Here is a 57,671-nt window from a genome sequence, read left to right on the forward strand (position 1 = left end):
TTACTGCTTAACTACTGATTTAAAATTTATACATAGTAAATCTTTATTCCTTCAATGGTAAACTGATTAAAAAAGTTGTTCCTTCTTGAACTTTACTTCTCACCTCTATTTTTCCGTTTAAGTTTTCGATAATCTTGAAACAAACCATCGTACCTAAGCCTGTACCTTGATGTTTCGTTGTATAAAACGGCGATCCTAATCGGTGCATATCCTCCTCGCTCATCCCTTTACCATTATCAGAAATTTTAACTTCAACATGATTTCTTATTTGCTGGGCGTCAATTGTAATAACACCATTTTTTTCTTCAATTGCCTCAATCCCATTTTTAATTAAATTTATGAATACTTGACTAAGCTCGTTACGATTAGCGCTTATAAAGAATGAAGTGTCAATATTATTCTTTATCGTAGTACCGTGTAGTAGAGCATATGAATCCATAATTTGGACAACATTGATGATCGAATCTTTTAAATCAACTAGCTCCAAATCAGTAGTTTCGGATTTTGCTAAAGAAAGATAGTCATTTATAATTTTTTCAGCTCGAAGCAATTCACTCTGTATTAATTCAATTGAACTTACTTGTTTTGTAGTTAAATTTTGATCACTTTTAAAGATTTGAATAAACCCTTTCACTACAGTAAGCGGGTTCCGAATTTCGTGCGCGACCGATGCCGCCATTTCTCCAACTATCTTTAACTTTTCTGCTTGCTGAAGCTTTAAACTGTTCTTCTCCTTTTCCTGTAACGTCTCAATAATATAGACAACAATAGCAATCGTCACTAAGTGAGAAATGATAAAGTAAGCGAAAAAGCTAGGTAAAAGAGTCTGATTGAAATTTTCGAGAAAATATAAAATACCTATTATGACAAATAAAACATTAATGAATGTTAGCGTTAAGCTTGTATATAATCTTTGTTTAAAACTCGTCTCTCTGTATTTATTCAAATAGAGATAAATACAAAATCCTGAGGAAACATAGGCGAATAAGGTGATAAAAAAGCCATCGTCAAAACCGATAAAAAATCTATATACGAGAATAAGTAATGTTGCTACGATTCCCATTCTTAAACCTGCATAAAGAAAGGCTAAAAGCCATGGAATCGTTCGTAAATCATAGATATGACCTGAACTTAGTTCTAATGGATAACTCATTGAAATCACAATGGTTACACAACAAAACAAGCCAAAATACCAAGGTTGTTGTCTATAAGTATCTTTCTTATAAAAATATGAATAATAAATAAACAAAGGCACTAAGACCAACAATAGAGCGAATAAATAATTATCAAAAGTAAACATGTTCTCTCTCCTAGATGCAAAAAAGATATTATGAACAGTTTAGTACAAAATAAACATAATGCACAGCCTTTTAACATTTTACGTTCACAATTAATTCCTGAATAAGATTAGATTGGAATTCAAATCCTAATTGAAACAATCAATATTAAATGAACATGTAGAGTAAAGGAGCACTTATATGGATTTGAACTGGATATGGAAAGGGATTCTAATAATTTTAGTAGGAACCTTCTTATTAAGAATTGCCGGAAGAAAATCAATCTCACAAATGACACTCGCTCAAACTGTGCTTATGATTGCAATCGGCTCCATCCTAATTCAGCCAGTTGCAGATAAAAATATTTGGATCACCTTTGGCATCGGAGCGATTTTAATTATTACGTTAATTGGACTTGAATATGTTCAGTTAAAATGGGATACTTTTGAAAAAATAGTCACAGGTAAGGCGAAAGTTCTTATAGAAAATGGGGTTATAAACAAGGATAATTTACGAAAACACCGATTAACTGTTGATTTACTTGAAATGCAATTAAGACAAAACAACGTAAATAAACTAACGGATGTCCAGTGGGCAACACTAGAGCCGAACGGCCAATTAGGTTATTTGTTAAAGGAAGAAGCGCAACCAGTTACTAAGTCAGATTTGCAGCAGTTAACAAATCAAGTGCAGCACCTCCAACAACTTGTATTGAATACTGTTTCACCCCAAACCCAATTCGGTGAACTAGCTACGCAAATGAATCAATTGGACAAACAATTATATCAGCTTCGGTCGAAGTTAAATGATGATACAATATTTACTGAAGTTAAAAACAAAGGTCATAAGCAATCACCGCCAGAGCATTTGCAGTAATTTACATGGCAACAAAGATAGTTTCTTTACGAAACCTTTGTTGCCATTTTATGACTTAAATAATCTCTTTTTCTTTTACTTGATACAATTCTTTAATAACCTCTTCAATTGGAACGGAATCCATTGACATATCTAAAATTGTAAATCTTTCATTTATTACTCTAATAAAATCTTTCATAGGTAAATGTTCCATATCTAATTCAATTTCAGCCTCTACATCCGATTTTTGCTTTAAAATTTTAATACCGTTAATATTCGACCACTTCAAAGGATATTGCGTTCGTAACACAACTATTTTCTTTGCTCCAAGGAAATTTCGAAGTACTTGAAAAGACTGATCAAAAACGATTTCACCGTGATTAATTACAATGACCCTGCTTGCAAGTTGTTCAACATCACTTAGATCATGAGTTGTTAATAGGAAGGTTACACCTCTTTTGTTCATTTCGAGAATAAATTGACGAATCTTCTCTTTCGCAATCATATCCAATCCAATTGTAGGCTCATCAAGAAAAACGACTGATGGGCGGTGTAGCATAGCCATTATAAACTCACATTTCATCCGCTCTCCAAGCGACAGTTGGCGTGTAGGTTTACGGATAATGTTCTCGACCTCTAGCAATTCAACTAATTCATTTAAAGTTTCCTGGAAAGGCTCATCTTTTAAATCATAAATGGCTTTATTCATATAAAAAGCATCTAGTGGCGGAGTGTCCCACAAAAGCTGTGATTTTTGACCAAACACAGCACCAATATTTTTTACGTATTTTTTTCGTTGCTTCCAAGGGCTGTAACCTAAAATTTCAACAATACCTGCTGATGGATGAAGGACACCCGTCAGCATTTTTATAGTGGTTGATTTTCCAGCTCCATTTGGACCTAGAAATCCTACGATCTCCCCCTTTTTTATGTCAAAGTCGATACCTTTTACTGCTTGAACAACTATTTTCTTTCTATTAAATAAACTCGTTATCGTATCGATGAAAGAGGAACCTCGTTCGTAAGTTGAATAGGTCTTTTCTAAGCTGCGTACTTGAATAACCATATTAACCACCTGCGCTAGTATAATTTTTTAACATTGCATGCCAAAATAAAATCCCTAATCCTAATGAAACGACGCTTACCATTACCGTAATCTCGATTCCATCAATGGTGCGTCCAAGTAATATGGATGCTGGAATAAAACCAATCATTGCAACTGGAAAAACGTAGAGCACTAAGCGTTGAAACCCACGTGTAAAAATTGTTACAGGATAAAAGCCAAACATCGTAAGTGAATCAAAGATATCATACACTCTACTACTTCCCACCCATTTAAATAACAAGGCTGACATTATTAATGAAAATGCAAGTAAGACCATTAATGAACATAAAAATAATAGAAAAAAATACAGCCATTCAACGATTCCGGGAAATGGGAAATGGGAAAGGGCAAACCAAAATAAAACATTTCCACTTAGTAGTCTACCAAAGTCATCAATATCAAATGAAGATACTAAAGAGATAAACAAAGTAGCACGTGGCTTTAATAGAAGAATATCAAAAGTCCCTTCTCTTACCTGATTAAGAGTTAATTGAATAATGCCAAAGAAAAAAGGAAAAGCAATACCTTGCGCAAGTAAAAAAACGGCTTGAATAAAGAGAACTTCCTCTAACGTCCAACCTGGGAAAGCTGCTCCGGACCTATATATTAAATAAGTGATAAAGGGTAGCATTAAATCACCAATTAATATCGTGCTTATACTTATAAAAAAATCACCACGATATGCCATTTTCTCGGCTAGTCTGGTTTTCATTATTGTAATGTAACAGCTGACAATGGACTTCATACACCTACCCCCATAAATTTCTTTTCCCCAAAGCGAACCATTACTTCGGAAATTCCCCACATAATCATGACAGAAATCGCTTGAAGTCCTACTATTTGCGGTAGGGTTAATGAAATCCCGGCTAACTCATAGTTACCGATAAACACTTGAGCTGGAACATACACCATATATTGAAAAGGTAAAAAGAAAGATATGAATTGAATGATGTCTGGAAAAAAAGTGAGTGGGACAAAAACACCAGCTGTAACATCACGTATCAGTAAAAAAATTCTCCTAATTCCCCCAGCATTCGTAAGCCAAAAGGCGGTTAAGCCAATACAGTAATTTACAAGGAATGTCATTAAAAAACCTAAGGTAATTGATAATAGTGCCCATCCGATAAAGGGCGGAATCAAATTAATGTTGAAAAGAAAATAATAAATAAGAAAAATGGGGACAAATTCTACCCAAAAACCTAATGAACGATGCCCTACTTTTTGAGAAAGTGCAAAAAAACGGTGTGAAACTGGCCTAAGAACAAATGTAACGTATTTTCCCGTCCTAACTAACATTTGAAGATTCCAATCTGCAAAATCGAATACTAAATAGGTGATAACTGAGATTGTTCCATAGTAAATTAGCATTTGCTCTAAGCTTAGTCCATTTAAAGTTTCTCTAGTTGAAAAAATTGCATGCCATATAAAATATTGAACTAAAAAATAGATAGGTCCTACAACAATAGATACAGCCATATGAGAACGATAAGCTGCCCATTCTTTATATGTGGCTATGCCAACTGATAGCATCGTTCGAAATAAGACTCTTATATAGTTAATTGATTGATTAATATTAATAAGCAAAATATTTATACAAGCTCCTTTCAGACAAACGTAAAAGATTATTTCAAATAATGAATTAGTTTACTCTATTACCATTTCGCTTGTAAAGAAATAAATTCTTTATTTGTAAAAAAATATTAGATGATTAATATTTTTATTGAATTATTAATTTTTGTGTTTATACTATTTTTATATATGTTTACCAATATTTGAAATTGCAAGGAGGATAATGATGGATTTGCATAAAGGTTCAATCGAAGAAGCGGGAATGTCCTATAACGGGGTAGTGAATATTCATAAGACAGCTGCTAGACTTGTTGAGGAAGGAATCACTCCTGCTCAAGTAACATTAGCTGCACGTAAAGGGGTTATAGTCCACCACCAAGCTTTAGGTAAATTATCTCCCGAGTCTAACTCACCCCCTTTGCATGAGGATGCTCTTTTCCCCTTGTGTTCGATTTCTAAGCCAGTAACAGCAACTTGTATTATGATTCTCGTTGAAAAAGGTTTAGTAGGATTAAATAGACCTGTTTCAGATTATCTACCTGAATTTCAAGGTGAAGGTAAAAAGGACGTGCGAATATACCATCTGCTAACACACACTTCAGGAATACTAGATGATGATTTATACGTACATATGGAAAAGACAAAAGACAGCATGACTATACCACCATGCGATGAAGATCAAGATCCATGGATTCATGAAAAGTTATACCGAGGTTTTCTGGCACCACTATGGAAAAAACCAGGAACAGTTATGTCTTATAGTAGCTATAGCTATGAACTATTAGGTGAAATCGTTCGAAGAATTAGTAAGAAATCACTTGATCAGTTTGCAAAAGAGAACATTTTTCAGCCGCTAGGAATGAATAGTACTTTTTTCGCTGTGCCTGAATCCGAAATGTACCGGATTGTAAAACGTTCCCCTACGGCTCTTTGTGCTGAATGGTTAAATGACGAAAGGCATCCTAGCTCAACTTCTGCATCAGGAGGATTATATTCAACCGCAATGGATATTGCTATTTTTACTCAAATGTTTATTAATAAAGGGATTTACAATGGACAGCGAATTCTAAGCCCGGTTTCAGTTAAGGAAATGACTAGAAATCACATACCTGGTGTAGCTGCTGAATATAGAGATGAGTACTTTCCCGAAGCTTATTGGGGTTTAGGCTGGGCTATTAATGGTGATAAAAAAGATGGCGGTGATTTGTTCTCTCCATTAGCCTTTTCCCATTGGGGAGCTGCAGGTGTTTTTATTTGTGGTGATCCTGTATATGATACTGTCCAAATATACCTATCTGTAGAAATAGACCACCAAAAGCCATTTAAAAATATATATGCAGATTTATTTAATAATGCAGTTTTAGCTGCAATTGAGGAACATGAATAAATCTTCTATACTCTTAGCACATGTAAGAGGCTGTACTAAAAGGTTGTTAATTAACCTTTTGGCACAGCCTCTTTTCTCCTATTTAGAATTCAAACGAATAAACACAGGATTTGGGTCCGTTGGTTGACTACTTCCTCCAATTGGCTCCTTACTAACCATAATTTGTTTAAGATTATGGATCATCCCATCTTGTATATATAATTGTCCTGTTTGTCCACTCACCTTTAAAACTCCTACGTTTTTGGTCTCATTTGAAGTTTGGAGCCACGCTTGGTAATCTTGAAGTGAGATTGGGTGAAGTCCATCTACTAATAAAAGCATTTCATTAGATTCTGGGTTAACCCAAGCGTACCCTTTAACGTTATCATTATATTCTGCAAGAATTTCATATAAATCGGTCTCCTCTTGTATCATAAATGGCTCTAACACTATGCTTTCCGCCTGATTCCCGTCTTTTAAGTTTACGATAGATATCCCGAGCGCGAGGATCAATAATGCAAAAGTGAAACTAACAATGTAGGCCTGTTTAAATAGATTAAACCCTTTTTCAGACTTCTTAAGAGCCACCTGCATGACTCGCTTTTTTAAGTGTTCACTTGGTATTGTAGATGGCTCTTCAAGCGTTCGTAATCTTACTGACCACTCTGCATAAAGACCTTGACACTCTTCACAATAATGTAGATGCTCTTGTATATTTACTTGATTGTAATGACCTTTAATGAAATCAACAATGTTTTCTTCAGTAATTCCGTGCTTACATGTCATTTTTTTCACCTCTTGCTTTGGTGTTAAAATAGTGTTTCATGTTATTCATACCATACCGGACAAGAGACTTTATTGTTCCTAAAGGACGGTTTAATTGTTCTGATAGTTTTCGATGTGATTGTCCTAAAAAATAGTTTCCATAAATCACCTTTCTCTGTAATTCAGGTAAACGTTGTAGTGCTCCCATGACTAATTCTCTATCTACATTAGCTAATACTTTTTCTTCAACATTACTTGAATCGCTTATATCTGCTAGATCATTATCTGTTCCATAGGCAATTTTTTTCCGTTTTAATCGATCAAGACAACGACTTTTTGTCTTAACAGCAATCCATGCTTCTACACTACCTCTTTCTCGATTATAACTACTTGGATTTTTATAGATTTCAAGAAACACATCATGACATAAATCCTCAGCATCGTTCTTATTTTTCAAAATATTAAGTGCAATACCAAAAACAAATGAACTGTATTGATCATAAAATTGTTCGAAGGCTATTGCAGATCCATCTTCAATTTCACGTAACCACGTTTCCCCTTCTGATTTATGAATCAACATAATCACCTCTGACCATAACGTTTCACTTTTTCTCTCTATAAATATTACTTTAATTCCTTCTATTTGGATTTATTAAATTTACATAAATCCAATTTTTTTTATCGGTCGTATTTTTAAATGAAAAAACGATAAGGAGGAAAATGTATGATTAAAAAATTTGTACTCTTATTTACTCTGGTTGCTGTATTGGTGACAAATGCTACGTCAACCTTTGCAGCAGATCTTATTCTTTACACCCCTTATACAGGCATTTCTGTAACACCAGGTGAGTCAATTGACTACTCATTTGATCTCATTAATGAAACAAATAGTGTGAAACATGTATCTTTTGAAATTGAAGATTTACCAAAGGGTTGGGACTATACGATCCTTTCTTCTGGCTGGAATGTCAATCAACTATCAATTAAACCGAATGACTCGGCAACATTCAACGCTAATGTTGAAGTTCCTTTAAATGTAGAAAAGGGTGATTACCGTTTTTATGTGACGGCTAACAGTACAGATGGATTAAGTGAAAGACTCCCTATCACGGTTAATGTCTCAGAAAAAGGGACATTTAAAACTGAATTATCATCAGAACAGCCGAATATGGAAGGCCATGCAGATTCAAGCTTTACGTATGATATTTCTCTAATCAATCGAACAGCTGAAGAACAGCATTATTCTCTTACAGCTGCAGCCCCACGTGGCTGGGATGTTAATTTCCAAATCGATGGGAACAGTGTAACATCTGTAACAGCAGAATCGAATGTGACGAAAGATATTAAAGTTGCCGTGACTCCTCCCGAAGGTATTGAAGCTGGTGAGTATTCAATTCCGATAAAAGCAGCAACGAATTCAACAAGTGCTGACTTAAACTTAGAAGCTGTTATTACAGGTAAATATGCGGTCGAACTCTCTACTCCAACGGGGCGTTTATCAGAAGAAATTACAGCAGGTAAGGAGAAAACGATTGAACTAGTTGTTACGAATACTGGAACTGCCGCGTTGCATGACATCACCCTGCAAGCGAGTCAGCCTGTTGGTTGGGAAGTTGAATTTGAACCGACAAAAATCAATGTAATCGAACCAGGTAAATCAGAGAAATTAAAAGCAACATTGACGGCAAGCTCAAAAGCTATTGCTGGCGATTATGTTGTCAAGTTAGATGCAACGAGTCCGGAAGCTTCATCAAGTGCAGAATTACGTATGCAGGTTGAAACATCTATGCTATGGGGTTGGATTGCCGTTTTGATTATAGCCGGAGTTATTGTAGGTATCTATTATTTGATGCGAAAGTATGGTAGGAGGTAAGCGATGAAAGAACCGATTATCGAGCTTTCCAATTTATCAAAGCAATATGATCATGTTTGTGCCGTTAACGGTTTGAATTTAACGATTGACCGTGGTGAAGTCTTTGGTCTGCTTGGTCCAAATGGTGCTGGGAAATCTACAACAATATTAATGATGCTTGGACTTACAGAACCAACAGAAGGAACCGTGAACGTTTGTGGCTACAATTCAACAAGGGAGCCCTTACTCGTAAAACAAAAGGTTGGCTATCTTCCAGATAATATTGGCTTTTATGATGAGCGGACGGGTCTTGAAAATATCATCTACACTGCTCTCCTTAATAAAATTCCAAGAAAAATAGCGAATGAACGGGCTAATCTTTTATTAAAACAGGTCGGCCTTGAAGAGGCCAAAGATAAAAAAGCAGGAAAATACTCAAGAGGAATGAAACAACGACTAGGACTTGCGGATGTCTTAATTAAAAATCCTGAAGTGATCATTTTAGATGAACCGACACTTGGAATCGACCCAGAAGGTGTACAAGAGCTTCTTCAATTAATTCAAGTTTTGAGTAAAGAACATAATATTACCGTACTGCTCTCTTCTCATCATTTGCACCAGGTTCAACAAATTTGCGATCGTGTAGGGTTATTTGTAAATGGAACGTTGTTAGCGCACGGCAGAATTGAAGAACTAGCAAGTGAATTGTTTTCAAATGCTATGATTACAATTGAAGCTAAAGTCTCAGCTATTTCAGACCCCTTACTAAACGAGATTCAATCATTGGAACATATTATTGATGTAGAAGTAATTGGTCAACAACTTCTAGTTGTAAACAGTACGTCCGATATTACCTCTTCGCTTGCTGAAATTATCATTCATTCAGGGACAAAACTATATGGGTTGTCTATAAAAGAACATGGTTTAGATGATATTTACCATCAATATTTTAAAGGAGGGGGAAAACATGAAATTAGCAATACAGACAGTAGAGGCATCAGGTAAAGCCCTCCATCCTTTTTGGGCGATCGTTCAAAAAGAAATTGCAGATCAAGTCAGAAGCTGGCGGTTTGTGATTTTACTCATGATCATTTTACTCACCTGTTTTGCGTCACTTTATACTGCACTTTCAACGATACGAGAGGTTGCTTCAGATATTGAAACAAACGAAGCGTTTTTGTTTCTAAAGATATTTACGATATCAGACGAAAACGCAACACTTCCGCCATTTATCACATTCATCAGTTTTCTAGGCCCTATTCTAGGGATCGGCCTTGGCTTTGACTCGATCAGTGTGGAAAGGAACAAAGGAACCTTAAGTCGGATTATGGCTCAACCGATTCCAAGAGATTATTTAATTAATGCTAAATTTATCGCAACTTTAATCGTTGTATTTGTGTTCATTTTTTCATTAGGTTTACTCGTAATGGGCTTAGGAATTCTAGCAATCGGCCTCCCTCCCTCATGGGATGAGTTTTGGCGAATTTTAAGTTTCTTATTTTTTAGTGTTATTTACATCGGCTTTTGGCTTAATTTAGCGATTCTCTTTTCGATTCGTTTTAAACAAACTGCAACGTCTGCGCTAGCATCCATTGGAATTTGGTTATTTTTCACTTTGTTTTTTTCAATGATCGTCAATGCGATTGCTGCTACGCAGACAAATACAGAAATGATTCAAAACATTTCACGATTAAATCCGAGTTATTTATTCAGTGAGGTTACAACAATTTTATTAACACCATCGATCCGCACACTAGGTCCAGTTACGATGGAGCAAGCAGTTGGTGCTATTCCAAGTCCACTTCCCCTTTCACAAAGCTTATTGTTAATTTGGCCACAGTTTACAGCACTCGTTGCTGCAACCGTGATTTGCTTTGGGATTTCTTATGTCGTATTTATGAGACAGGAAATTCGTGCGTGACATTGAAGCCTCCAATTGTTAGTTCTATCTAACAAATGGAGGTGTTTTTCATTCTCCTCTGTTTTTTGTTTAACTTAACTAATTTTTGTCCCTCCTCTCTTTACATTACTTAATACTTATACCAATTAATGAACTTAAAAAAGACCATTTTATTAGAAGGAATGAACATAGTTTTGCTTTAATGCATACCGTAATAATGTATCTCGAAAAGGAGGTGTTTTACATGGCAGGTTACGCAGGCGGCGGCTTTGCATTAATTGTCGTGCTGTTCATTCTACTAATCATTGTAGGTTCAGCAGGTTACTCTACACCAACTTACTAGAGAACAAAAAGGAATGTAGGAGAACCTCAGAGGGGCTCCTACATTCCTTTGATTTATTACAAATAATTTTGTACCTCGCTTATCTATCACTATTCTATAATGATAAATTAGGCACTTGGTCAAATGAAGCACTTCCGATTTATCCGTTGAGAAAAACTGAAAATAATCAAAACACTGTTAGTTGGACACAATATAACGTAAGCTTGTTAAAAAGTATAACTATTTAGAGTGAGTGTGAATTTGTGTGAGTAAGGGACTTACTGAACAAGAGTGGGTATATGAGTATTATCATTCCGGAAAAAGAAAACCAGTGGTACTTGGATCTAAAGGAACATGGATTATCGGAGGTCAAAAGGCAATTATTCTTGTCTCCTTTAGTATTCAGGATATTAATGTGTTAAAAGACATCTATCAAATTTCAAGTAAACATCCTGTACGTACTGTAACTTATAAAAACCTAACATACTATGCGGTTAATATTATTGAGGAAAAGGCTGTAATAAAAATTATGAAGTCATTCGAATAGTAACCTTAAAATCTTTGTGTAGATCGCCTAGATAATAAAAACCTTTTCTCAAAACAAAGTCGATATCTTGACTTTTGACAAGCAATGAAAATTTCTGTTAGAGTATTTTTTTGAGTAGTTTGATAGTTTTTAACTGTTTGGTTCTATTAACGTTTAAAAATAATCAAGTTTTCTTCTGCTCATACAATGTCGCTAATATTCACGCTTTATTCGAATACTCTTTCGTTTAATAAGCTAACTTATGTTATAATGAAATTTACATTTAACTCCATACTTAAGGAGGTCGTATTAATGGAGCCTGAAATTATGACCATTTCACAAGTTGCGAAATATTTACAAATTAGTGAAATGACTACATATAAACTAGTACAGGAAGGAAAACTACCTGGATTTAAAATTGGCAGACACTGGAGAGTAAGAAGAAATGACCTTGATGAGCATATTGAAAGGTTAAAAAATGGTGAGCGCCTTTAAAAAAGAACTATGTAGATATTAGAGATGATAGTCCGGATAGGCACTGTCATCTTTTAATGTTCCACGTAATCATCAATACATCTACTAGAGTTCTTGAATATATCCAGTTTAGATTGTTTAAATTAGAATGAATAAACAAGAGGTGCGCAAGTTTGCACACCTCTTAAAAAAAGAACATAAATCACTTTACAATCATTACTGGGCAATCAACACGTTTGGCAACTTTGTGAGATACACTACCCAACACTAACGTTTGAACTTTATTTAACCCCCGACTACCTAGAACAACATATTCAAACTCATCATTATTTGCGTAATCTACGATAGTGGGCCCCGGTTCGCCATGTAGGAATTTAATGGTATAACTCACTTTAGCGTTTGATAACAATGACTCAACCGGTTCTAATCGTTCTTTTCTTTTTTGAACAATTTCAACTTTACTTAAACTCTTTAATACATCTTCTTTAGATGTTGAACCATCCACAACATAAACTACTTCAATCTCTCCGTCAAAAAGTTTCACTAAGTCAATCGCTTTTTTAGTTGCTCGAAGTGAGTGATCTGATCCGTCTGCTGGTAATAATATTTTCATATTCTCTCCCCCTTATGTCTTTATCTCTATTTAATGATTAACACCGGGCAATTTACCCTTTTTGCTATTTTATGACTAACACTTCCTAAGACGAGACTTTGGAATTGATTCAAGCCTCTACTTCCTATAACGATACAATCATAATGATGTGTATTTACAAATGCAACGATTTCGGGACCTGTGTCACCTCTTAAGATGTTGACTGTATATTTCGTTTTATTAATAAAAAACAATTCCTCAATTTTTTTAGTCTTTCTCTTCTACTCTCCTTGATTTCATATTTACTACGATTGTGCAGAACGTCTTTTTTTGAATCTTTATCACTAATAACAAAAACAACATCAACCGTCTTTGAGCTATTTGCAACTAATTGTATTGCTTTTTTAGCAGCTCTAATTGAGTGTTCTGAGCCATCTGCAGCTAATAAAACTCGTTTAAACATCTCTTTACCCCTATTCTCCTCAAATAAAACAAGTGAATTATGTCTGACTGTATCTTAGCATATGTAAACTAATATTTACTCAAATATAAAAAAATTGGCCGGTACGATTACCAGCCAATTTTTGTGCATCAACTGTAACATTAATGACCTGATGCTTTAGATAAGCCACCAATCCGTTTTTTCAACTGTTGACTTTCTTTATCCAGTCCAACATAGGTTACTTGTATATTATTTTGCTCAAATTTCATTTCAATTTTATCAAAGGCACCAATTGCTGAATCGTCCCATAAATGTGCATCAGACAAATCAAGAATGACTTCTTGGACTGTGTCATCTTTATAGTTGAATTTGCTTAGCAAATCTGTGACCGAAGCGAAAAAAATTTGTCCGCGAAGCTTATATATCTTTTTTGTGCCATTGTTTTGTAAGCTTTCTTGAATATTTACTTTTGATATCTTTGCTGCAAAGAAGATCGCACTTAATATTACACCAGCAAAAACGCCTTTTGATAGATCATGTGTTATTACAACTGTTGCAACGGTAATTACCATAACTGCAGCATCAGTTCTTGGTATTTTATGAAGGGATTTAAGTGAATTCCAATCAAATGTACCAATCGAGACCATAATCATCACACCTGCTAACGCAGCCATTGGAATTTGGACAACAATTGGCCCTAGTACAATGATAAGAAACATTAAAAACATGCCTGCAACTAAAGATGATAACCTTCCAGTTCCTCCAGATTTCACATTAATAACTGATTGACCAATCATTGCACAGCCTGCCATACCACCAAAGAAACCTGTTACAACATTAGCATAGCCTTGGCCACGGCTTTCCTTGTTTTTGTCGCTTTCTGTATCTGTCATGTCATCGACGATATTGGCTGTAAGTAATGATTCTAATAGACCAACAATCGCTAGTGCTAATGAATAAGGGAAAATAATCATTATCGTTTCAAATGTTAATGGGATAGTAGGAATTAAAAAAACAGGCAAGCTTTGTGTTAATGCACCTAAATCGCCAACAGTTCGAACGCCTAAATTTGCAAAAATAGCGATTGCTGTAACAATGATAATTGCAACTAAAGTTGAAGGAACAGCAGTTGTTATTTTAGGAAACAAGTAAATAATTGCTAATGTTATTGCAACTAACGAATACATAATCCAAGATTCTCCAACAAAGTGCTGTAATTGGGAAGTAAAGATTAAAATCGCTAAAGCATTAACGAAGCCTACCATCACTGAACGTGGAACAAATTTCATAATCGATGCTAGTTTAAAAACACCAAATAAAATTTGTAATATCCCTGTTAAAATTGTTGCCGCTAGTAAATACTGAAGACCGTGTTCTGCGATTAACGTTATCATTAAAAGGGCCATTGCGCCAGTTGCTCCAGATATCATTCCTGGTCGTCCGCCAACAAAGGCGATAACAATTGCGATACAAAATGATGCATACAATCCAACCATCGGATCAACACCTGCAATAATTGAAAAAGCTATTGCCTCTGGGATAAGGGCAATGCTACAACAATACCAGCAAGAACGTCCCCCCTAATATTTCCGAACCATTGTGTTTTTACATTCGAGATATTCATTTTTCACCTCTAAAAAAATTTTTTTTGGCTTGTGACTCCCACGAAAGCCATCCGTTGTAAGCAAATGAATTATAGCACCATATAAATAAAATGAAAAACTCAATGTAAGCGACTGTCATTATCGAAATACTAATTATTACTCTTTTATTCTTTGATTATTGTCCATTTTCAACAAATGCTATCATTTAGTTAAATGACTTTAATTTAAATATAATTAAACATAACCATTTATAATCTTTTTTCACTCTTGTCTCTTTTTAGATTATTTAAAACGACGCCAATGAGCAGGTGTCCCACTCATTAGCGCCGTTTTAATGTGCCCCAGCTTACGTCAACATTTTTTCCACTTTTTTCAAACTTATTAATGACTTTTACTAGAGTGATGACACCTCGTTTTTATAATTATAAACAGACATAGATTTAATTTAACTTATTTATAGCTATTTATAATTAAATTAACTAATTTTAAATACTAAGGATATGAGAGGAAATAAAGGATAACCAATGAACTCTTACAGAAAATGAGGGATTGACAGGAAAGATAACAGTTGCCTAGCTCCTGCTAGTCGACATATCATTAACTTATTCTTAAAGATAGCGGTGATTATGGTTGTTGGAAAATACTGGTGAAAGAATCATCCCGAAAGTAATGAAGCCAACAAATGGAATGTTGCTTGAACATATAGCGCGTTACTACTTTTCGACACCATATTGTAATGGACGTGTATTAGATATTGCCTGCGGTACCGGCTATGGCAGTATAATGGTTGCCAAGACGAGGAAAATAGAGGTGTCTGAGTTAGTAGGGGTAGATATTTCTGTCGATACAATTGAATATGCGAAGAAGAACTATTTTCATCCAAAAGTCTCTTTTCAACAAGGAAATGCATTAGATGTAGCGCTTAAGGAGGAAATCGGGACGTTTGATACGATTTTATCTTTTGAAACAATTGAACACATTCCTGATGACAAGTTATTTATCCAATGTTTAGAGCGGTTATTAAAGCCGGGTGGGACATTAGTCCTTTCAACTCCTTTTGGTCAAGGAAGAGGAAAGCCTTCCACGTCACCTTTTCATTACCATCAACTATCAGAGGATGAGTTTCTCGAACTATTTGATTCATTTTATGAAGTTCAGTATTACTTTCAACGCGGTGTAACAATTGAACCAAAACGGACAGGTGTCTCCTATCCAATTGGAGTTGTTGTATGTAAAACGAGAGGTAGCTAATGTGCTGTGCACTTGGCTCCTCTCGTTTTTTCTGTTTTTAACTTTATTTTTATCAACTTCTCTCCCACCAATCCAAGTTATACATATCTATTTCACAATTAAAACAGGACTATTTACACGTTTTGCAACTTTATGACTCACGCTTCCTAACACCATACTCTGAAATCTGTTTAATCCGCGACTTCCTAGGACGACACAGTCATATTGATTTCGATTGGCAAAATCCACAATAGTTGGCCCAGGTTCACCGTGAAGAATATGAATCTTATACTCAATTCCCACTTCTAATAAGCTTTCTTCCACCTTTCGAAGCTTTACTTTTCTTTTACGCTCAATTTCACTTTTATTTTGACTGTGTAGAACATCCGATTTTGAAGTAGCTCCATTTACTACATACACAACATCAACAGTCCCCTTACTCACTAATAAAAGCGCTTTCATTTTTTCGGTTGCTCTGACACTATGTTCTGAACCGTCTGCAGCTAAAAGTATTCGCTTGAACACGACTCTCACCTCTTAAATGAGTATAAATTTGGAAATCTTACTTCATTATATTCTAGATTAAATCATACATGCCCTGCAATTATAAACAATAAAAAAGCTGACCGATGGAACGGTCAACTTTTTCATATTAATGGCCTGATGCTTTTGAAAGGCCACCAATTTTTGATTTGAGCTGTTTACTTTCATTGTTTAAACCGGTGTATGTTACCCGAATATCATTTTGTTCAAACTTCATTTCTATCTTATCTAAAGCACCAATTGCTGAATCATCCCATAAATGAGCTTCGGTTAAGTCAATTTCAACTTCAGTAATTTCTTCTCTGAAATTAAATTTTGTAGGTAAATCAGATACTGATGCAAAGAAGATTTGTCCTTGAAGCTTATAGATTCTCTTATTACCAAGAAGCTTAGACTGTACATGTACTTTGGATATTTTAGCTGCAAAGAAAATCGCACTTAATACAACACCAGCTAACACACCTTTTGAAAGATCATGTGTAAATACTACAGTTGCGACGGTGATGACCATAACGGCTGCATCTGTTTTAGGTACTTTGTGAAGGTTTTTTAACGAACTCCAGTCAAAAGTTCCGATTGAAACCATGATCATGACACCAGCTAAAGCTGCCATCGGAATTTGTACCACAATATTTCCAAGTACAATGATTAAAAACATTAAAAACACACCTGCAACTAATGAAGATAAGCGTCCTGACCCACCAGATTTAACATTAATAACAGATTGACCGATCATTGCACAACCTGCCATACCACCAAAGAACCCTGTAATCACATTCGCAATTCCTTGACCGCGACATTCCTTATTTTTATCACTTTCAGTATCCGTCATGTCATCAACAATATTTGCTGTTAATAATGATTCCAATAAACCAACAATAGCTAATGCAAGTGAATAAGGAAAAATAATCATGAGCGTTTCAAAATTAAGAGGAATTTGAGGTATCAAAAATACGGGTAAACTTTGTGTTAGTGAGCCTAAATCCCCAACTGTGCGAATACCAAGGTTAGCAAAAATAGCAATCGCCGTAACAATTATAATTGCTACAAGTGTAGACGGGACAGCTGTTGTAACCTTTGGAAACAAATAAATAATCGCTAACGTTAAAGCAACTAATGCGTACATAATCCATGTTTCGCCAACAAAATGCTGTAACTGAGATGTGAAAATTAAAATAGCTAATGCATTTACAAACCCAACCATAACCGAACGAGGAACAAATTTCATAACAACTGATAACTTAAAAACACCAAATAATATTTGTAAAATACCTGTTAAGATGGTTGCTGCTAACAGATATTGAAGGCCGTGGTCTGCTATTAGTGTAATCATTAATAGCGCCATCGCGCCCGTTGCTGCTGAAATCATCCCTGGTCGTCCACCGACAAACGAAATAACAACTGCGATACAGAAAGAAGCATATAATCCTACCATAGGATCGACACCTGCAATAATTGAAAATGCAATTGCCTCTGGAATTAGAGCTAAAGCAACGACGATACCAGCAAGAACATCTCCTCTTACGTTACCAAACCATTCTTGTTTAATAGATTGTATGTTCAAAATAACACCTCTTTATATTTAATTCTATTTTTATTGACTTTTGACTCTCACAAAAGTCACGGTCCGTTTTTAACAAAAAGAATCTTAACATGATTTATCTCTTTATGAAAACTTGATGTAAGCGTCCATCATCTTATTTTTCCTTTAAATATCTTAACATTACTTGCTATTTTATCGCTTTTCATATATTCATATAATTATACATATTTTATAGTTACTTGATCTAATTGTTCATTTTCGATTATAACTAACTATCATTTATTATAAAGTAATATAATTTAATTGATTTCAGCACTGTTAAGTGCTACTATAAAGGTCCAACTTTCTTTCTATAGGTGTTTGTATCAAACCTCTATAGAAGAAAAGGCCCTATGAGAGATCATAAGGGCCTTTTTTACTCTAAATTCTCCGAATGTAGGTGTGAACTATGATTCAACAACGATTTTCAAACTTTTATTATGGATGGGTTATTGTATTTATTGCTGGTATTGGTATCTTTTTTTCAGGACCTGGGCAAACTTACTCGAATTCTGTATATATTGATCAATATATCGATCATTTCGGATGGTCGCGTACAGAAATCTCAAGTATATATTCCATTGCTACTTTCTGTGCTGGAATTTTGATGTTTTTTGTTGGGAGATTTATTGATAAATTTGGGCAAAAAAAAATGATGATTATTGTTGGAACAATACTTGGGCTTTCTTGTTTGTTTAATAGCTTTGTCTCAAATATTTGGATGATGTCGATTGGTTTTTTCCTTATTCGGTTATTCGGACAAGGAAGCATGACATTAGTTCCAAATACACTTGTACCGCAGTGGTTTATCCAAAAGCGAGGGAGAGCACTAAGTTTTATGGCAATTGGAAGTTTTGTAAGTGCAGCTTTTTTTCCGATTGCAAATGCGTGGATGATTACTAAATGGGATTGGCAAACTTCCTGGCAAATTTGGGGCTTATTATTACTGTTTTTCTTTGTTCCTCTTGTTGCTTTTGGAGTACGTAACAAACCAGAGGATATTGGTTTATTACCTGACGGAGAAAAAGTTGCGCAGGATAAAAAACAAATACATACCACAAATAGCTCAACAGTTGAAGTAAGCTGGACTCTTCAGCAAGCTAGAAAAACACTCACCTTTTGGGCGTTATTAATTTGTGTTGGGATTCCAGCTCTCGTTAATACAGGGATTACCTTTCATCTTGTATCTATCTTTGGTGAGAACGGGATAAATGTCCAAACCGCAGCAACCGTTTTAAGTTTGATGGCAATTATCGGGTTCCCAATTTCCTTTATATCCGGATTTATATTAGAAAAAATACAGACAAATCTCTTGTTGGCACTTATTTTTGTTTTTGAAATCATGTTACTTCTGCTACTTTTAGTTCTTAATTCCGTCCCAGTTGCTATAATTTTTGGTGTTTTATGGGGTGTTGCGACTGGACTAGAAAGAATCACACTAAACATTGTTTGGCCAAACTATTTCGGGCGCCAATATTTAGGGAGTATTAAAGGCCTTGCTGTAACGGTCGGTGTTGTTGCCTCATCTTTCGGCCCTCTTCCATTTGGCATAGGTTACGATATTTTTCATAGTTACTCACAAGTGTTACTGCTTTTACTTGTCTTACCAGTTTTAGGTTTTATCTGTGCATTATATGCTAAAAAGCCTCAGAAACAAACAAAGCAATTAGCATCTTAAGAAATAGCGTAAAAATTAACAAAGAGGTGTCAAAGAGGGTTTCCTTTGACACCTCTTATTTATTAAAATGTTATTTCCATCCTCTCTGAGGCCCAGGAAGCGGACCTTCGAAGTTCGGATAGCCCGGATATGGTGTCGTTTGATTACCGTTCGGTCCAGGAAGCGGACCTTCGAAGTTTGGATAGCCCGGATATGGTGTCGTTTGATTACCGTTCGGTCCAGGAAGCGGACCTTCGAAGTTTGGATAGCCCGGATATGGCATCGTTTGGTTACCGTTCGGTCCAGGAAGCGGACCTTCGAAGTTTGGATAGCCTGGATATGGCATCGTTTGATTACCATTCGGTCCAGGAAGCGGACCTTCGAAGTTTGGATAGCCCGGATATGGCATCGTTTGATTACCGTTCGGTCCAGGAAGCGGACCCTCGAAGTTTGAGCAGGAATGTGGTGTTTGTTGAGCGCCTTTTTGATATAAGCCTAGCGGGTTGTTGTAGTTTTGCATAGTAGTTCCTCCTAAAAAATTAGTACACACTACCCTATGCACTTTCCTAGTCATTTGTTATACGTTCTGAAAATTGGCTTTTAAATTTTTACAGTGGCAATTGTTGGATAAAATAATTAAAAGGAGGGATTATCGTGGGACATATGTATTTCTATATTTTGTTTGCATTACTAATCACACAACTTCCATTAACTCGAACGTATTTCAACACAATGAATACAATGGTTCATTAATCTGGGCATGCAATAGCAGCCTTATTAACGAGTGGAAAAATTCATTCGAACTCGTTATATTCGAACTCAGAGGGAATGGCCCTAACCCAATCACGTTCGTAGGTAAGCCAATTATTATTTATTATTCTGGATATACATTCGCGAGCTTGAGTACCTTTTTATGCTTTTTTCTCATTTATAAAGAAAAACAATCCATGTTATTTTACATGATGGCCCTTCTCGCTTTTTTTAACTTGCTTTTGTGGGTCCGAAATCGTTATGGCTTGATATGGCTCGTTGTTTTCCTTGCATTGTTTTCAATTATTCACTATTTTCAGTTAACCATACTACAGGAAATCATCGTCCTGTTGCTATCTAGCGTACTTCTAATCGAATCAACGTTAAGTTCCTTTTCGATATTGACTCTCAGTATAAGAAATTCTAAGCAAGCTGGTGACGCTAGCGGTCTACAGAAATTAACCTTTATTCCTGCTCCGATATGGGGGTTGCTTTTTTTTACACAATCGCTTGTATGTAGTTACTATATTTATCAATTTTTCTTAAAATAAAATACATTGTTTACATAATAATATTATGAATACTAAGAAGTCTCAATGGTAATGAACCTTGAGACTACAGTAATATAAAACCGATTAAAGTCTCAATTTCACCGAAAAAAGTGCAAGCGGCATGTTCCGAGCATAATACGGTACAGATTTTGCTTCGTGTTCATTGATGTCATTGTCACGGTTACCCATATGTCCCAACTGTTGCAGTTGCTAAAGCCCCTGTTACCATGAACATTCCGATGCTTTGTGATTAATCACATCATATAAAGGAATTAAGACTTCTATAAGCACTGCAATTGTAGCAATTGGATGAACACCGCTCATACTCATCTTCAAATATGTAAGTTGGATGAGAATTAATGTGAGTAAGGGATAGTTACTAGTAGCCAAAAAAGGCTGTTGAATAACGTGTAAAAACGGTGTTTCATTTATACTAGAAAAAAAGCTAATCCAAAAAAAGAACATCAAAATTCTGCATCCCGTTTGTACGTGATTTCCAATTTTCCCAACCGATAATGATAAAAGTTCGCCATCTACGCATTACTATCGCCATCATAAATGAAAAGGGCAGGATTACTAAGCAAACCTCGCCTGATTTATTGCTTTCAACTCCTACCATTTCAATGAACTAAGACATTCTTTTGCCCTTGTGAGTTGTTCCTTTTCAAGTTCCCATTCTTCTAATTCGTATAGGATTTCACGAATTGAGCCATAACCACGTACAAATCCGTTCACTCTTGCTGCGAGTGTAGAATCAACAAAATGATGAAACGTGGGAAATAAGGCCCTTATTGAATCGAATGCCATCGGATATCGCTTCAATAAATATTTTTGATGGGTATCTTCAGCTCGAAAAAATTGTTGAAATGGCTGTATTTCCGTTTCGATTTCAAAATTTAGTTTTTGCTTCCACCTATCTTTTAATATGTGAGCTACCCTTTCCTGTTCTTCGTCGCGGAATAAGAGTAACGACATATATTGACGCCCTTTGTACTTTGGTCTTTGCGGGTTATGATTGCTCCAAAAAAAATCTACAAGGTCTTTGTATGCAAGGAATCTCGTGTCATAATCAACTTCGATACACTCTGTATGATCCCCCATTTGTCGATAGGTTGGTTGCTTCGTTGTTCCACCGGCATAGCCGACTCGAGTACGAATGACTCCACGAAGATGCCCGAACCGAGCATCAGGTCCCCAAAATCACCCCATTCCAAAAGTGGCTGTTTCTATATGAGTTGATTTGAAACTGTAATCGTTATCTAATTCTCTCGTCATAATTCTACTCCTCTCTATAATTGAATGACTACATATCATGTTGTGCCGATAAACGTCTATTCCTGCGCTTACCCTGGAAATATCAGCTTTTTTCACAAATGGTCTAACGTTCACATGAAAACAATCGGGTTTACTCATACTAATCTTTAGGAGGGAATAAATATGAAGCCTATTTTAATTATTCTTTTAACATTTATACCATTTCTTAATCTTCATGACCAAGCTCAAATTACATTTGAGGACAAAACGATTACAACTGTAAATCGAAAGGATTATATTGAACCTCACTTAGGACGCCCTGTAATCAACCATGAAAAGTATACTCAGCTTGTAGAAAACATTAACGTGATTGTTTCTAAACAACCCGAAAATGCTTTTATTAATTCACAAGGCGATATAGAAGCAGAAAAAGTTGGCTATGCTCTTGATCGAAAAACTTTTCAAACGGATTTTTATCAATATTTTTTTGGTCAAGGTGATGCAACAATAGCGATCAAAAGACAGAAAATCTATCCACGAGTTGATACCGAATTATTAGGAAATGTTCGGGTAAAACAAATCGGGTCCTATATAACGTATTTTAATACATACAATAAGGAACGTTCACATAATATTTCTTTAGCGTCAGAGGCAATTGACAATTTTGTTGTATTCCCTGGAGAAACATTTTCTTTTAACAGAGTCGTTGGTAAAAGAACAACTGAACGAGGCTATTTACCAGCTCCTGTTATTGTAAGAGGTGAGCTAACAGAAGGTATAGGGGGTGGAATTTGTCAAATCTCCTCAACCTTATATAATGCTGTTGATCGAGCTGGACTTAAAATTATTGAACGATACACGCATAGTCGTAGAGTTCCTTACGTTCCGCCAGGAAGAGATGCAACAGTCAGCTGGTACGGACCGGATTTCATCTTTAAAAATCCTCATAATCAACCTATATTAATTCGTTCCAAAACCAGTGGCGGACAAGTAGTTATCTCTATCCATTCATCCGAAAACATTAACTATGAACCACGCAAAACTCCTGCAGCTCCTAAACAACTTCCAAAAGAAATTCACTTATATTAAAAGGGTTGCCCTTCAAAGGTTTTATTAACCTTTTCGGCAACCCTTTTACATTATTTTGGAATCGTCTCTAATTGCCAACCTTCAGTTGGAGTATTACGCTTAACTTTAAAAGTAAAAGTTTTCTCTGTTTCGCGTTTTCCTTTTTCTTTGATCACATATGTTAATGGTAATTCGAATAGCACACTTCCTTCGATGGTTGGTGTTGGATTTGTTGTCGTGGCTCTAATAAATTCAACTTCTTCGAGAAAGGAGCGGTCTAAATCTTCATCGCTAACATATTGTAGTAGTTCAAGGTCATTGTGATTTAATGCGATGAAAAATAATTGAATAACATCAAAGGGATTAAGGGCCTTAATAAAAGAGGATAACTCTCCTGCGGCTTTATAAATCATTACTTGATGTGATAGGTCTAAACTTTTTGTTCGATGTGTTACACAATCTTTAAAATGAATACAAAAATGACCAGGAAATCCGTTAACGATTGCGCCTCCACCATGAGGCATACCATGCATAGAAGCAGCAATTGTTTGATCATTAATATGGACGAGAATTGCTTTTCGATTCCAGCTCCATTTCCCACCATATATTGCTTTCATTATTTTAGTGTCTTTTCTAGTAAGTGGCTGGACATCTGCATGGTTTTTTCCTGCTCTTCTTTGAACGTTAAACCGATAACCAGTTTCTATGTCCGTTACTTCAAACGTTGAATAACGAGGAAGTATTTTATCAACCTTTTCCCAAGGCAACAAAGCTCCATAATGCCTTTCATGCAACTGTGAGAAATATAATTTTAGTTTTTTAGCTGTTGCAGATGCTATTTTTATTTTCTCTTTTGTATGGATGTTATAAAAGTAGCCATCGTCGTCCATCATATAAATTCGGAACTGACTTCCGTCTTCCAGTAATAAATAATTGTTTGATACAGGTAATACATCAATTTTATCGATTGAATTTGCTTTAAGTATTGCTTCGACCATTGGTTCAGAAGAAATTAATAATTCACTTTGAAAGAATGCCTCCCCTGAAGCTTTTACAATGAGAGTTACTTGTTTATCAACTTCTTTTCCAAAAACGAGTGAAGGACAGATGATCAGGAAAATAATCATGTATAAAAGTTGTTTTTTTAGCATGTGTTTACCGCCTTGCGAATAATTTGTCTAGCTATATTAGATATTTGCAGGTTTGCCTTGCGATAAACACCCTTTTTTTAGGAGGTTGTACATTAATCATCGTTTGGAAAACTTAAAAAAGCAGGATTAAAAAGTGTATCAGGAAAATGTTGGTCTGTAACGTCTGTATACTGTTTAATTTCCTCCTCTATTTTTATTAAATCCTCCTCAATTTCTGAATAAGCTTGCTCTCTATTTTCTAATTGATTTTTTAACATCTGCCGTGTTTCAAACAATACATGTAGATTTTCGAGTTTCTCGACATATGATAATGGTTGTTGATCCATGTTTTTCACCCTTTGTTTACATAATATAATTACGTTCACCTTGTGTATTCTGCAGAATAAGAATTTGCACCAGCATGCACCGATAACAATGTATTCGCGTAACCTACAATTCGATTAACGACTTCATCCGCTATGGCATAAACTAATGGATAAAGCCGTTCATCGAAAAGTTTCGGGTCATCAAAAATTAGTGTTGTATTTATAAAAACATCACGATTTCCTTGTAAATCATAATGTACGATGACCTTCGCTGCGGCACCACCCGTTTTAGGTTCCGTATAGGATTTTAAAAACAGGTACCACTCTTCTGCTGTTGCTGATCTGAAATTTTTTATGAAATATAAATGTTTAATTTCTTCCTTAACGATTTTTTCCAATTCACTATTTTTTAAATCAACAATTTTCTTCACTTCATTCCCCTTACTCTGAGATTATCTTCACAATTTGGTCTTCGATCGCTTTACCGTCACTGTTATTAGTAAGATTGTTCAATAAGATAGCGAAGATCAGTCTCTCGTCTTTGTCTGTTTCAAGATATCCAGCTAACGTACTTACAGTTGAAATTGTTCCTGTTTTTGCAATAACTTTCCCTTCAACACCTTCTAATCGGTTTTGTAATGTGCCTCCAATCATATCGGAGTTTATACCAGCAACCGGTAATGAATGTAAATAACTTTTGAACCACTTTTCTTCTTGAATTGTATAAAGCAGCTTCGTTAATTGATTAGCCGGTACTAAATTAACATGGGAAATACCAGATCCATCGCGTATAACTAACGTGTCTGTGTCAATCTGAAATGTAGCTAGCTGTTCAAGAATAACTTCAAGTCCTGCTTCCCAACTGCCATCGTTTTTTTCGGTTTTCCCTAGTTCTTTTACTAATGTTTCCGCGTGTCCATTGTTGCTTAGTTTCATAAAGGGTACAAAAAGCTCAGACAATGGTATTGATTTATGAACTGAAATTATCGTTACCTCTTGTGGAGTTTTCCCTATTTTTACGTCTCCAATTAAATGAATTCCTTCGGCTTTTAACGCTTTTTTAAAAAGCTCTAAAACCATTTCAGTTGGTTCCCAAACGGCGATTGTTTTCTTGAACCCATTTGTATGAAGCGGGACAGCCCCTTTTATCGTAATTGTGTTTGTACCATGAATTCTTTCAATTATTAGTTTATTTAATTCAGATTCTGGGACTACCTTCGTATAATTTTCAATGTGTACATATTCTGTATTAGGAGAAACAGTGATGATGGCAGGGTTCCCTAGTCGATTTTGTGGCATTATATTAATCTTGACAGTCCCTGCATCATAATTTTTACTTGATGAAACCGTTAAGGCAGAAGTTTGAGCACCATACCCCTTAGTTTCATCACTCCAGACTAAATCAATGGGGTATCGTTGATTATCGTACCAAGTATCATCACCGATTAAATCACCTGTAATGAAACGGACTCCTTGATTTTTAAGTTCCTTTGCCATCGCTCTTATATCTGAGGGAAGAAGAGTCGGATCTCCTTTCCCTCTTACATATAAATTTCCATTAAGAACATTCCAACGTATCTTGCCGTCGTTTAATAATTCGGTGTGGAACGTATAGTTTTCACCTAACCGCGCCATAGCAACTGCACCTGTAATCAATTTCATATTAGATGCTGGGCGTAATCTTTTATCCCCGTTGTATTGAAATAATATTTCCCCTGTATTAGCTGAACGAACACTAATACCAACCGTGCTTCCTTTTAAAGCTTCGTTCATAAGGAAATGGGTTAATTCTTGTTTCCAATTTGTATCTACAGCATAGACCTTAACGTTTGTAATAAAAATGAACAAAATGCACATAAATAATGTTTTTTTGATAGCCATCCCTTCTTTCCATATTTCATTTTTTATTTTTACCAAAAACAGAGCTTTTACAAGTAATAACAAAAAAAGCAGCTGAAACCGAAATGGTCACAGCTGCCCAAAAATTAAGGTATGAACATTAATTTATTGGTAGTTGTACTGAGAAGTGCCTTGTCCCTGTTGTTGAGAAGGACTTTGCATTTGTTGTAATTGCTGCATTTGTTGCTGCTGCTGTTGCTGTTGCTGTTGCTGCTGCTGTAACTGTTGTTGCGATTGATTGATTTGGTGAGTCATTTGGTTTAAGACATTAAATGACTGAAGTGATTGTCCAACATTACCCAACATTTGTGTAGCCTGTTGAATCGATTGTTGAAGGTTTTGGAATGTTCTCTGTTGTTGCTGTTGAGCTTGTTGGCTCAACTGTTGCATTTGATTAATTAGTTGAGAAGATTGCTGACTGTTTTGTGTTCCATTCATTAGTGAGTTAGCTTGTTGTTGAGTCGATTGTAGTTGGTTTAACGTTTGCTGCATCGTATCTAAATGACCCTTCAATGGACTAAGCTCTTCACCAATTTCCTCACTAATCTCCTCACTTACTTCTTCTTCTAATTCATTTTCTAAAAATTCTTCACGTTCCATTCCAAATTCCTCCTCATAATTTTCACGATTCACACGTGAGATTTGTTCTGGTTGGGAAACATAGGCTGGTTCCGGTCTAGCTTGATTTCGAGACCAAGCAATTAAACCGATTGCAGCACCTACAAGTATGACGAGGAAGATCAACATTCCACCGTTCATGGCAAGCCCTCCTCTAGTACAACCGTGTTCCTTAAATGACGGAACATAACGTATTATGAACTTAAATCAGTGGTTTATGTTTTAAATTTGTTAGTAGATCTTAGAAATTCAGTGTAAAATGTGTTTTTGAAAAAAAACGGTACATTACCGTTCAAACATAATACATTTATTGAGCCCTTTTGTTCTTACTAAGTATAAAGGCTTCATCTGCTGCGTCTAATAATTTCTTCAATTGTTTGAGGGAACGCAATGCACCCGATATCGAAATCTTTACATCAATAGAGTCAACGTACCTTTAATTACAAAAAAAACCAGACCATTTATTGTAAATGATCTAGGTTTTTATTAACTAGCGTCCTTCTGCAATTGATGATTGTTGCGATTTTTTTTTACATTATGGAGTGATCGTGAAGTTGAAAAAATAATTAACGCAATCCAAATAAGAGTAAACGAAATAAATTGAACTTGACTAAATGGTTCATTGAATAAAAAGATCCCTAAGAAAAGCATAATCGTGGGACCAATATATTGTAAAAATCCAATTAGCGAAAAGGATATACGTTTAGCTCCTGTGGCAAATAGTAAAAGAGGAATTGCTGTTGCAGCTCCTGCTCCTATTAACAATAAGGTCGGATTAAGTCCACCTGCAACAAATGCGCCATTCCCACTTCCATGAATAAAGAATAGATAAACAAAAGCGCATGGTGTCATAATTAACGTTTCAATGGTTAGTCCAGACCAAGCACCGAGCTTTGTCATTTTTTTGATTAACCCATAAACACCAAAGCTTCCAGCTAGGAAGAAGGCAGCCCAAGGTATACTCCCATAATGAATAGTCATATACAACACACCAATTAAAGCAAAGAAAAAGGAAACGACTTCCCAACGTGATAAACGTTCCTTTAAAAAGATTGTCGCTAGTAATACATTCACTAATGGATTAATATAGTATCCTAAGCTCGCCTCGACTACTTTATCATGATTAACGGCATAAATAAAAACAAACCAATTTACACTTATGAAAACAGACGCTAATGTAATCGCAATAGCTGATTTTAGATTAGAAAATGTGACCCGAATATCTTCTAAAACCTGTTTGAGTCGCCCCATTAAGTAAAGAACGATAAGCATAAAAACCAGAGACCAAATCATCCGATGTGCTAATACCTCACCAGAGGAGACACCATCCAATAGCTTCCAAAACAACGGGAGAACTCCCCATATGAGATAAGCGGCTATCGCAGCGATGACACCAAGCTGCTGTTCTTTTAGTTGTTCATTCATATATTTTCGCTCCTATGAAATAGCTAAATTTGGCTTAAACGGTCATAGAGTAACATTATAGTCTCCTTTAATCTATTTAGCAATGCTTATCTTTCATCAGTCGAAATCGTTTGTAAAAGTCTCGGATCAGGAGAATCTAAAGGATGCCTTTTCATATAAACGAGAATTATAATAAGCATTAGCAATTCTGCTAATGGAATCGCAAGCCATACACCGTTTACACCTATTAGTAATGGAAGTATAAGTAAAAAGAGCAGCATTAAAATGAATTCTCGACCTACTGTAATGATTACTGCTAAGCGCACTTGAGCAATTGATTGATAGTATGTCATCATCACAAGGTTTGCTCCCATAAAAAGATAGGCAATAAAAAATAGTTTTATTGCAGAAATTGCAGTTTCTCTAATGCTTTCCGGGAAATCCCCAAAAATAGCAACAATACTACCTGCAAACAACTGACCGATGATAAAACAGAGTATTCCTGAAGTTCCAGCAACCCATAGGGCTAGCTTCACAGTTTGCTTCTTTCTTTCAATTGAAAGAGCCCCGTGATAAAAACTAATTAATGGCTGAATCGCACTACCTAAGCCTAAAAACAACATTAACATGACGGCATTTATATAATTTAAGACTGTAAAAGCAGCAACACCTTCTGTACCAGCTAACCTTGCTAAAACAACATTATGAGAGACTGTAAACAATGCAATTCCAGTTTCCGTTAAAAAGCTAGGAAAACCTAACGACATCGTTTTTTGAAACAGTTGTCGTTGAAAACAAAAACGAACAAAACGGAGGTTATTATCCTTTTTGATAAAATGTAGAGTTAGTACTGTCACCCCTAAAAACGCCGCAATGATTGTACCAATTGCTGCTCCTTTTACTCCAAGATCAAGAATATATAAAATGACATAATTTAAACCAACATTGGATACCGCAGTTACTACAAGTGCAGCCATTGCAATTGTTGGGCCACCATCATTACGAACAAATGAGCTTGTTGCATTTTCGATTGTAAAAACAAAGCCGAACAAAAGCATAATAAATAAATAATCGTAGGCATAGGGATATGTGTCTTGATTAGCACCTAAAGCATACGTTAATGGCTCACGAAATACGAACGCAGTTATACCAATTAATAGTGTGAAGCCAAAGATTAATAACGTAGAATGCGTAAAAATAAAACGAGCTCGCTCTTCCTGCTTTGCACCCATTGCTTGCGAATATAAGGTTGCTCCACCGATTCCAATCCACAATGACATGCCTAAAAATATCGTATAAACTGGTGCTGCAAGACCAACTCCCGCAAGTGCGACAGGACCAAGGCGATTTCCGACCATGATTCCATCTACAACATAATTTACAGCCATAATGACCATACCTATTAGCGATGGTATTAAATAGGAAAAAAAGACTCTACTAACAGACTGTTGCTCTAAAGGATGTACATTTGATTTTGCTTCCATATCTCACTTCTCCTATTTCCTATGATACACCTGCCCAATATACATTCCACGTCGCTTCCAACTTCCTTTTTGTTCGTTCCGCTCCACCATAAACCAACTCTACACAAATAGCATCAATAACAGCTGAATATGCGATATTTGCTATCTCTGGATTTCGAGAAATCTCTTTCTGTTCAAAGGCTTTTTGAAATTGTGGGAATAATAACGATTCTGCCCTTTCAATATGGTCATATACTACCTTCATAACTTCATGATGTAGATGAGCAGGTGGAAAAAACGAGACTCTTAACCAAAACTTTAATCTGGCGTCCTTTTCAAAACGTGTAAAAAGGTTACATAAATTGTTAAACAAGCAATCTTTGAAAGAAGTTGAAGAATGCGCTGCTATAAATTGTGAAAATAGACGTAGTTCTTCATGAGAGGTCTCTGATAGTAATTGAAGAAATAAGTCATCCTTTCCTTTAAAATGCGAATAAATCGACTGTTTCTTGATTCCTACTTCCTCACCGATTTGTGCCAGTGATGCCCCTTCATATCCGTGCTCTGCAAAACATGTTAATGCCGCTAGTTTTATTTCATTAAATGACATAGCAATCCCCTTTACGAACGTTCGTCAGTTCATTATATTCGATGACCTATATCACATGCAAGTTTCAGTTATATTTTAACAACAAAAAAATGTGTGGAAAAAAGCTCATTGCTTCTCCCACACGAACATATAATTAACGCTTCTCTTTAAGTAATGTTGCGAACTCATTGATTTGTTTATTATTTAACTCTTGGTTTCCATACCGAATGCGTTCATATCCTTTTGCTAATTTGTCTAATTTTCGTTCATCAAATTCTTTTAATGTTTTTAGATGTTCAATCGTTTGTCTAGGTGTATGAGCCTGTTTAAATTGAAAATGATGAAGCTTCATTTGCCTTTGAATAAGCTGACGGTAAATATACCGTACCTTTTGTTGATTAGATAATGCTTCAAATCGAGGAGCTATTTTCATCATTGAGGTTACGAGATGTTTTGCACGTTTTTGTTGCTCGTGTCTCCATTCCTTCCAATCAAAAATGCTTTCTTTTTCATCAATATATTCCATTGTCTCTTCACTCTTGTCAGTACGCACCAAAATTTGTTTAAGAAAATGAAGAAGTTTTGATAGGGCAAGCTTTATCCACGCTCTCGCTTTTTTAATGAAAAACAAAGCAAACGTAATGACAGCAATTACAATAACAACGTACATTACGTACGTCATTAGAGTATCCATAATTTTAGCAAATACTGAAGGCTCCACTGCTTCATCATTTGGAAGACCTATATCCATATCTAGCGCTGGTGGGCGTTCATCTGACGCTGGTGGACTCTCGTTACCAGACACTAAATTAATAAACCCACTTACCAATCCGACAAATCCATTCCAAAGTGTAGTCTTAATAATGCCCGCATTCGTTATTAACAATATGCATATGAAAGTTATGATTAAAAACAGTTGATTTTGTTTTTTAATTGTCGGGCTTACATAAGGGTGACTCTCTTTGGATAAAGTGGCTGCTTGTAAATGTTTACTGTTCGATAAAAACAATGTAATGATGATGACAGTAATCCCCAATATCGTGACGAGAGTAAGATATGGACTTAAACGTTCATAATATCGGTATATCATATATGCAACAAAATAGATTCCCAACCCACCTGTCCATAAATAAGCCACTGAAAATAATTGATGCCACATTTTACCCGCATACATCATCCCTCTATATACGACGATGGAATGCACGACACCTAATAGTAGACCTAACCAAAATAAATGATAAAAGAAAAAGCTAGAAGTAAAGCCGATTAACATCGCCAGACCTGAATAAAAATAATAGCTCTTAAACGACGAGAATTCTTTTAGAAGTAGCCCTATTAAAAATAATATTGGAATAAATAGAAGCCAAATAGCCAGAAGCGATGGATCAACTAACCCAATTCCAAATAAGAGAATAATAGGAAGGTGAAGAAGGTACTCGACCAATCCTGATAGAAAAGACCGAAAAACATTACCCTTTATCATACGTAACCTCCCCCTAGTTTGCCTTTGCATGTGACGTTAATTCTTCAAGATTTAAGATCTCAATTGCATTTCCTTGGGCCTCTAATGACCGAATATGGTCGTTCATTTTCTCAGTCACAATTGAGGTAATAATTAATATATCAGCACCCACCAAGCCCCGATCGATATCCTCCTGTAAAAAGAAAGGAAAACTCATGCTTGTTCCCATTTTCAACTTAGCCATTGTCTCCAATACGTACATAAGCTGCTGTCTGCTATTCTCTGGAGGTATTCTAATCGATTCCTTCTTCATTTCATTAAGATAGGAATTGCAGCCAAAACCTGTTGGAACACCTTTATTAATTGCATATTGTGCAATCGAAGCTGCATAGGAAATTGCTAACTCTACTTGTTCTTTATTAACGATTGGAAGCCAAATATCTTCTGTTTGATTAAAATTAACATAGAGCATCAAATGATGATCGGCCGTAAAGTCCTTTTGGCTTACTTGCAGACGATTTGTTCGCGCTGTTGCCTTCCAGTTTACGGCATTGAGTGGGTCGCCGTAAGAATAATCACGAACCCCAGAAATTAAGAAGGGATCATCGATAATCCACCGTCTTACAACAATATCCCCTAACCAGCTATGAGCTGGTAAAGGAATTTCATTCAAAGAAGTGATTTTCGGGTACACTGTGATTTCTGCTGAGGAAGGTACACTACGGAACGTTGAACCAAAGCCGAAAATGTCCCCTGTTGATAGAGAGACCTCCTCATATCGATAATAACCTCTTTTCATACAGGTCAACTTTTGCCGCCTCTTTATCTTTTGATACGGCATTAAACTAAAGAGTGTACGATGAAAATCATCTCCATCTATTTCGTTATCAGTTACAGCCTCTTTGCGGAATTTTAAATGGGTATGAATTTTCGATTCAAGTCGTAACCATGGGACTGGCAGTAGCTTTTTATTCACGATTTCGTCAATCATCTCAACTTGCTCCCCTTCATGAACTGCCTTTTCATTAAAGGACCGAGTATAGAAGATGCGTGTAAGCCCCCACTTATTATAAATATAGCCTTGAATTCCGACAATTAAAAATGTAACAAATATGACCCAGGCGATATTCATAATCCGTTTGTTCCTTTCGCAATTAGCTCCTCTGAAGGAACCGGGACCTTTTCTAGAATTTCATTTAGGATTGTCTCAGCTTGATTCTCTTTTACTCTGATTGTGTGTGATAACACGAGCCTATGTCCAAGTACTGGGTTTACCATAAATTTAATGTCATCTGGAACAACATAGTCTCTTCCTTTTAGAACAGCATAAACTTGTACTGCTTTAAGTAATGCTTGACTTCCCCTTGGACTAACACCTAATTGGATTTGGTCATGATTTCTTGTTTCTTCAATTATTGTCAAGATATATTCCAATAATTCGTCGCTTATGTATACTTGTGAATACAATTGTTGCGCTTCTAAAATATCATCTCTGCTTGCAGCGGGCTGCAAATCTTCAATCGGATTTTTTTCCTTAAACCTCTTCAAAATTTCAATTCCTTCTTTTTTTGAAGGATATCCTAATTGAACTTTTAAAAGAAAGCGATCAAGCTGAGCCTCTGGTAATGGAAACGTTCCTTGACTCTCTAACGGATTCTGTGTAGCAATAACCATAAAGGGACGTTCTAACTGATGAGTTTCTCCGTCAATTGTCGCTTGACGTTCTTCCATACATTCAAGAAGACTTGATTGAGTCCTAGGTGTTGCACGATTTATTTCGTCTGCAAGTACGATATTCGAAAAGATTGGCCCAGCTCTAAATTCAAACTCCCCTGCTTTTTGACTATAAAAATTAATACCAGTCACATCGGATGGTAATAAATCCGGCGTAAACTGGATGCGCTTACAAGTGCAGGATAATGATTGAGCTAAGGTTTTTGCTAGAAGGGTTTTTCCTGTCCCAGGAACATCCTCCAACAAGACATGTCCGGAAGAGATAAGTGCAACTAGTAGTAGATCAATTGTATCGTCTTTTCCGATAATAACATTGTGAATATTTTGTTTAACCTCATTTGCTAAATCTTTTATTGTAGCTAAGTCCATCCCTTCATCACCCTTTTACGATAAAATTATCTTATACTACTACTTAGATATCGACCCAGTAAATCCCTTTTATTGTTTAATAAGTCATCGATTTGTAATCTTTTTAATAATTTGGTCATATAACGTTTAGTTTAAAAGTGACCGGTGGTTTTATATAGAAAAAAAGAGATAGACCCAACAGGTCTATCTCTTCCCTATATTAGCTTAATGCTTCAGTTAATACTGGTACAATTTGCTTCTTACGAGAAACAACACCTGTTAGAACGGCTGTGTTGTTTTCTAATGTAACGCCATATGCCTTTTCAACTGATTGTGCTTCTTTTCCAAGTGATAATACAGTTGAGTCATTTGCTAAAATATCAGTTACAACAAATAGGAACATATCTAAGCCTTTTTCATCAATAACACTTGAAATCGTTTTTTCTAATTCAGCTTGACGAGCAAATACATCGTTTGTATCAACTGTATTTACTTGTGCAACTTCTACCTTAAAGTTCCCCATCGTAAATTCTTTCGCATCAAGGGAGATTAATTGGCTAACTGACTTATCGCTTAAATCAGCACCTGCTTTTAGCATTTCCAACCCGTAGCTATCAGCATCAACACCAGCAATTTCAGCTAATTCTTTTGCTGCAGCAACATCTTGATCTGTGCAAGTCGGTGATTTAAATAATAGAGAATCAGAAATAATAGCAGAAAGCATTAATCCCGCTGTCTCTTTACTAATTTCTACTCCATGTTCTTTATAAAGCTTATTTAAAATAGTTGCTGTACATCCAACTGGTTCTGCACGATAATATAACGGGTCACTTGTTTCAAAATTTGCAATACGGTGATGGTCAATAACCTCTAATACCTTCACATCAGCAAGGTCGTCAACACTTTGCTGGCGCTCATTGTGATCAACTAAAATAACACCTTCAACTTCATTAGCAACAGTGCTTACTAAACGAGGAGCATCAGCTTTAAAATAATCTAGTGCATATTGAGTTTCGCCGTTTACTTCTCCTAAGCGTACTGCTTCAGCTTCAACACCAATTTTCTTTTTTAACTCTGCGTATGCAATCGCTGAACAAATCGTATCTGTATCAGGATTTTTGTGGCCAAATACAAGGACTTTACTCATGTTTCCTACCCCTTTTTCATTTTTAGTATGTAAGTTTTAGCTTCCAAAAGGTATGCTATAGATAATACGTTCCGTTCCTTATTGTACTACACTATGATTAGTCAAAAAAGAGAAAGCTATTATTTTTTCTCGAAAACGTTGTTGATATCCAGCTTAATTGGATAAATCTAAGAGTAAAGGTGTTATAATGTGAAATATTTTAAACCTGATTTTGAACTTCAGCATTTTTCAGAAATCACAGCTACATGGTTACAGCAAAACAATATTCGGACAATTTTCTCAGACTTAGATAGTACACTTGCCGTTCATGATCAACATGGTGATGAAGATGTAGAGAAATGGGTCGAAATATTGAAAAAAGAAAATGTTCAATTAGTGATTGCATCAAATAACAGTCAAGAGCGTGTAGATCGCTTTTGTAAGCCTTTCGGAATAATTGGTTTTGGAAAATGCAATAAGCCTTCCCCTCATCGCGTAAATCAGCATATGAAGGACTTGCAAGCTCAACCGGAAACGAGCTTATTTTTAGGCGATCAACTATTAACAGATATTTGGTGTGGTAAACGACTTTCCATTCGTACGGCATTAGTCCACCCTATTGGTCAAGAGCATGAACCAATTCAAATCGTGTTAAAACGAAAAATCGAAGCTTGGATTAAAAAAAGATGGTGAACCATTTAAACGAGGAATGATAATGATGATTGCCGTAGTATTTGATTTAGAACTCATGAAACGATTTAAAAAAGGTCAATTAAGTGAAATCGTTGAAATTGGAGCTTGTAAAATTGACCTCGAAACGAAACAGATCATTGATCAAATTCAAATCTACATATCACCGAAACGTGGAATATCTAAAAGTACACGCAAATTTATTAAAATGAACGATGATGACGTAAAAAATGCTTTAACGTTTCATACGGGGATTGAAAGATTCGTACAGTGGCTAAACGATGATTATTATCTATGCGCCTGGGGAAAGGACGATAAGTTTCACTTGTTAAATCAGTGCTTGCGAAACCGAATGAATGTTGATTGGCTTAGAAATTACAATGATATTCAAAAACCGATAAGTAACCTTCTCAAAGCAGAACATCAACTAGGTTTAAAAAATGCATTACAGACTGTCGGAATTGAGGCGACTGGTAAAGCTCACCGTGGGATTGATGATGCCATTAATACTGCAAAGCTTTTTCTTCATTTTCAACAAGACATTACACTCGTAACAAATACGATCAGTGCAGAGGAAAGAAAGAAACATAAACCAAAATTCAAAAAAAAGAACCGAAAACAAAGACCTTTATCACAAGAAAAAACAAAGTAGAACAAAGTAAAGGTCGAAAGGCTCATTTTTGCTGAGCTTCGACCTGTTCATTTGGAAGACATTTGATTTGTTGAATGCGACTTTTTAACAACAACCTTTCACTCGCATATTCTACTTCTCCAATAACGTGCATCCCCTGCCGCTTGTAGAGAATGTTCTAACAAGATATTAAAGCATCTGCCCGACTTCAAAATATTTCCAGTATTTATATTAAAGGATCCTCCACAACTATATAAACTTCTGAGGTCGGTTCCACGACAAAAGGGATGCCCAAAAAGGTTCAGTCTTAACCTTTAAGGACATCCCCGTAGCAATGTTCGGAGTTTATAAGCCTTTTTTATCGGAAGCCTTTATGAGATAGCTCCTTTGTTTATGTTTAATTTAACAACTTGTGTTAAAGTTCACCTTATTGGCAATTTTCCACCAATGATTTCCGTCTTTCTCAAGCAATTCAAATGCTTCTTTTGGACCCATCTTACCAGCGTCATAAAAAGCAAGATCTGTTTTGTTACTTTCCCACGCTTTTGAAATTGGATCAACAAAGCTCCACGATGTTTCAACTTCATCCCAGTGAGTAAAGTTTGTCATGTCACCTAATAAGCAATCATGGATTAAACGTTCATAAGCTTCAGGTGTATTTTGTGTATCAATGCAATTATTGCAATAATTTAAGTAAACAGGAACGGTTAAATCGGAAATACCAATTTTCTTACCGTTAAGGAATAACGTTATTCCTTCATCTGGCTGTACGTGGATAATTAATAAGTTCGGTTGCATCTTATCTTTATCCTTATAGTATAAATTCATTGGTAGATCCTTAAATTCAATAACAATTTCCGTTACTTTTAAACTCATACGTTTTCCAGTACGTATATAGAAAGGTACGCCTGCCCAACGATGGCTATCAATGTGTAGCTTTCCAGCAACAAACGTTTCCGTTATAGAATTCGGATCAACATTCTTTTCACTACGGTATCCGGTAACCTCTTTATTATTAATTTCACCTGGACCGTATTGACCTCTAACAAAGTGTTCTGCTACTTCCTCTGTTGAAATCGGTCTTAATGCACGTAGTACTTTAATTTTTTCATTTCTGATATCTTCAGGAGTCAGGCGATTAGGTGGCTCCATTGCAAGTAAAGCAACCATTTGAAGCATATGATTTTGTACCATGTCACGAAGAGCTCCCGATGTATCATAATAACCACCGCGGTCCTCTACTCCCAACGTTTCACTTGAAGTAATTTGGACATTCGATATGTAACGATTATTCCAGAGTGGTTCAAAAATTGCATTTCCAAAACGAATAATCTCAATGTTTTGAACCATTTCTTTCCCTAGATAGTGGTCTATACGATAGATTTCATCTTCAGAGAAAGCTGAGCGTAATTCTGTGTTTAATTGTTGAGCAGATTCTAAATCATGGCCAAATGGTTTCTCAATAATTAGACGTTTCCAGCCTGTTGTCTTTGTAATACCAGTCACATCAAGATTTGTTGCAATTGTCCCAAAATGTTGCGGAGCCATTGCCATGTAGAACATGCGGTTTTGTGGAATTTGATGATCGTTTTCTATCTTTTCAATCAGGCCTTTTAGCTCCATAAAGGACTCTTTATTCGTAACATCAACAGATATGTAATAGAAATGTTGACAAAACTCGTTGAGTAACGATTCATCTTCCCCTTTTATTGATTCTTTTACTGTCGCACGAAGTTCCTCATTTGACCAAGGTCTTCTTGCCACACCAACAACAGCAAAAGATTTTGACAAGTGACCAGCTTTAAAAAGATTAAAGATAGATGGATACAGCTTTCGTTTAGCTAAATCACCTGTTGCACCAAAAATAACTAAGGTTGTACTAGGTTTACTTGATTCATTCATGAAGGAAAAACCTCTTTCTTTATAAAAGACTTAATATTATTTTAATTAATACAATATTATATACATTTAAGAGTAGTTTGCCTACCTGTAAAGAACGCATCCGTAAAAATTTATAAATAATTATTGATTATTTACAAAAGACAATAAAAAACTCATTGAAAATGTATAAAAAAAGAAAACTATGAATATATACTAACAAAAAAAAGAGAGCCTTACAAACGAAGTACTCTCACTTTTTATTTTTTTCTGAAAAATCAAGAGTAAATGATATAATGACGTTTAATAAGAAAACAGTTTGATCTTCTCCATATAAGCAGTGACCCATTCATTATTTTGGACCATTTGTTTCATAAAAAAGCCTTTAGCCAAATAGAGATCGATCACTTCACGATAATTCCATTCAACCATCCCTGATAAAATCACTTTTCCTTCTGGATGTAAATGCGATTTTATAAAATCTAGTAATTCTTTGTTTTCGTTCGCTGCAACATTAGCAAAGATAAAATCAAATGATTCATCAATAAAAAAACTAGGATCAATAACATTTGCTTGTAGTACTTCAATCGTGTCAATATTGTTGAGTTTAGCATTATATAAAACTTCAGTCTTAACATCCTCTATATCAATGGATACGACTCTCTTTGCGCCAACTAGTGAGGCTGCAACACTAAGTAAACCAGAGCCTGTCCCGAGATCTAATGCTTTTTGATTATTTAATTGCTCATTTAGAATCATTTTTAAGCAATCTTGTGTCGTTTCGTGTAAACCGGAACCAAACGCTCTTGGTGGTTCAAATAAAATTTCCTTTAATTCATCGTTTTGATCATCTGAATTACTTGGCGGGCGAATTTGCCATCCATTACCTAAATCGATTGTCGGGAAAGGCTGTTGCCAATCATTATGATTATCTAATTTATCATATGTAATCTCATTAGGGTGTATATTAAGTGCATTAGCAATTCTCATTGTAAAGGCATCTACCGAGCTGTTTTTGATTTCTGTGTCTTCAACAAAAACCTTTAATTCCACTGGCTCTTCCACTGTTTCTGCACCATATCCATTCGCTTCCTCAAAAATATCAAATGGTTGATCATAATATAGATGATAAAATCCTGCGATCGTTAATCGCTCTATCGCACTTTCGATTTCATCGAATGGTAAAGATACACTAAATTCATGTAACATTTCTTCTCATCCCTCTATGTTCATTATCGATAGACATTTGAATATACAGTCTGATTAGATAGTAACATAATTTTAAGAAAAATTCTTACTTCTTCGACAATGATATCGAATCTTGTAGAAATAATCTACAAAAACAAGTAGAGTTCATTTAGTTTTTATCATACAAAAAAAACTGACCGCTAATGTCTAAAAAATTACGGTCAGCTTTTTTATTGCATAGTTTACTGTAATTTATTGACTATACTTCTCGCAACCCAAACACCTGCTGCTCCAGCCTGTGCGAGACCTCTCGTAATTCCAGCTCCATCACCACCACAGTATAAACCTTCAATTTCAGTTTCAAATTCTTCGGTTAGCTTCGGACGAGCGGAATAAAATTTTGCTTCCACACCGTAAAATAATGTATGCTCTGATGCAAGGCCTGGCGTTACTTTATCAAGGGCTTCAACCATTTCCACAAGGCTTTTCATTGTGTTATACGGTAAGACTAAACCTAAATCACCCGGAACGGCTTCTTTTAGCGTTGGCTCAAGAAACGACTCTTTAATTCTCTTTTCTGTTGAGCGTCGTCCTTTCATAATGTCACCGAATTTTTGGACTATCACACCCCCATTTGATAGATCATTTGCACGCTTACAGATTTCTCGTGCATATTCGTTTGGTTTATCAAATGGCTCTGTGAATTTATGTGATACAAGCAAGGCGAAATTTGTATTTTGAGAGCCGAGTGCAGGATCTTTGTAAGAATGTCCATTTGCAGCCATAACACCGCTATGGTTCTCAACAACCACATGTCCGGAAGGGTTACTACAGAACGTTCTAACCTGTGTTCCAACAGATGTATTAAAGATAAACTTCCCTTCATATAGATGCTCGTTGATTTCACGCATTACGACATCAGATGTTTCAACGCGTACCCCAACATCAACTTGGTTATTATACATTTTTAAACGTCGCTTTTTGAGAATATCCGTTAACCAAGCTGAACCGTCTCTTCCTGGTGCAATAAAAACGTACTCACTTCGAAGCTCTTGACCATTTTTTAAGACAATTCCTTCAATTTTATACTTCCCTTCTTGCTTAGCTGTTAAGATGTCACTTACTTCTGTCTTATACATCATTTCAATTTTATCTTTTAAATACTCAAATATAGACTTTAAAATTTCGAGGTTCTGTTCAGTTCCTAAGTGACGTACCTTTGCTCGAAGAAGTTTAAGACCCGCACCATAACCACGCTGTTCAATATCACGAACCTTTTCAGTTGTTGGATCTGTTATTGTTTCAGTTGCACCATGTTGTAAATTAATTGCATCTACATATTCAATAAGCTCCATAACCTTAGATGGACTCAAATAATCTGTCATCCATCCACCAAATTCTGTTGTTACATTAAATTTCCCATCACTATACGCACCTGCTCCGCCAAAACCATTTGTTATAGAACAGGCTGGCAAACACCCTGAAAAGTCTTTCTTTCCGGCTGGAGGTGGACATAATTGAATCTTTTCTTCTAAAATTGGACAAGTTCTTCGGTAAATATCATGACCTTTATCGACTAGTACAACTTTTGCATTCGGCTTTTTCAAGAGAAGTTCATAACAAGCAAAAATTCCGGCAGGACCTGCTCCAACAATAATGGCATCAAATTGACTCATGTTTATTCCCCCAATGTTGTATTACGTAAAAAAACCTAACTATAAACGGGTTTCTTTACATACCCGTTCGTAGTTAGGAATTATTTTGGTTCCATCTAGAGACCCTCAAACCATATTATTGAGGATATACGAACAAACTGATTAATTTTTATCACCATTCATTATTATAGCTGGTTTTTTGGAACTGTCAATCCAAAAAACGTATTTTATTCGCTTTTTAAGTGAATATCATCATTATTTTTTGATTATAATTGCGATAATTACTTTAAATCCGAACATTTACTTGGTGTCATGTCCTGATATCCATAATATTAAAAAATCAAACCTGTTTTTCTTTTTCAATTCTACGTTCTTTCAAATAGACAACGAGAACAAATGTCATAATCAATGCACTTAACATAAACATGCCATAGCCGCCTGTACCTTCCTGCGTCAATATTCGTAGCACACTTCGGATGAAAAACATCAGCGATAATACATATGTAATTAATAAAATTGTTTTTTTATTCATCATTAACCCCTATCATTACTTTCGAAGACATATAAATTACCGTTTTCTGGTCTCTTAAATGATGGCCCTGTATATCCTCTTTTGATTAATTCTTTTCTCATAAACAGCATTAAACCTCCGTGAGTTACAATTAGTACGTCCTTGTCTGATTTTAAGATCTCATCTAATGTTCTGCTTATTCGTTTAAAAACTTCAGCTTTAGTTTCCGGTTGAGACTTGTGATTACAAAGCCAAGCAACACGAATAAGTAGTAAATGAATAAAAAGGGGGAGCTTAATATTCATTTTGATTAACGGATTTAAGCCGATTTCTCTCAGTTCCTTCATATAAATGATTTCTTCTTTAAACGCTTTTCGTGCAGTTACTTTTGCACGAGGCAAATCACTAGAATAACAGCGTTTCCAATCTACAGCGCCTAAATCAAGTTCTGTTTCTTCTACTTCGGATTGGTCGTATTCCTCGACCCAGTTCATTAAGTCTTTACCTGTTACTAGCTTTTGAGGATAGCCTCTTTTCACTTTAAAATGGCGGATCAACCCAATTTTCACCATATCACATCCTATTGTTATGCTTGTAATAGTTTAACAGTTTTAATATGAAAAGGGAATTCTTGAATGTTCACATTATCACAAAAATGACCTGTAATGAGAAGGCTCAATTACAGGTCATTTACTCTTTATAATTATTTATATAAGTATTTGTTTGCTTTTTTTTATGTTTTCTTTAAGGGGTTCTATTGCACGAACACTTTCACGATTTGCTAAAAATTCAGGTCGTGGACTTATATTAGAAAAGGGCTTAATCAGTTTATTTTCTATACTATTAAAAACAAAGAATACGTTACTTCGTGGAAACGGAGATATATTACCACTTGAGCCATGCATCACATTACAATCAAAAAATAAAACCGTTCCAGCAGGGCCTGTCGCTCGGTCAATTTGGCCGCCAGCTTCATCTACTAACCACTTTAAACTATCATGATCGGGTACACCCAGTTCTTGCTTTTTCAATGATTCTTTAAAGTTATTATCTGGTGTTTTTCCTGGACACGATACGTACCATTTATGTGATCCGGGGATAAGCATCAACGGGCCATTAAACTCATGATTATCTGTTAAAATAATCGAGCAACTTACCGCTCTCATATTAGGCATTCCATCTTCAACATGCCATGTTTCGAAGTCTGAGTGCCAGTAAAATTCTTTTCCTTTAAAACCAGGTTTAAAGTTAATGCGCGATTGGGTAATATACACTTGACTGCCTAGAAGCTGTTGTGCAATTGACACGAGTCGCTCATTTTGTGACAAACATTTAAAGAAGTCACTATTTTTATGAACTTCAAATACGGAACGAATCTCATCGCTTCCAGGCTCACGAATGACTTCATCACCATGAACATGATCGTGTTCATCCATTACTCGCTTTAATTCATCCTTTAATACTTGTATTTCATATTCAGAAAAAAGGTCTTTAACAAGGAGATAGCCTTTCTCTTCAAAGAAATCTACTTGTGTCTCATTTAGTGCTCCGTCATTAAACGCAGCATTTCTGTGAACGACTGGGTCACGCCTTTTTAATATTTTTGCCTCTTTTCCAATTCTTGAAGGATATAAATCTGCTACCATACAAACCACTCCTTAGATAGATTAGATTGAAGGCTTTGTTAACCCACTCCATATTTTATTCAAATTGTTATTTAATACAAAGTTGATATAAAGTTATATTTTGATTTCTGCCTGCATGAGAGAAAGTGACAGCTTTTTATATCTTTTTTTCCTAATTTTCTTTCTTTTTACGCCCTTTATCATTATATTTCATTTCATATTTTTAAAGTGCCTAGAAATCCGCATAAATTAAGGTTTTCATTGCATAACCATGGATTACGAAAGACTTTTTTGATGATGCGCTCTTTCGAAAGAGTCTAAAAAGGGTGTGGTATTTTTGAAGGATGCTTCAATAAAAATAGGCACGTTTCAAAATCTACTCGAGCAAAATATGACCTTTGATCACGTTTTTTTGCGAATTATGAAATTTATGAAGCTTCAACCAAGTGGTAACTACCGACTGATGCTTGGTACAGATTCTCAAGTTCATGCAAGACATACGGTATTTATCACCGGAATTGTTATAAAAAATTCGGGAAAAGGTGCTTGGGCTTGTATTCGTAAAATAATCGTGCCCCGAAAAATGCTTCATTTACATGAACGTATTTCTTATGAAACCTCCTTAACTGAAGAAGTTGCTACAGAGCTTACAGAGGAACGAAAAAAACAGCTAATTGATATTGTTCTTCCCTATGTTTATCAAGGTTCATCTTTCTCAATTGAGGGCCATATAGATATTGGTTCAGGACAACGAAATAAAACGAGAGAATTTGTCCAAGAGATGGTTACTCGTATAGAAGCCATTGGAATTGAACCTAAAATAAAGCCGGATGCAATCGTCGCTTCAAGCTATGCAAACCGTTACACAAAATAACAACAGTGTTGAATAAACTAGAATCGCTGATGCTGCTTTCCAAAAAAAAGATCGTGTCTCGTTTAAAATGACACAATCTTTCTTCTTTTAATAATCCGAAAACGCATAATTATGTTTTCGGCGATAACGAAAAGAATGACATTCATCACACATGGAAAAAGAATGTTCCCAAGATAGTTTTTTCCCACAATGCTTACACTTTTTAGTAAGGTTACGGAGATCATTTTTTAAATAATCATGAATCACATCACTCATTTCTTCTCTTACACGTTCCCAATAAAGGGCTTCTGTTCGTTGCTCTAACCGATACAAAAACAATAAATGCAAGCCAACTGATTTGTATGCAAGCTCTAGATCCTCTAAACTTCCTTTTTTAAGCTGAGGTTCAGGTAGTTCATTTCTAGATACAATCGCCTTCATTTTTTCAAGCCATTGTTTTATTAACTCTGGTTCTTTTGAGGAAAATGGAAGATGTAAAAAGCCATATAAATCCATCATCGACAAACGTGCTTCAATTTCAGTACCTTTTACTGTTTTATATAAATCACGTTCTTCAGCTAAGGATGCTTTTTTCGTTCCTTTTGGACTCTCAAATTTATCCCAAAGCTCAAAAAAACGACCGAGGTCTCTTGAATACTGAAGAAATCGTTCAAATACTGAATTTGTTGGTGCGATCGCAAATGTTTGAATTGGATCATCCTCTTTATTTAAAAGTTGTTTCATTAATTTAATATCGGACGTAAACGCAACTTTCCCTACATCATAGATTCCTTTCCTGCCAGCACGCCCAGCTATTTGTTTGATTTCTTGTGAGGTTAATCTTCTTCTTCTTGTTCCATCAAATTTTTCGTTTTCTAGAAATACAATCCGTCTAATTGGTAGGTTTAAACCCATCCCAATTGCGTCTGTTGATACAATGACAGTTGTCTCACCTTCAATAAAGCGCTGCATTTGTTTTTTTCTCGTTTCTGGAGGCATGCTACCATAAATCATACTTACAGAGTGACCACTTTTTTGCAGTTGTGAGGCGGTTTCTAATACGCGTCTACGTGAAAAACAAACGAGGGCATCGCCTTTTTTAGTATGAGACATTTTAAATTCCTTCATTTCAACTTTCAACGGAATATCTCGGCTATAATCATACACAGTTACATCAGAGTCGCCAAGAAGCTGAATAATCATATCCTTTACATTTCGACTACCGATAATATGAACCTCATTCGCATTTGTTTTTGTAATCGCTTTGTACCATGAAAAGCCGCGATCTTTATCAGCGATCATTTGGGCTTCATCAATCACGACAACATCATAAAATTCCTTTTCATAAAACATCTCCACCGTACATGAAATATGGCGAGCCCCCTCTACTTCTTTTTCTTCCTCTCCTGTTTTTAACGCACAAGGGACCTTATCAGCATTTAACCGATCATATACTTCTAGAGCAAGCAGTCGTAGTGGAGCCAAGTAAAGGCCACTTTTAGCTGCCTTCATTTTTTCTAAAGCGTGATGGGTTTTACCTGTATTTGTTTCGCCTATATGAAGTACATATTTGATATCTCGCCCTTGAGAGGCACGATATTCTCTACCAAAAATATAGTCGATCATCCGTGCTTCTTCTTCTTTTTTTCGTTCAATTTCAGCCAATTCTTCGGCAATTTTACGTTCACGGTCAGCGATCGCTTCCTCTAATAGTTTTTTATGTGTTTGCTCGTTAAACGGAACGTCAGCTAGGGCAAGCATATTTGCTAAAATTTCTTCATTTATCGCTGTTAGAAAAACTTGATGAAGTCTAGATAATTGCTTACTAACAATCGATTCTAACGTACTCTTAGTCAACTCTTCACCAAAGCCTTCTGCGTACTCCTTTGTAATCGATGAATCCAGTGACTCGGTAACTTCTTGTGTTACTTGTTCAACCATTTCGTGATGAATAAGGTCGTTATACACGTCATGATACGTTTCATAGGCATAATAATAGCCCCCCCATTCATCATATCTCTCTACATCCCCTGTTAGCTCATCGAAAAAACGTCCAACTGTTTGATATTCACAAGATTGGAACGGACCGATTTCCATTAACCTGTCATCGGCATTATCATGCTCCACGAGTTGGTATTTGGGTTTATTATTTACATCATCAGCAAGGTGACAGGCGACTAAATATCGAACCTGTAAGTAAAGTTTGTCCTTTTGATGCTTTAATATCATTTGAACCATCTGTTCGACAGTTTGAACTGCTTTAAGTCTTAAATCGGCAAGACGTTCCTCTTCTTCTCGCTTTAAATAGGCCTGCCTAGCCGTTACATAGCGAGTGTTCCACTCAGCTTTATCATCAGCAAAACGCCTTTTGAACCACGTTACAACATCGAAGGGCTCATAGAATTTAATCTCACTACGGAATAGCTTATTAATAATTCTTCGGTCAACCCCTTCAACAACATAGCCATTTTCAGTTAAGTACTGTTTTTTATCACGTTTAGATACTTCGTTTGAAGCTTTATTTATCCAAATATTCTTCCAAATTTGTTCTAAATATTCAGCCCGCTCGAATAAGTATTGTTCAAAGTCAGGCTTCGTTTCTTTGCTTCCTAGGAAACGGTCAAGATCCTCACTTACTTTCTTTTTTGTTTGTGCAACAGCACGGGGGTAAAGTTCAGTTAATGAGTTCATAGGCAGTTTCCTTTCATCATGCAGTATAGTCTAAAGGAATAGTTCGCATCAGTTATTTCTATTAGGATTTGAACTCATGCGTATAGTTATTCTTCTTGATTTAAGGACTAAATTCCTGTAACAAATTATGTTTCGGCTATATACAAAAAAGAGGTTATTCCAAAAGTCAAAATCAACCTTTGGAATAACCCTAATTTTCTACATTATGCAACTGACTTTACGTTATGCTTAGAATTCACTATCTAAACTTTCTAACGAATCCATATGACTTGCGATCATTGCAATAATCGTACTGGCTTCTTCTTTACTAAAGACGAAATTGAATTCATCCTTTATTAATTCATCATCTTCTGTTCGAACTCTGTTAATACGTTGAAGAACCCCGTCTCCTGTATCTGGGAGTAACCCGAATTTATACGTAATTTCGACATCTTCTTCCTCGTCAATGTAAGCTGTTACTTCTGGTGTTTCCCATTCTACATCAACATCCTCGATATCAAAATCATCCTCGTCTTCTTCGACAATATACTCATCGGCCATATCATAATCATCATCATTTAGATAATCGTGGAAGCTTTCATGTACGGCATCAACGATATCCTCGATGTCTTTTAGAATCGTTTTTGAGCTCAGATCTAAATCTAAGTCATACGATTCCACATAAAATTCATTATTGTAGGGGTCGAAAAATAATGTACAAAAATATTCTCGGTCACCATCCTCAGTTTCAATAAAAAACTCAATTCTAGGATGCTTTGCCCCTTTATCAATTGTCATATGCCCTACTTGATCATACTTCTCACAAATGGAAGTTAAATGATCCTGAAGCTCCCCACTTACTCGGTCAAACCACTCAATTGTCATACGTCCCCCTACCTTTCATCGTGATATCCTTATTCATAAAAAAAGAAAGAAGGCAGAATCAATCCACCTTCTCTCCATTGTTCCCATTTTCTTAATCTCCTATAACTGCTTCAGCAATATTTACTGCGTGATCTCCGATTCGTTCAAGATTACTAACAATATCGACAAAAACAATTCCTGCATCACCAGTACAGCTTCCTTCATTCAATCGCATAATATGTTTTTTCCGTAATGTTCTTTCCATTTTATCAATTAAATTTTCTTTAGAAATAACTGTACGTGCAAGTTCTACGTCAAAATTTCTTAATGCTTGAATGGAATCATTCAAGGTAGAGATCGTTAATTGAACCATGTCGTTTAGCTCTTGTTTAGCATCATCGGAAATCTGGACACGATTTGCTAATTGGTAGTCAACTAACTCAATAATATTTTCAATATGATCTCCTACGCGCTCAATATCACGTACAGAATCAACAAGGATTGCATGTTTTTCTGATTCTTCATTCGTTAATGGTTTTGCAGCAAGTTCAACTAAATAACTTGTTATTTTTTTATCTAAATTATTAATGGCTTCTTCTAATTGTATCGCTGTATCAGCATGTTTTTTCTCATAAGTTAAGATGTAAGAAGATGCTTCATTTAATCCGCGGTGAGAATACTCTGCCATTCGAATGACTTCTTCCTTTGCCTGTTCAAGAGCAATAGAAGGAGACTGCTCAATAAATATTGGATTTAAATGCTTTGGTTTATAATCAATCGCAGAATCTTCTCCACGCACAATCTTTGTAACAACCCAAGCAAGAAGTGCAATAAACGGAAACTGAATGACTGTATTAACTACGTTAAATGTACCATGCGCAAAAGCAATCGTCATTTCTGGATTTAAGTCTAAAGATCTTTGGAAAAATAGAATCAACTTTTGATACGGTATGAGTAAAATTAAAAAGATGATTGTTCCAATTAGGTTAAACATAACATGTACTAATGCCGCACGTCTCGCGGCGATCGATGTTCCGATTGCTGCTAATACAGCAGTAATTGTAGTTCCTATATTATCACCAAAAAGAACAGGTAGTCCTGCAGATAAATCAACAGCACCTTGAGCATATAAGCCTTGTAATATTCCAATTGTAGCACTTGAGCTTTGAACAATAAGTGTGAATACAGTTCCGATAAATACTCCAAGGATTGGGTTTTCACTCATACTTAATGTTAATTCGTGGAATACTTCAAGAGAACGTAATGGCTTCATTCCTGTACTCATTAAATCTAAACCATAAAATAATGCACCAAAGCCAAATAAAACTTGTCCTAAATATTGAATGTGTTGTTTTTTTATAAAGAAAATGCAAAATGCACCTAATGCTATAATTGGTAGTGCATATTCACTAATTTTAATTCCGATAATAAATGCTGTAACCGTTGTACCAATGTTAGCCCCCATTATTACACCAATTGCTTGTCTTAATGTCATAAAGCCCGCACTAACAAGACCGACCGTTAAAGCTGTTGTCCCTGAACTTGTTTGAAGAAGGACTGTAACAAAAATCCCCGCCAAAACCCCCATAAATGGATTGGATGTTGTTCGGTCTAGGATGTCTCGTAGTCGATCTCCAGCTGACTTTTGAAGACCATCCCCCATATATTTAATCCCAAATAAAAAGATTCCTAAGCCACCTACAAATGTAAAAATTAATTCTTGTAGACTTAAATCGCTCATCTCACTCACCCCTCATAATTCGACATTTTTTTCATTCTTGTCGATAATACGACTTAGCTTATGGATTGTAAATGCTTTACTCTTAAAATTTACAATACCTTTACATTAGGATGATATCTTTACAATTATGTAACATTGATTCATACAAAAGGACAGTTAAGTTTATATTCTTAACTGTCCTTAAAATTAAATTACATCATACCCTTGATCATCAATTACGTCTTTAATTTCCTCAAGTGTAACTTCACTCGGATTAAATTCTATTTCTACTTTACCTTCACCTAAGTTAACACTTACCTTACTAACACCTACAAGCGCTCCAACGTTATTTTCGACCGCATTTACACAATGACCACATGACATTCCTTTAACCTCTAATGTTACGTTTTCCATATTACTTCACTCCTCTTATTTTTTCATTAAACGATGGACAGTTGTTAATACCTCATCTAAAACGTCCAAATCTCCTTCTTGAATTCGTTCGACGACACAACTCTTCAAGTGCCCCTCTAATAAAATTTTACTTACACCATTTAAAGCTGATTGAACGGCTGCAATCTGTGTAATCACATCATCACAGTAAGTATCCTTCTCAATTAATGCTTTCACTCCACGAATTTGTCCTTCAATTCGATTCAATCGAGTTGTGAGATTCTTCTTTACTGTTTCAGAATGATGACTTTTACGTTCTGTTGTCAAGTGACAATGAACATCCTGTTCACCCTCTTGTATTGCCTTGTTTTCCTCGCTCATTAAAAGCCCCCCAAAAAATCTATATTAATCTACACTAATGACAAATGGATAGACATTGACAGTACCAGCTTGCTTAAATTCTGCCCATAGTTTGTAGACACCTGGTTCTGGAAAAACAGTTTCAAAAATTGGTTCATCTTCATTAATAGGATGAACGTGTAAATAAGTTTGAGCTTGTTCATCTAAAATAACGACATGTCCCATCGCTCCTAAATAAGGTTCCACGACTTCAAGGTCTAAGTCAAATGCTAATTGAACTTCTTCAGCAGCTTTATGTGTGCTCATGTTTAACGTAACTTCATGTCCATTCACAGTCTTTGTAAACTCTGTATCAACCTCAAGCTCACCATGCTCATGAGCATGTTCGACCTCTCCTATTGAAAATTCAATCGGCTTAACTGAATAACTTAAGTTTGCTGGTTTAATATCAATAAATGCTTTGTAGCTTCCAGGTTGAAGCTGATGTAATACTTGGAACATTCCTTCATCAATTTCCTCAGGATGAAGATGTACATACTCATTTAAATGCTCATCAACAATAATTAAATGTAGTAGCTTTTCATGATTAATCTCGAGGTCAGTTACTGGTTGCCCTGATTGATCTGTTAAACTAATCATCATTACTTCATCATCAGCTTCAAGCAGAACCTTAACATCACTTTCTTCGTTTGAGCGATCCTGATGACCATTGTGCGCATGGTCTTCTGATTCATGGTGCCCTTCAGGTAATTCATCCTCCCCGCTGTCTTCTATAATCCCTGTAATAACAACATAACCGCCAATAATAATAATTAGATACGCTATCGCTGAAAACATCCACTTCTTCATTCAGTTCTCTCCTTATTAAGATTCACTTTTTGTAACCGCAGTGCGTTTAGTACTACCGAAACAGAGCTGAAGGCCATAGCTGCTCCTGCGAGCCAAGGGGCCAAAAAGCCTAACGCGGCAATTGGAATACCCATTGTATTGTAACCAAAAGCCCAGAATAAGTTCTGTTTAATATTTTGAATTGTTCGTTTACTCATATAGATGGCATCAGCTATACCGTTAAGATCTCCACGAATAAGTGTTACGTCCGCAGCTTCAATAGCAACATCAGCCCCTGTTCCAATTGCTATCCCGATATCTGCTGTCGCAAGAGCTGGAGCGTCATTAATTCCATCTCCTACCATAGCAACCTTTTTACCTGATTCTTGGAGCTTCTTTACTTCAGCTGCTTTTCCTTCAGGAAGTACCTCGGCAATTACGTTTTCGATCCCAACTTCCCTCGCAATAGCTTTTGCAGTTCGCTCATTATCTCCTGTTATCATAACAACCTCTAACCCCATGGTCTTTAAGCGCTCTACTGCTTGTTTTGATGTAGCCTTAATTGTATCCGCAACAGCAATCATTCCTGCAAAGTTTTGATCAACAGCAACTAGCATTGCCGTTTTTCCTTCTCGCTCTAATTGTACCATGCTCGTTTCAGCATCTAAAATTGAGATCTGTTCTTGAATCATTAATTTTCTCGTCCCGACTAAAACTTCTTTCCCATTAACTTTTGCACGTATACCATATCCAGGTATTGCCTCAAAAACAGTTACATCTAGGATTGGAATATTACGATTCTTTACTCCTGAAACGATTGCTTGAGCTAGAGGATGCTCAGATTGTTTTTCAGCAGAACCGACAAGCTGAAGTAATTCATCCTCATTAACAACATCTGTTACTATAATATCTGTTAAAATAGGTTCTCCGTTCGTGACAGTCCCTGTTTTATCAAGAATTACAGTTGATATGCGATGAGTCATTTCGAGATGCTCCCCGCCCTTGAATAAAATCCCAAATTCCGCAGAACGACCTGATCCTGCCATAATTGATGTTGGAGTCGCTAAACCTAGAGCACATGGACAAGCGATTACTAGCACTGCAATTAATTTTTCAAGTGCCCCTCCGAAATCACCTGGAGTTACAAATAGATACCATACGAAAAAAGAGAAAATCGCAAAGACAACAACGATTGGAACGAAAACACCAGATACTTTATCAGTCATTCGCTGAATCGGTGCTTTTGAACCTTGTGCATCTTCTACTACTTTTATAATTTGCGCGAGAGCCGTATCTCTACCAACCTTTGTTGCTTCGACCTTTAAAAATCCATTACGGTTGACTGTTGCACCAATTACCGAGTCACCTATTTCTTTATCAACTGGGACACTTTCTCCTGTTATCATCGACTCATCAATAGCGGAACGGCCTTCAATGATCTCCCCGTCAACAGGGACCTTTTCTCCAGGCTTTACCAATACGATATCTCCAACGACAACGTCCTCAAGGGCAATTTCCTGCTCTATTCCATTTCGTTCTACGGTTGCCGATTTAGCTTGCAGTCCCATTAGTTTTTTTATCGCTTCAGATGAACGACCTTTTGAAATGACTTCAAACAACTTCCCTAAAATAATAAAAGTTATTAATATCGCACTTGTTTCAAAATATAGTTCAACAAGATGTGTATTTGTTCCAATACTTTCAACAGAAAGATAGACACTATAAAAATAAGCCGCCGAGGTACCCAAAGCTACAAGTACATCCATATTTGCACTTTTATTTCGTAACGCTTTATATGACCCTACGTAAAACTGTTTCCCGATTATAAATTGAACTGGTGTCGCTAAAGCCATTTGAACCCACGGATTCATTAGCATTTCGGGTAAATAGATAAAAGACGTAAACTCAAAGTGACTAACCATTGCCCAAACTAATGGCAATGAAAGAATGAGTGAGAAGACAAATTTCCCTTTCTGTTTTTCGATTTCTTGATTGCGAACATCTTCAACCGAGTGATTATCATCATTTTTAATGGTGCCACCATAGCCTAGTTTTTCAATTCGTTCGACAATTTCACGTGGATTCAGCTCAGCCGGATTAAATTCGACCGTTCCTGACTCCAAAGCAAGATTCACAGTGGCTTTAGTAACACCTGATAGTTTGTTTAACCCTTTTTCAATTCGAGTAGCGCACGCAGCACAAGTCATTCCAGTAATAGCAATATCCACTTTTTCTAAGGAAACGCCATAGCCAAGTTGTTCTATTTTCTCTTGGATTGATTCAAGATTTGTTTTAGAAGGATCAAATTGTACCGTTGCCTTTTCCAAAGCAAGGTTCACATTTGCTTCTGTTACACCATCAAGTTTTGTTAATCCTTTTTCTACACGATTCGAGCATGCCGCACAGGTCATTCCAGTGATTTGTAGACTTGTTGCAACTGATTTTGAGTTGCTCATTTGACATTCTCCCTTTCGTTTGTTTCCATTAATAAAGATTTAGATTTATTTGTTATTTCTTTATTTTATTTATAGCATACCCCAGTACGGTATGTAAATAGGTATTTTTAAATTTCTACCTGTATATTTCCATCTTCATTAAAGCAGATTATAAAGAGGCTTTAATCATTTCCAATACAAGTAGGAGGAGTTTGACGAATGAAAAACAACATTTCAAGTCTTCAAACACAAAATCAATTAGCACAGGCACAGCAATCTGTTGAAAGAGCACAAGATTCTGTCAGCCAGGCTCAATCTCATCCAACAAAACAAACGATAGAGCAAGCTCAAAATTCAATTGAGACAGCGGAGCATTCCCTTCAGCAAGCGATTCATAACGACAATCAAGAGGCAGTTAACATGGTTCGTACACAACTTGAGGAGCAAAAACAAGCAATTCAAAAGCTCTCAAATCAAAATTATAGTTAAAATGGTTTATTGTGCCAAAGGGTAAAGAGATCCTCTTTGGCACAAATTTACTCTACTTGACCAACTACCTTATACAACAAAGAAGGTCAATTCCAAAAGCTCGAATCGACCTGGAATAAACCACTAATATAATCCGTTGTACGTCCTCGCCCCAAAATGCAACAGCGGCAGAATGATACCTTCCCTCATAATACATATAATCATAATCTATACCAGGTTCAACACGTATCGGTTCACCTAAACTTTCTTCAATGTCATTTGTTGAAGCATCCGGACATAACCTATCTAAGATTCATTCTGGTCAAATTTCATAAACTTAACTATGTTACTATACTAATCACATGGATCAATATGTTCGCCCTTAACTGAAAAAAAACGGTCTATTTCCATTATGGAAATAGACCTTTGCAATTATTTCGCTAGCTTATAAATGTTAACAACATCGGATTGATGTAATTTCACAAAGTTACCTAGTGGCCATCTTTCAGTACCTTTCTTAGCCATTTCTTCAAAGTGCTCTTCACCAATGTTCGCCTCGCTTAATGTTATCGGCATTCCAATTGAACTGAAGAACTGTTCCATTTTCTTAATTCCTGCTAATGCCGTTTTTTCGAGGTTATTTAGATCGATCTCAATGTCCCATACACGGTTAGCAAATTGAATAAATCGATTTACATCATGCTTGTAAACATATTTCATCCATGCCGGGAAAATAATCGCTAAACCAGCTCCATGAGCTATATCGTAAATACCACTTACTTCATGTTCAATATCATGGCTTGCCCAGTCACCGATTCTTCCTGTACTTAATAAATCATTATGAGCAAGGGTACCTGCCCACATAATTTCTGCTCTTGCAGCATAATTTGTTGGCTCCTCAATTACAGTATGAGCGTTGTTGATAATGGTTTTTAATGTTGCTTCACAAAGACGGTCTGTTAATTCTACGTTTTTCTCGTTAGTGAAATATCGCTCTAAAATATGCGCAATCATATCAGTAATTCCACATGCCGTTTGATACGAAGGCAATGTGTATGTAAGTACTGGATTTAAAATTGCAAATTTAGGTCGCATCGATTCATGACCAACTGCACGTTTATACCAACCATCCTCGTTTGTTATCACCGTACCACCGCTCGTTTCACTTCCGGCTGCAGGAATAGTTAATACGACTCCAATTGGTAAACAATCCGTCACATTCGCTTTTCCTTCAAAGAAGTCCCAAACGTCACCGTCATAGTAAACAGCTGCTGCAATTGCCTTCGCTGAATCAATGACACTCCCGCCACCAACTGCTAGAATAAAGTCAATTTGATTCTCCTTACAAATGGTAACTCCCTCTCTTACAAGACTAACTCTTGGGTTCGGTTTAACACCACCTAATTCAAAAATTTCGATACCTTGCTTTGTTAATGATTCAACAACTGTATCGTATAAACCACTTTCTTTTATACTTCCCCCACCATAATGCAATAGTACCTTCTTGCCAAAGGCCACCGTTTCTTGTCCCACCTGTAGCTCAGTTTCTTTTCCGAATATAATTTTTGTTGCATTTTGAAATATAAAATTTTGCATACTATCGCCTCCTTTTAATATAGTAAATTTTAATTATAGTAAAAGCAATCGCTTACACTTATAAACATGTCATTTTCACTCTAGCATTTATTTTTTAATACTATATAATGATTGTAGAAAATCTTACAATTTACTTTAAAGGTCGTGATTGTCATTGGCTTGGGATGTGCTAAATATAATCGGTACCATTGCATTTGGCTTAAGTGGGGCAATGGTTGCTTTAGATAAGGAATGTGATTATGATTTACTCGGTGTATATGCTTTAGGCTTTTGCTGCGCTTTTGGGGGTGGGGCAATACGAAATGTTCTTATAGGTGTTCCTGTATCTGCCTTATGGGAACAAGGTACGTTATTCTTTATTGCCTTTATTGCGATTACTCTCTTATTTTTATTTCCACAACCATTAATGAAGCACTGGAATCGGTGGGGTAATTCCTTTGACGCAATGGGGTTAGCTGCATTTGCTATTCAAGGCGCATTGTACGCTAAAGAAATTGGCCACCCGATTAGTGCAGTTATCGTTGCAGCTGTGCTAACAGGAACAGGCGGCGGTGTGATTCGAGACTTACTAGCTAGAAGGCAGCCTTTAATTTTCACTAGTGAAATTTACGCCATGTGGGCAATGCTTGCTGGCTTGCTCATTGGTTTAAATATCTTCAAAAACGGGATCGAATTATATTTATTGTTTGGGATAATTGTGATGTTAAGATTAATTTCCCTGCATTATGATTGGAAATTACCGAAAACAAAACTAAACCGGTCGCAATCTTTGCAAAATAGCCGTCAGTCTATGTGAGAGCACTGAAAAAGGTTTTTCCTTTCCAGTGCTATTAAGTAATGTGCGTAGCCGTTGCCCTATTTTAAGGCCTTACTACGAGTGGTTTTCTCGTAGCAAGGCGCGCAACGTGCGAAGCCATTACTTCTTCTTTGAGTTACTAAAGAAGGTTTTTCAGTGGCTTCCAGTCTATATGACAGCTATTTTTTTTAGTGTTCTTATAATTTAAACGTATTAATCTTTTCGTTTAACTGCTTCGCCATTTCAGTTATTTCGGTTGAACTAGTTGCTAGCTCCATAATGGATGCTGATGTTTCTTCCGTTGATGCTAATACTTCCTGTGCATTTGTAGAAATGGTCTCGTTCACTCCTTCTAACTGATTCACTAACTTCACAATTTTTTCAGATGTCGTAGTTTCCTCATGCGTTAGTGCAGATATACTGTTTATTTCTGTTACGATGTCTCTTACAGCTAACCGAATGTTTTCGAGAGCTTCACCAGTTTCTTTGACGGTTAATTCCCCCTCTTCCACATGCTGTCGACTTGCTTCAACACTTCCTACTGTTCTATCAATATTACTTGTAATTTTAGAAACGAGCTTTTCCACTTCTAAAGCTTCTTGATTTGATTGTTCAGCCAGTTTCCGAACTTCCATAGCAACAACAGCAAAGCCATTCCCATTCTCCCCCGCTCTTGCCGCTTCAATGGCCGCATTCAATGCCAACAAGTTAGTTTGCTCAGCAATTCCCGAGATGGTCTCGGCAATTCTTTGTATTTCTGAAGTATACGTACTTAACGTGCCAATGATTTGATGAGTTTCTAAGGTTGATATTTTAATCATGCTTATACGTTCGACAATTTCATCTACCTTATGTTTTCCCTTTTGAGCTGTGACCATCGTTTGTTCTGCAGTTTTTACATTATTCGTTGCTTTTTCTTTTGAGGATTGAATTAATTTCGCAAGACTCATTAACGCACTTGAAGCATTGGATGTCATACCCGCTCCTCTTGATGTACCTGCAGCTACCTCCTCCATATTCAGCGAAACTTGCTCAAGAGCGCTACTCACTTCATTTATTGAAAGTGAAGTTTCTCCTACGTTAGTACCTAAATCCCTTGAGGTTCTTTTTATTGTAAAAATAAGCTC

The 57,671-nt window shown here is 36.0% G+C and carries 58 protein-coding genes, 2 pseudogenes and 1 riboswitch (1 of these 61 cut by a window edge); of the genes and pseudogenes, 17 read left to right on the plus strand and 43 right to left on the minus strand.

From position 1 onward, the window contains the following. Positions 1-43: 43 nt before the first annotated feature. Positions 44-1,300: an ATP-binding protein gene (locus tag B1R93_RS19075; protein ID WP_088105529.1), complete on the minus strand. Its 1,257-nt coding sequence runs from the start codon at positions 1,298-1,300 to the stop codon at positions 44-46. Positions 1,301-1,478: 178 nt separating this feature from the next. On the opposite strand from B1R93_RS19075, the gene B1R93_RS19080 reads away from it, so the two are divergent. Then, positions 1,479-2,153, plus strand: a complete 675-nt coding sequence (locus tag B1R93_RS19080; protein ID WP_088105530.1) for a DUF421 domain-containing protein — start codon at positions 1,479-1,481, stop codon at positions 2,151-2,153. A gap of 55 nt (positions 2,154-2,208) precedes the next feature. Here B1R93_RS19080 and B1R93_RS19085 read toward each other — a convergent pair whose 3' ends face one another. Genes B1R93_RS19085 through B1R93_RS19095 form a run of 3 tightly spaced genes read right to left on the minus strand, consistent with a single transcriptional unit; the run spans position 2,209 to position 4,821 of the window. Beyond that, the gene (locus B1R93_RS19085) at positions 2,209-3,198 is read right to left on the minus strand and encodes an ABC transporter ATP-binding protein (protein ID WP_088105531.1); all 990 of its coding nucleotides are present in this window, start codon (positions 3,196-3,198) and stop codon (positions 2,209-2,211) included. A 1-nt stretch (position 3,199) separates the two neighbouring features. Then, positions 3,200-3,982 carry an ABC transporter permease gene (locus B1R93_RS19090; protein ID WP_088105532.1) on the minus strand — a complete coding sequence of 261 codons (783 nt, stop codon included), beginning with the start codon at positions 3,980-3,982 and terminating at the stop codon, positions 3,200-3,202. Then, positions 3,979-4,821, minus strand: a complete 843-nt coding sequence (locus B1R93_RS19095) for an ABC transporter permease (RefSeq protein ID WP_245308330.1) — start codon at positions 4,819-4,821, stop codon at positions 3,979-3,981. Before B1R93_RS19095 ends, B1R93_RS19090 begins: the two co-directional genes overlap by 4 nt. Before the next feature lie 211 nt (positions 4,822-5,032). Here B1R93_RS19095 and B1R93_RS19100 point away from each other — a divergent pair, with 211 nt between their 5' ends. Continuing rightward, positions 5,033-6,193, plus strand: coding sequence for a serine hydrolase domain-containing protein (locus B1R93_RS19100; protein ID WP_165763883.1), 1,161 nt, complete (start codon positions 5,033-5,035; stop codon positions 6,191-6,193). 78 nt (positions 6,194-6,271) lie between these two features. Here the strand turns inward: B1R93_RS19100 and B1R93_RS19105 are convergent, their stop codons facing one another. Further along, positions 6,272-6,958 (minus strand): anti-sigma factor, encoded by a 687-nt coding sequence (locus B1R93_RS19105; protein ID WP_088105534.1) that lies wholly within the window; start codon positions 6,956-6,958, stop codon positions 6,272-6,274. Then, positions 6,948-7,514, minus strand: coding sequence for an RNA polymerase sigma factor (locus B1R93_RS19110; protein ID WP_207634180.1), 567 nt, complete (start codon positions 7,512-7,514; stop codon positions 6,948-6,950). The genes B1R93_RS19105 and B1R93_RS19110 overlap by 11 nt, the downstream gene beginning before the upstream one ends. 147 nt (positions 7,515-7,661) lie before the next feature. Between B1R93_RS19110 and B1R93_RS19115 the strand changes: the two genes are divergently transcribed. From B1R93_RS19115 to B1R93_RS19140, 6 genes are all read left to right on the plus strand, one after another. Continuing rightward, positions 7,662-8,810 (plus strand): COG1470 family protein, encoded by a 1,149-nt coding sequence (locus tag B1R93_RS19115; protein WP_088105536.1) that lies wholly within the window; start codon positions 7,662-7,664, stop codon positions 8,808-8,810. 3 nt (positions 8,811-8,813) lie between these two features. After that, complete coding sequence (locus B1R93_RS19120) at positions 8,814-9,794, plus strand: ABC transporter ATP-binding protein (RefSeq protein ID WP_088105537.1); 981 nt, start codon at positions 8,814-8,816, stop codon at positions 9,792-9,794. Further along, positions 9,757-10,710, plus strand: a complete 954-nt coding sequence (locus B1R93_RS19125) for an ABC transporter permease (RefSeq protein ID WP_088105538.1) — start codon at positions 9,757-9,759, stop codon at positions 10,708-10,710. The genes B1R93_RS19120 and B1R93_RS19125 overlap by 38 nt, the downstream gene beginning before the upstream one ends. Before the next feature lie 223 nt (positions 10,711-10,933). Then, a complete protein-coding gene (locus B1R93_RS19130) occupies positions 10,934-11,032 on the plus strand; it encodes a YjcZ family sporulation protein (RefSeq protein WP_133058678.1) in 99 nt (32 codons plus the stop codon). A gap of 244 nt (positions 11,033-11,276) precedes the next feature. After that, positions 11,277-11,558 carry a hypothetical protein gene (locus B1R93_RS19135; protein ID WP_088105540.1) on the plus strand — a complete coding sequence of 94 codons (282 nt, stop codon included), beginning with the start codon at positions 11,277-11,279 and terminating at the stop codon, positions 11,556-11,558. A gap of 291 nt (positions 11,559-11,849) precedes the next feature. Then, on the plus strand, positions 11,850-12,032 hold the full coding sequence (locus B1R93_RS19140; protein WP_088105541.1) for a helix-turn-helix domain-containing protein: 183 nt from the start codon (positions 11,850-11,852) through the stop codon (positions 12,030-12,032). Between the two features lie 181 nt (positions 12,033-12,213). Here B1R93_RS19140 and B1R93_RS19145 read toward each other — a convergent pair whose 3' ends face one another. The 4 genes and pseudogenes from B1R93_RS19145 to B1R93_RS19155 form a co-directional block, all read right to left on the minus strand. Further along, entirely contained in the window at positions 12,214-12,624 is a 411-nt protein-coding gene (locus B1R93_RS19145) for a universal stress protein (RefSeq protein ID WP_088105542.1), read from the minus strand. 26 nt (positions 12,625-12,650) lie between these two features. Beyond that, the gene (locus tag B1R93_RS23840) at positions 12,651-12,857 is read right to left on the minus strand and encodes a universal stress protein (protein WP_342587533.1); all 207 of its coding nucleotides are present in this window, start codon (positions 12,855-12,857) and stop codon (positions 12,651-12,653) included. Beyond that, the gene (locus B1R93_RS23845; RefSeq protein ID WP_342587534.1) at positions 12,815-13,066 is read right to left on the minus strand and encodes a universal stress protein; all 252 of its coding nucleotides are present in this window, start codon (positions 13,064-13,066) and stop codon (positions 12,815-12,817) included. Before B1R93_RS23845 ends, B1R93_RS23840 begins: the two co-directional genes overlap by 43 nt. Before the next feature lie 140 nt (positions 13,067-13,206). Next, positions 13,207-14,669: pseudogene (locus B1R93_RS19155) on the minus strand (SulP family inorganic anion transporter). A 610-nt stretch (positions 14,670-15,279) separates the two neighbouring features. Between B1R93_RS19155 and B1R93_RS19160 the strand changes: the two are divergent. After that, positions 15,280-15,900, plus strand: coding sequence for a class I SAM-dependent methyltransferase (locus B1R93_RS19160; protein WP_088105543.1), 621 nt, complete (start codon positions 15,280-15,282; stop codon positions 15,898-15,900). An 87-nt stretch (positions 15,901-15,987) separates the two neighbouring features. Here B1R93_RS19160 and B1R93_RS19165 read toward each other — a convergent pair whose 3' ends face one another. Beyond that, on the minus strand, positions 15,988-16,404 hold the full coding sequence (locus tag B1R93_RS19165; RefSeq protein ID WP_088105544.1) for a universal stress protein: 417 nt from the start codon (positions 16,402-16,404) through the stop codon (positions 15,988-15,990). A 127-nt stretch (positions 16,405-16,531) separates the two neighbouring features. Continuing rightward, a complete protein-coding gene (locus B1R93_RS19170) occupies positions 16,532-17,986 on the minus strand; it encodes a SulP family inorganic anion transporter (RefSeq protein ID WP_088105545.1) in 1,455 nt (484 codons plus the stop codon). Positions 17,987-18,413: 427 nt separating this feature from the next. On the opposite strand from B1R93_RS19170, the gene B1R93_RS19175 reads away from it, so the two are divergent. Continuing rightward, positions 18,414-19,682, plus strand: coding sequence for an MFS transporter (locus B1R93_RS19175; protein ID WP_088105546.1), 1,269 nt, complete (start codon positions 18,414-18,416; stop codon positions 19,680-19,682). A 70-nt stretch (positions 19,683-19,752) separates the two neighbouring features. Here the strand turns inward: B1R93_RS19175 and B1R93_RS19180 are convergent, their stop codons facing one another. Further along, positions 19,753-20,181 carry a hypothetical protein gene (locus B1R93_RS19180; RefSeq protein WP_088105547.1) on the minus strand — a complete coding sequence of 143 codons (429 nt, stop codon included), beginning with the start codon at positions 20,179-20,181 and terminating at the stop codon, positions 19,753-19,755. A gap of 349 nt (positions 20,182-20,530) precedes the next feature. Between B1R93_RS19180 and B1R93_RS23985 the strand changes: the two genes are divergently transcribed. Beyond that, on the plus strand, positions 20,531-20,962 hold the full coding sequence (locus B1R93_RS23985; RefSeq protein ID WP_425348987.1) for a M50 family metallopeptidase: 432 nt from the start codon (positions 20,531-20,533) through the stop codon (positions 20,960-20,962). Positions 20,963-21,184: 222 nt separating this feature from the next. Here B1R93_RS23985 and B1R93_RS19190 read toward each other — a convergent pair whose 3' ends face one another. The 3 genes and pseudogenes from B1R93_RS19190 to B1R93_RS23855 form a co-directional block, all read right to left on the minus strand. Beyond that, positions 21,185-21,430: a hypothetical protein gene (locus B1R93_RS19190; protein WP_133058680.1), complete on the minus strand. Its 246-nt coding sequence runs from the start codon at positions 21,428-21,430 to the stop codon at positions 21,185-21,187. 144 nt (positions 21,431-21,574) lie between these two features. Further along, complete coding sequence (locus B1R93_RS23850) at positions 21,575-21,769, minus strand: hypothetical protein (RefSeq protein ID WP_342587540.1); 195 nt, start codon at positions 21,767-21,769, stop codon at positions 21,575-21,577. 18 nt (positions 21,770-21,787) lie between these two features. Further along, positions 21,788-22,150, minus strand: a pseudogene (locus B1R93_RS23855) (peptide-methionine (S)-S-oxide reductase); the annotation flags it as partial. A gap of 249 nt (positions 22,151-22,399) precedes the next feature. On the opposite strand from B1R93_RS23855, the gene B1R93_RS19200 reads away from it, so the two are divergent. Beyond that, the gene (locus B1R93_RS19200; protein ID WP_088105551.1) at positions 22,400-23,305 is read left to right on the plus strand and encodes a VanW family protein; all 906 of its coding nucleotides are present in this window, start codon (positions 22,400-22,402) and stop codon (positions 23,303-23,305) included. Between the two features lie 50 nt (positions 23,306-23,355). Here the strand turns inward: B1R93_RS19200 and B1R93_RS19205 are convergent, their stop codons facing one another. The 12 genes from B1R93_RS19205 to B1R93_RS19260 form a co-directional block, all read right to left on the minus strand. Then, complete coding sequence (locus tag B1R93_RS19205; protein WP_088105552.1) at positions 23,356-24,435, minus strand: hypothetical protein; 1,080 nt, start codon at positions 24,433-24,435, stop codon at positions 23,356-23,358. Positions 24,436-24,527: 92 nt separating this feature from the next. Beyond that, positions 24,528-24,761, minus strand: coding sequence for a hypothetical protein (locus B1R93_RS19210; protein ID WP_088105553.1), 234 nt, complete (start codon positions 24,759-24,761; stop codon positions 24,528-24,530). Between the two features lie 35 nt (positions 24,762-24,796). Beyond that, the gene (locus B1R93_RS19215) at positions 24,797-25,162 is read right to left on the minus strand and encodes a hypothetical protein (protein WP_088105694.1); all 366 of its coding nucleotides are present in this window, start codon (positions 25,160-25,162) and stop codon (positions 24,797-24,799) included. A gap of 19 nt (positions 25,163-25,181) precedes the next feature. Continuing rightward, positions 25,182-26,615: a D-alanyl-D-alanine carboxypeptidase/D-alanyl-D-alanine endopeptidase gene (gene dacB, locus B1R93_RS19220; RefSeq protein ID WP_425348988.1), complete on the minus strand. Its 1,434-nt coding sequence runs from the start codon at positions 26,613-26,615 to the stop codon at positions 25,182-25,184. 129 nt (positions 26,616-26,744) lie between these two features. Continuing rightward, on the minus strand, positions 26,745-27,398 hold the full coding sequence (locus B1R93_RS19225; RefSeq protein WP_088105555.1) for a hypothetical protein: 654 nt from the start codon (positions 27,396-27,398) through the stop codon (positions 26,745-26,747). A gap of 345 nt (positions 27,399-27,743) precedes the next feature. Further along, positions 27,744-28,682: an EamA family transporter RarD gene (gene rarD / locus B1R93_RS19230; protein ID WP_088105556.1), complete on the minus strand. Its 939-nt coding sequence runs from the start codon at positions 28,680-28,682 to the stop codon at positions 27,744-27,746. A gap of 86 nt (positions 28,683-28,768) precedes the next feature. Continuing rightward, on the minus strand, positions 28,769-30,145 hold the full coding sequence (locus B1R93_RS19235; protein WP_088105557.1) for an MATE family efflux transporter: 1,377 nt from the start codon (positions 30,143-30,145) through the stop codon (positions 28,769-28,771). Positions 30,146-30,164: 19 nt separating this feature from the next. Beyond that, positions 30,165-30,734, minus strand: coding sequence for a TetR/AcrR family transcriptional regulator (locus B1R93_RS19240; RefSeq protein ID WP_088105558.1), 570 nt, complete (start codon positions 30,732-30,734; stop codon positions 30,165-30,167). A 133-nt stretch (positions 30,735-30,867) separates the two neighbouring features. Beyond that, positions 30,868-32,196: a hypothetical protein gene (locus tag B1R93_RS19245; RefSeq protein ID WP_088105559.1), complete on the minus strand. Its 1,329-nt coding sequence runs from the start codon at positions 32,194-32,196 to the stop codon at positions 30,868-30,870. 13 nt (positions 32,197-32,209) lie between these two features. Then, a complete protein-coding gene (locus tag B1R93_RS19250) occupies positions 32,210-33,307 on the minus strand; it encodes a DUF58 domain-containing protein (protein ID WP_088105560.1) in 1,098 nt (365 codons plus the stop codon). Continuing rightward, complete coding sequence (locus B1R93_RS19255) at positions 33,304-34,278, minus strand: AAA family ATPase (RefSeq protein WP_088105561.1); 975 nt, start codon at positions 34,276-34,278, stop codon at positions 33,304-33,306. Before B1R93_RS19255 ends, B1R93_RS19250 begins: the two co-directional genes overlap by 4 nt. 199 nt (positions 34,279-34,477) lie before the next feature. Then, positions 34,478-35,404 carry a manganese-dependent inorganic pyrophosphatase gene (locus tag B1R93_RS19260; RefSeq protein ID WP_088105562.1) on the minus strand — a complete coding sequence of 309 codons (927 nt, stop codon included), beginning with the start codon at positions 35,402-35,404 and terminating at the stop codon, positions 34,478-34,480. 189 nt (positions 35,405-35,593) lie between these two features. Between B1R93_RS19260 and B1R93_RS19265 the strand changes: the two genes are divergently transcribed. Together B1R93_RS19265 and B1R93_RS19270 are read left to right on the plus strand one after the other, a co-directional pair. Beyond that, positions 35,594-36,076 (plus strand): YqeG family HAD IIIA-type phosphatase, encoded by a 483-nt coding sequence (locus B1R93_RS19265; protein WP_088105563.1) that lies wholly within the window; start codon positions 35,594-35,596, stop codon positions 36,074-36,076. 22 nt (positions 36,077-36,098) lie between these two features. After that, positions 36,099-36,725: a 3'-5' exonuclease gene (locus B1R93_RS19270; RefSeq protein ID WP_165763885.1), complete on the plus strand. Its 627-nt coding sequence runs from the start codon at positions 36,099-36,101 to the stop codon at positions 36,723-36,725. A gap of 381 nt (positions 36,726-37,106) precedes the next feature. Here the strand turns inward: B1R93_RS19270 and zwf are convergent, their stop codons facing one another. The 6 genes from zwf to thpD form a co-directional block, all read right to left on the minus strand. Continuing rightward, positions 37,107-38,606 (minus strand): glucose-6-phosphate dehydrogenase, encoded by a 1,500-nt coding sequence (gene zwf, locus B1R93_RS19275; protein WP_088105565.1) that lies wholly within the window; start codon positions 38,604-38,606, stop codon positions 37,107-37,109. 279 nt (positions 38,607-38,885) lie between these two features. Continuing rightward, positions 38,886-39,791, minus strand: a complete 906-nt coding sequence (locus B1R93_RS19280; RefSeq protein WP_088105566.1) for a 50S ribosomal protein L11 methyltransferase — start codon at positions 39,789-39,791, stop codon at positions 38,886-38,888. Positions 39,792-40,012: 221 nt separating this feature from the next. After that, positions 40,013-41,446, minus strand: coding sequence for an NAD(P)/FAD-dependent oxidoreductase (locus tag B1R93_RS19285; RefSeq protein WP_088105567.1), 1,434 nt, complete (start codon positions 41,444-41,446; stop codon positions 40,013-40,015). 50 nt (positions 41,447-41,496) lie between these two features. Next, positions 41,497-41,598, minus strand: a riboswitch (purine riboswitch). A 167-nt stretch (positions 41,599-41,765) separates the two neighbouring features. Then, complete coding sequence (locus B1R93_RS19290) at positions 41,766-41,957, minus strand: hypothetical protein (RefSeq protein ID WP_088105568.1); 192 nt, start codon at positions 41,955-41,957, stop codon at positions 41,766-41,768. Between the two features lie 2 nt (positions 41,958-41,959). Next, positions 41,960-42,505 carry a histidine phosphatase family protein gene (locus B1R93_RS19295; protein ID WP_088105695.1) on the minus strand — a complete coding sequence of 182 codons (546 nt, stop codon included), beginning with the start codon at positions 42,503-42,505 and terminating at the stop codon, positions 41,960-41,962. Between the two features lie 138 nt (positions 42,506-42,643). After that, positions 42,644-43,582 (minus strand): ectoine hydroxylase, encoded by a 939-nt coding sequence (gene thpD, locus B1R93_RS19300; RefSeq protein ID WP_088105569.1) that lies wholly within the window; start codon positions 43,580-43,582, stop codon positions 42,644-42,646. A 370-nt stretch (positions 43,583-43,952) separates the two neighbouring features. Between thpD and B1R93_RS19305 the strand changes: the two genes are divergently transcribed. After that, complete coding sequence (locus B1R93_RS19305) at positions 43,953-44,435, plus strand: ribonuclease H-like YkuK family protein (RefSeq protein WP_088105696.1); 483 nt, start codon at positions 43,953-43,955, stop codon at positions 44,433-44,435. A gap of 87 nt (positions 44,436-44,522) precedes the next feature. Here B1R93_RS19305 and B1R93_RS19310 read toward each other — a convergent pair whose 3' ends face one another. The 7 genes from B1R93_RS19310 to B1R93_RS19340 form a co-directional block, all read right to left on the minus strand. Next, entirely contained in the window at positions 44,523-47,105 is a 2,583-nt protein-coding gene (locus tag B1R93_RS19310; protein ID WP_088105570.1) for a DEAD/DEAH box helicase, read from the minus strand. Between the two features lie 228 nt (positions 47,106-47,333). Further along, on the minus strand, positions 47,334-47,969 hold the full coding sequence (locus B1R93_RS19315) for a hypothetical protein (protein ID WP_088105571.1): 636 nt from the start codon (positions 47,967-47,969) through the stop codon (positions 47,334-47,336). A gap of 91 nt (positions 47,970-48,060) precedes the next feature. Continuing rightward, positions 48,061-49,689: a Na/Pi cotransporter family protein gene (locus tag B1R93_RS19320; protein WP_088105572.1), complete on the minus strand. Its 1,629-nt coding sequence runs from the start codon at positions 49,687-49,689 to the stop codon at positions 48,061-48,063. 186 nt (positions 49,690-49,875) lie between these two features. Further along, positions 49,876-50,082: a copper chaperone CopZ gene (gene copZ / locus B1R93_RS19325; protein ID WP_088105573.1), complete on the minus strand. Its 207-nt coding sequence runs from the start codon at positions 50,080-50,082 to the stop codon at positions 49,876-49,878. A gap of 15 nt (positions 50,083-50,097) precedes the next feature. Then, positions 50,098-50,442, minus strand: a complete 345-nt coding sequence (locus B1R93_RS19330; RefSeq protein WP_088105574.1) for a metal-sensitive transcriptional regulator — start codon at positions 50,440-50,442, stop codon at positions 50,098-50,100. 24 nt (positions 50,443-50,466) lie between these two features. Beyond that, the gene (locus B1R93_RS19335; RefSeq protein WP_088105575.1) at positions 50,467-51,270 is read right to left on the minus strand and encodes a hypothetical protein; all 804 of its coding nucleotides are present in this window, start codon (positions 51,268-51,270) and stop codon (positions 50,467-50,469) included. Then, on the minus strand, positions 51,267-53,705 hold the full coding sequence (locus tag B1R93_RS19340) for a heavy metal translocating P-type ATPase (protein WP_088105576.1): 2,439 nt from the start codon (positions 53,703-53,705) through the stop codon (positions 51,267-51,269). The genes B1R93_RS19335 and B1R93_RS19340 overlap by 4 nt, the downstream gene beginning before the upstream one ends. A 198-nt stretch (positions 53,706-53,903) precedes the next feature. On the opposite strand from B1R93_RS19340, the gene B1R93_RS19345 reads away from it, so the two are divergent. Further along, a complete protein-coding gene (locus tag B1R93_RS19345) occupies positions 53,904-54,173 on the plus strand; it encodes a hypothetical protein (protein ID WP_088105577.1) in 270 nt (89 codons plus the stop codon). Positions 54,174-54,584: 411 nt separating this feature from the next. On the opposite strand, the gene B1R93_RS19350 is transcribed toward B1R93_RS19345, so the two are convergent. Continuing rightward, positions 54,585-55,748: an iron-containing alcohol dehydrogenase gene (locus B1R93_RS19350; RefSeq protein ID WP_088105578.1), complete on the minus strand. Its 1,164-nt coding sequence runs from the start codon at positions 55,746-55,748 to the stop codon at positions 54,585-54,587. 154 nt (positions 55,749-55,902) lie between these two features. Here B1R93_RS19350 and B1R93_RS19355 point away from each other — a divergent pair, with 154 nt between their 5' ends. Next, entirely contained in the window at positions 55,903-56,544 is a 642-nt protein-coding gene (locus B1R93_RS19355) for a trimeric intracellular cation channel family protein (protein WP_088105579.1), read from the plus strand. Positions 56,545-56,741: 197 nt separating this feature from the next. On the opposite strand, the gene B1R93_RS19360 is transcribed toward B1R93_RS19355, so the two are convergent. Continuing rightward, positions 56,742-57,671, minus strand: partial view of a methyl-accepting chemotaxis protein gene (locus B1R93_RS19360; protein WP_088105580.1) — the 3' portion only. The gene runs 765 nt beyond the window's last position; the window shows 930 of its 1,695 coding nt (coding positions 766-1,695); its start codon lies off the right edge, out of view — the gene reads right to left on this strand; it ends in the stop codon at positions 56,742-56,744.

Source organism: Halalkalibacter urbisdiaboli, from assembly GCF_002156385.1.
Classification (GTDB): Bacteria; Bacillota; Bacilli; order Bacillales; family Bacillaceae_D; genus Halalkalibacter_A; species Halalkalibacter_A urbisdiaboli.

Coding starts and splice junctions, on each gene's coding strand:
- B1R93_RS19075 (WP_088105529.1), bottom strand. CDS start 1,300: ATGTTTACTTTTGATAATTATTTATTCGCTCTATTGTTGGTCTTAGTG.
- B1R93_RS19080 (WP_088105530.1), top strand. CDS start 1,479: ATGGATTTGAACTGGATATGGAAAGGGATTCTAATAATTTTAGTAGGA.
- B1R93_RS19085 (WP_088105531.1), bottom strand. CDS start 3,198: ATGGTTATTCAAGTACGCAGCTTAGAAAAGACCTATTCAACTTACGAA.
- B1R93_RS19090 (WP_088105532.1), bottom strand. CDS start 3,982: ATGAAGTCCATTGTCAGCTGTTACATTACAATAATGAAAACCAGACTA.
- B1R93_RS19100 (WP_165763883.1), top strand. CDS start 5,033: ATGGATTTGCATAAAGGTTCAATCGAAGAAGCGGGAATGTCCTATAAC.
- B1R93_RS19105 (WP_088105534.1), bottom strand. CDS start 6,958: ATGACATGTAAGCACGGAATTACTGAAGAAAACATTGTTGATTTCATT.
- B1R93_RS19115 (WP_088105536.1), top strand. CDS start 7,662: ATGATTAAAAAATTTGTACTCTTATTTACTCTGGTTGCTGTATTGGTG.
- B1R93_RS19120 (WP_088105537.1), top strand. CDS start 8,814: ATGAAAGAACCGATTATCGAGCTTTCCAATTTATCAAAGCAATATGAT.
- B1R93_RS19125 (WP_088105538.1), top strand. CDS start 9,757: ATGAAATTAGCAATACAGACAGTAGAGGCATCAGGTAAAGCCCTCCAT.
- B1R93_RS19130 (WP_133058678.1), top strand. CDS start 10,934: ATGGCAGGTTACGCAGGCGGCGGCTTTGCATTAATTGTCGTGCTGTTC.
- B1R93_RS19140 (WP_088105541.1), top strand. CDS start 11,850: ATGGAGCCTGAAATTATGACCATTTCACAAGTTGCGAAATATTTACAA.
- B1R93_RS19145 (WP_088105542.1), bottom strand. CDS start 12,624: ATGAAAATATTATTACCAGCAGACGGATCAGATCACTCACTTCGAGCA.
- B1R93_RS23845 (WP_342587534.1), bottom strand. CDS start 13,066: ATGTTTAAACGAGTTTTATTAGCTGCAGATGGCTCAGAACACTCAATT.
- B1R93_RS19175 (WP_088105546.1), top strand. CDS start 18,414: ATGATTCAACAACGATTTTCAAACTTTTATTATGGATGGGTTATTGTA.
- B1R93_RS19180 (WP_088105547.1), bottom strand. CDS start 20,181: ATGCAAAACTACAACAACCCGCTAGGCTTATATCAAAAAGGCGCTCAA.
- B1R93_RS23850 (WP_342587540.1), bottom strand. CDS start 21,769: ATGGCATTCGATTCAATAAGGGCCTTATTTCCCACGTTTCATCATTTT.
- B1R93_RS19200 (WP_088105551.1), top strand. CDS start 22,400: ATGAAGCCTATTTTAATTATTCTTTTAACATTTATACCATTTCTTAAT.
- B1R93_RS19205 (WP_088105552.1), bottom strand. CDS start 24,435: ATGCTAAAAAAACAACTTTTATACATGATTATTTTCCTGATCATCTGT.
- B1R93_RS19210 (WP_088105553.1), bottom strand. CDS start 24,761: ATGGATCAACAACCATTATCATATGTCGAGAAACTCGAAAATCTACAT.
- B1R93_RS19225 (WP_088105555.1), bottom strand. CDS start 27,398: ATGAACGGTGGAATGTTGATCTTCCTCGTCATACTTGTAGGTGCTGCA.
- rarD (WP_088105556.1), bottom strand. CDS start 28,682: ATGAATGAACAACTAAAAGAACAGCAGCTTGGTGTCATCGCTGCGATA.
- B1R93_RS19235 (WP_088105557.1), bottom strand. CDS start 30,145: ATGGAAGCAAAATCAAATGTACATCCTTTAGAGCAACAGTCTGTTAGT.
- B1R93_RS19240 (WP_088105558.1), bottom strand. CDS start 30,734: ATGTCATTTAATGAAATAAAACTAGCGGCATTAACATGTTTTGCAGAG.
- B1R93_RS19245 (WP_088105559.1), bottom strand. CDS start 32,196: ATGATAAAGGGTAATGTTTTTCGGTCTTTTCTATCAGGATTGGTCGAG.
- B1R93_RS19250 (WP_088105560.1), bottom strand. CDS start 33,307: ATGAATATCGCCTGGGTCATATTTGTTACATTTTTAATTGTCGGAATT.
- B1R93_RS19255 (WP_088105561.1), bottom strand. CDS start 34,278: ATGGACTTAGCTACAATAAAAGATTTAGCAAATGAGGTTAAACAAAAT.
- B1R93_RS19260 (WP_088105562.1), bottom strand. CDS start 35,404: ATGAGTAAAGTCCTTGTATTTGGCCACAAAAATCCTGATACAGATACG.
- B1R93_RS19270 (WP_165763885.1), top strand. CDS start 36,099: ATGATGATTGCCGTAGTATTTGATTTAGAACTCATGAAACGATTTAAA.
- zwf (WP_088105565.1), bottom strand. CDS start 38,606: ATGAATGAATCAAGTAAACCTAGTACAACCTTAGTTATTTTTGGTGCA.
- B1R93_RS19280 (WP_088105566.1), bottom strand. CDS start 39,791: ATGTTACATGAATTTAGTGTATCTTTACCATTCGATGAAATCGAAAGT.
- B1R93_RS19285 (WP_088105567.1), bottom strand. CDS start 41,446: ATGAGTCAATTTGATGCCATTATTGTTGGAGCAGGTCCTGCCGGAATT.
- B1R93_RS19290 (WP_088105568.1), bottom strand. CDS start 41,957: ATGAATAAAAAAACAATTTTATTAATTACATATGTATTATCGCTGATG.
- thpD (WP_088105569.1), bottom strand. CDS start 43,582: ATGGTAGCAGATTTATATCCTTCAAGAATTGGAAAAGAGGCAAAAATA.
- B1R93_RS19305 (WP_088105696.1), top strand. CDS start 43,953: ATGACCTTTGATCACGTTTTTTTGCGAATTATGAAATTTATGAAGCTT.
- B1R93_RS19310 (WP_088105570.1), bottom strand. CDS start 47,105: ATGAACTCATTAACTGAACTTTACCCCCGTGCTGTTGCACAAACAAAA.
- B1R93_RS19315 (WP_088105571.1), bottom strand. CDS start 47,969: ATGACAATTGAGTGGTTTGACCGAGTAAGTGGGGAGCTTCAGGATCAT.
- B1R93_RS19320 (WP_088105572.1), bottom strand. CDS start 49,689: ATGAGCGATTTAAGTCTACAAGAATTAATTTTTACATTTGTAGGTGGC.
- copZ (WP_088105573.1), bottom strand. CDS start 50,082: ATGGAAAACGTAACATTAGAGGTTAAAGGAATGTCATGTGGTCATTGT.
- B1R93_RS19330 (WP_088105574.1), bottom strand. CDS start 50,442: ATGAGCGAGGAAAACAAGGCAATACAAGAGGGTGAACAGGATGTTCAT.
- B1R93_RS19335 (WP_088105575.1), bottom strand. CDS start 51,270: ATGAAGAAGTGGATGTTTTCAGCGATAGCGTATCTAATTATTATTATT.
- B1R93_RS19340 (WP_088105576.1), bottom strand. CDS start 53,705: ATGAGCAACTCAAAATCAGTTGCAACAAGTCTACAAATCACTGGAATG.
- B1R93_RS19345 (WP_088105577.1), top strand. CDS start 53,904: ATGAAAAACAACATTTCAAGTCTTCAAACACAAAATCAATTAGCACAG.
- B1R93_RS19350 (WP_088105578.1), bottom strand. CDS start 55,748: ATGCAAAATTTTATATTTCAAAATGCAACAAAAATTATATTCGGAAAA.